This window comes from Streptomyces sp. NPDC058051, from assembly GCF_042885475.1.
Lineage (GTDB): Bacteria > Actinomycetota > Actinomycetes > Streptomycetales > Streptomycetaceae > Streptomyces.
The window spans coordinates 690,617-747,501 of record NZ_JBHVRW010000001.1 but is presented as its reverse complement, the minus strand read 5'-3'; the positions used below and the strand labels follow the sequence as shown (position 1 = coordinate 747,501).

49 protein-coding genes and 2 pseudogenes (1 of these 51 cut by a window edge) are annotated in these 56,885 nt (G+C 70.7%); 37 read left to right on the top strand and 14 right to left on the bottom strand.

The window, feature by feature from the left end:
- Positions 1-59: 59 nt before the first annotated feature.
- The 5 genes from ACFVUT_RS03155 to ACFVUT_RS03135 all read right to left on the bottom strand — a co-directional run bounded on the left by ACFVUT_RS03155 (position 60) and on the right by ACFVUT_RS03135 (position 6,413).
- On the bottom strand, positions 60-1,052 hold the full coding sequence (locus ACFVUT_RS03155) for a ThuA domain-containing protein (RefSeq protein WP_389643324.1): 993 nt from the start codon (positions 1,050-1,052) through the stop codon (positions 60-62).
- A gap of 163 nt (positions 1,053-1,215) precedes the next feature.
- Positions 1,216-3,366 (bottom strand): PQQ-binding-like beta-propeller repeat protein, encoded by a 2,151-nt coding sequence (locus ACFVUT_RS03150; protein WP_389643321.1) that lies wholly within the window; start codon positions 3,364-3,366, stop codon positions 1,216-1,218.
- A 180-nt stretch (positions 3,367-3,546) separates the two neighbouring features.
- A complete protein-coding gene (locus tag ACFVUT_RS03145) occupies positions 3,547-4,395 on the bottom strand; it encodes a citryl-CoA lyase (RefSeq protein ID WP_389643318.1) in 849 nt (282 codons plus the stop codon).
- Complete coding sequence (locus tag ACFVUT_RS03140) at positions 4,392-5,591, bottom strand: CaiB/BaiF CoA transferase family protein (RefSeq protein WP_389643315.1); 1,200 nt, start codon at positions 5,589-5,591, stop codon at positions 4,392-4,394. The genes ACFVUT_RS03145 and ACFVUT_RS03140 overlap by 4 nt, the downstream gene beginning before the upstream one ends.
- Positions 5,592-5,645: 54 nt before the next feature.
- Entirely contained in the window at positions 5,646-6,413 is a 768-nt protein-coding gene (locus tag ACFVUT_RS03135; RefSeq protein ID WP_389643312.1) for an IclR family transcriptional regulator, read from the bottom strand.
- 212 nt (positions 6,414-6,625) lie between these two features.
- Here ACFVUT_RS03135 and ACFVUT_RS03130 point away from each other — a divergent pair, with 212 nt between their 5' ends.
- The 6 genes from ACFVUT_RS03130 to ACFVUT_RS03105 are packed head-to-tail and all read left to right on the top strand — an operon-like array spanning position 6,626 to position 14,519.
- Positions 6,626-8,128, top strand: a complete 1,503-nt coding sequence (locus tag ACFVUT_RS03130) for an aldehyde dehydrogenase family protein (protein WP_389643309.1) — start codon at positions 6,626-6,628, stop codon at positions 8,126-8,128.
- Positions 8,125-9,873 (top strand): thiamine pyrophosphate-binding protein, encoded by a 1,749-nt coding sequence (locus tag ACFVUT_RS03125; RefSeq protein ID WP_389643307.1) that lies wholly within the window; start codon positions 8,125-8,127, stop codon positions 9,871-9,873. Before ACFVUT_RS03130 ends, ACFVUT_RS03125 begins: the two co-directional genes overlap by 4 nt.
- A gap of 5 nt (positions 9,874-9,878) precedes the next feature.
- The gene (locus tag ACFVUT_RS03120) at positions 9,879-11,033 is read left to right on the top strand and encodes an ABC transporter substrate-binding protein (protein WP_389643304.1); all 1,155 of its coding nucleotides are present in this window, start codon (positions 9,879-9,881) and stop codon (positions 11,031-11,033) included.
- Between the two features lie 50 nt (positions 11,034-11,083).
- Positions 11,084-11,953 (top strand): branched-chain amino acid ABC transporter permease, encoded by an 870-nt coding sequence (locus ACFVUT_RS03115; protein WP_389643301.1) that lies wholly within the window; start codon positions 11,084-11,086, stop codon positions 11,951-11,953.
- Positions 11,950-13,785 (top strand): ATP-binding cassette domain-containing protein, encoded by a 1,836-nt coding sequence (locus tag ACFVUT_RS03110; protein WP_389643298.1) that lies wholly within the window; start codon positions 11,950-11,952, stop codon positions 13,783-13,785. Before ACFVUT_RS03115 ends, ACFVUT_RS03110 begins: the two co-directional genes overlap by 4 nt.
- Positions 13,782-14,519, top strand: a complete 738-nt coding sequence (locus ACFVUT_RS03105; protein WP_389643295.1) for an ABC transporter ATP-binding protein — start codon at positions 13,782-13,784, stop codon at positions 14,517-14,519. The genes ACFVUT_RS03110 and ACFVUT_RS03105 overlap by 4 nt, the downstream gene beginning before the upstream one ends.
- Positions 14,520-14,688: 169 nt before the next feature.
- Here ACFVUT_RS03105 and ACFVUT_RS03100 read toward each other — a convergent pair whose 3' ends face one another.
- Positions 14,689-15,213, bottom strand: a complete 525-nt coding sequence (locus ACFVUT_RS03100; protein WP_389643292.1) for an SRPBCC domain-containing protein — start codon at positions 15,211-15,213, stop codon at positions 14,689-14,691.
- Positions 15,214-15,820: 607 nt separating this feature from the next.
- On the opposite strand from ACFVUT_RS03100, the gene ACFVUT_RS03095 reads away from it, so the two are divergent.
- The 16 genes from ACFVUT_RS03095 (at position 15,821) to ACFVUT_RS03020 (ending at position 32,284) form a co-directional block, all read left to right on the top strand.
- Positions 15,821-16,390: a TetR/AcrR family transcriptional regulator gene (locus ACFVUT_RS03095; RefSeq protein ID WP_389643289.1), complete on the top strand. Its 570-nt coding sequence runs from the start codon at positions 15,821-15,823 to the stop codon at positions 16,388-16,390.
- Positions 16,391-16,479: 89 nt separating this feature from the next.
- Positions 16,480-17,667 (top strand): GDSL-type esterase/lipase family protein, encoded by a 1,188-nt coding sequence (locus tag ACFVUT_RS03090; RefSeq protein ID WP_389643286.1) that lies wholly within the window; start codon positions 16,480-16,482, stop codon positions 17,665-17,667.
- A gap of 296 nt (positions 17,668-17,963) precedes the next feature.
- Entirely contained in the window at positions 17,964-18,509 is a 546-nt protein-coding gene (locus ACFVUT_RS03085; RefSeq protein WP_389643283.1) for a GNAT family N-acetyltransferase, read from the top strand.
- 405 nt (positions 18,510-18,914) lie between these two features.
- Positions 18,915-19,679 (top strand): CoA transferase subunit A, encoded by a 765-nt coding sequence (locus tag ACFVUT_RS03080; RefSeq protein WP_389643280.1) that lies wholly within the window; start codon positions 18,915-18,917, stop codon positions 19,677-19,679.
- A complete protein-coding gene (locus tag ACFVUT_RS03075) occupies positions 19,679-20,335 on the top strand; it encodes a CoA transferase subunit B (RefSeq protein ID WP_389643277.1) in 657 nt (218 codons plus the stop codon). Before ACFVUT_RS03080 ends, ACFVUT_RS03075 begins: the two co-directional genes overlap by 1 nt.
- Positions 20,332-21,522 (top strand): thiolase family protein, encoded by a 1,191-nt coding sequence (locus ACFVUT_RS03070; RefSeq protein ID WP_389643274.1) that lies wholly within the window; start codon positions 20,332-20,334, stop codon positions 21,520-21,522. Before ACFVUT_RS03075 ends, ACFVUT_RS03070 begins: the two co-directional genes overlap by 4 nt.
- A 10-nt stretch (positions 21,523-21,532) precedes the next feature.
- Positions 21,533-22,303 (top strand): protocatechuate 3,4-dioxygenase subunit beta, encoded by a 771-nt coding sequence (pcaH, locus tag ACFVUT_RS03065; RefSeq protein ID WP_389643271.1) that lies wholly within the window; start codon positions 21,533-21,535, stop codon positions 22,301-22,303.
- Complete coding sequence (pcaG, locus tag ACFVUT_RS03060; RefSeq protein ID WP_389643268.1) at positions 22,303-22,929, top strand: protocatechuate 3,4-dioxygenase subunit alpha; 627 nt, start codon at positions 22,303-22,305, stop codon at positions 22,927-22,929. The genes pcaH and pcaG overlap by 1 nt, the downstream gene beginning before the upstream one ends.
- Positions 22,916-24,472 (top strand): 3-carboxy-cis,cis-muconate cycloisomerase, encoded by a 1,557-nt coding sequence (gene pcaB, locus ACFVUT_RS03055; protein WP_389643266.1) that lies wholly within the window; start codon positions 22,916-22,918, stop codon positions 24,470-24,472. The genes pcaG and pcaB overlap by 14 nt, the downstream gene beginning before the upstream one ends.
- Entirely contained in the window at positions 24,469-25,650 is a 1,182-nt protein-coding gene (gene pcaD, locus ACFVUT_RS03050) for a 3-oxoadipate enol-lactonase (protein WP_389643263.1), read from the top strand. Before pcaB ends, pcaD begins: the two co-directional genes overlap by 4 nt.
- Positions 25,647-26,825, top strand: a complete 1,179-nt coding sequence (locus ACFVUT_RS03045) for a 4-hydroxybenzoate 3-monooxygenase (protein WP_389643260.1) — start codon at positions 25,647-25,649, stop codon at positions 26,823-26,825. Before pcaD ends, ACFVUT_RS03045 begins: the two co-directional genes overlap by 4 nt.
- Before the next feature lie 152 nt (positions 26,826-26,977).
- Entirely contained in the window at positions 26,978-28,675 is a 1,698-nt protein-coding gene (locus tag ACFVUT_RS03040; RefSeq protein WP_389643257.1) for an IclR family transcriptional regulator C-terminal domain-containing protein, read from the top strand.
- Between the two features lie 177 nt (positions 28,676-28,852).
- Positions 28,853-29,608, top strand: coding sequence for an enoyl-CoA hydratase family protein (locus tag ACFVUT_RS03035; protein WP_389643255.1), 756 nt, complete (start codon positions 28,853-28,855; stop codon positions 29,606-29,608).
- Positions 29,609-29,622: 14 nt separating this feature from the next.
- Positions 29,623-30,471 carry a CoA transferase subunit A gene (locus ACFVUT_RS03030; protein WP_389643634.1) on the top strand — a complete coding sequence of 283 codons (849 nt, stop codon included), beginning with the start codon at positions 29,623-29,625 and terminating at the stop codon, positions 30,469-30,471.
- Complete coding sequence (locus ACFVUT_RS03025; protein ID WP_389643252.1) at positions 30,468-31,226, top strand: CoA-transferase subunit beta; 759 nt, start codon at positions 30,468-30,470, stop codon at positions 31,224-31,226. The genes ACFVUT_RS03030 and ACFVUT_RS03025 overlap by 4 nt, the downstream gene beginning before the upstream one ends.
- An 8-nt stretch (positions 31,227-31,234) precedes the next feature.
- Positions 31,235-32,284, top strand: a complete 1,050-nt coding sequence (locus ACFVUT_RS03020) for an NAD(P)H-dependent flavin oxidoreductase (protein WP_389643631.1) — start codon at positions 31,235-31,237, stop codon at positions 32,282-32,284.
- An 83-nt stretch (positions 32,285-32,367) separates the two neighbouring features.
- Here the strand turns inward: ACFVUT_RS03020 and ACFVUT_RS03015 are convergent, their stop codons facing one another.
- The 3 genes from ACFVUT_RS03015 to ACFVUT_RS03005 form a co-directional block, all read right to left on the bottom strand.
- Positions 32,368-33,525 (bottom strand): acetyl-CoA C-acetyltransferase, encoded by a 1,158-nt coding sequence (locus tag ACFVUT_RS03015; protein WP_389643250.1) that lies wholly within the window; start codon positions 33,523-33,525, stop codon positions 32,368-32,370.
- Positions 33,526-33,619: 94 nt separating this feature from the next.
- Complete coding sequence (locus ACFVUT_RS03010; RefSeq protein WP_389643247.1) at positions 33,620-34,405, bottom strand: SDR family oxidoreductase; 786 nt, start codon at positions 34,403-34,405, stop codon at positions 33,620-33,622.
- Positions 34,402-35,568 (bottom strand): acyl-CoA dehydrogenase family protein, encoded by a 1,167-nt coding sequence (locus tag ACFVUT_RS03005; protein ID WP_389643245.1) that lies wholly within the window; start codon positions 35,566-35,568, stop codon positions 34,402-34,404. The genes ACFVUT_RS03010 and ACFVUT_RS03005 overlap by 4 nt, the downstream gene beginning before the upstream one ends.
- A gap of 46 nt (positions 35,569-35,614) precedes the next feature.
- Between ACFVUT_RS03005 and ACFVUT_RS03000 the strand changes: the two genes are divergently transcribed.
- The 9 genes from ACFVUT_RS03000 (at position 35,615) to ACFVUT_RS02960 (ending at position 44,899) form a co-directional block, all read left to right on the top strand.
- Complete coding sequence (locus ACFVUT_RS03000) at positions 35,615-36,463, top strand: enoyl-CoA hydratase (protein WP_389643242.1); 849 nt, start codon at positions 35,615-35,617, stop codon at positions 36,461-36,463.
- Positions 36,463-37,638, top strand: coding sequence for an acyl-CoA dehydrogenase family protein (locus ACFVUT_RS02995; RefSeq protein ID WP_389643239.1), 1,176 nt, complete (start codon positions 36,463-36,465; stop codon positions 37,636-37,638). The genes ACFVUT_RS03000 and ACFVUT_RS02995 overlap by 1 nt, the downstream gene beginning before the upstream one ends.
- A complete protein-coding gene (locus ACFVUT_RS02990; RefSeq protein WP_389643628.1) occupies positions 37,638-38,624 on the top strand; it encodes an acyl-CoA dehydrogenase family protein in 987 nt (328 codons plus the stop codon). The genes ACFVUT_RS02995 and ACFVUT_RS02990 overlap by 1 nt, the downstream gene beginning before the upstream one ends.
- A gap of 40 nt (positions 38,625-38,664) precedes the next feature.
- A complete protein-coding gene (locus ACFVUT_RS02985) occupies positions 38,665-39,738 on the top strand; it encodes an acyl-CoA dehydrogenase family protein (RefSeq protein WP_389643236.1) in 1,074 nt (357 codons plus the stop codon).
- A gap of 26 nt (positions 39,739-39,764) precedes the next feature.
- Positions 39,765-40,553, top strand: a complete 789-nt coding sequence (locus tag ACFVUT_RS02980) for an SDR family oxidoreductase (protein WP_389643233.1) — start codon at positions 39,765-39,767, stop codon at positions 40,551-40,553.
- Positions 40,554-40,717: 164 nt separating this feature from the next.
- Complete coding sequence (locus ACFVUT_RS02975; RefSeq protein WP_389643625.1) at positions 40,718-40,924, top strand: hypothetical protein; 207 nt, start codon at positions 40,718-40,720, stop codon at positions 40,922-40,924.
- Between the two features lie 327 nt (positions 40,925-41,251).
- Entirely contained in the window at positions 41,252-42,886 is a 1,635-nt protein-coding gene (abc-f, locus tag ACFVUT_RS02970) for a ribosomal protection-like ABC-F family protein (protein WP_389643230.1), read from the top strand.
- A 79-nt stretch (positions 42,887-42,965) separates the two neighbouring features.
- Positions 42,966-44,627 carry an ABC-F family ATP-binding cassette domain-containing protein gene (locus ACFVUT_RS02965; protein WP_389643227.1) on the top strand — a complete coding sequence of 554 codons (1,662 nt, stop codon included), beginning with the start codon at positions 42,966-42,968 and terminating at the stop codon, positions 44,625-44,627.
- Positions 44,628-44,722: 95 nt separating this feature from the next.
- On the top strand, positions 44,723-44,899 hold the full coding sequence (locus ACFVUT_RS02960) for a hypothetical protein (protein WP_389670903.1): 177 nt from the start codon (positions 44,723-44,725) through the stop codon (positions 44,897-44,899).
- A gap of 90 nt (positions 44,900-44,989) precedes the next feature.
- Here ACFVUT_RS02960 and ACFVUT_RS02955 read toward each other — a convergent pair whose 3' ends face one another.
- Positions 44,990-46,819 (bottom strand): flavin-containing monooxygenase, encoded by a 1,830-nt coding sequence (locus tag ACFVUT_RS02955; protein WP_389643221.1) that lies wholly within the window; start codon positions 46,817-46,819, stop codon positions 44,990-44,992.
- 31 nt (positions 46,820-46,850) lie between these two features.
- Entirely contained in the window at positions 46,851-47,447 is a 597-nt protein-coding gene (locus tag ACFVUT_RS02950) for a TetR/AcrR family transcriptional regulator (RefSeq protein ID WP_389643622.1), read from the bottom strand.
- Positions 47,448-47,784: 337 nt separating this feature from the next.
- On the opposite strand from ACFVUT_RS02950, the pseudogene ACFVUT_RS02945 reads away from it, so the two are divergent.
- From ACFVUT_RS02945 to ACFVUT_RS02920, 6 genes and pseudogenes are all read left to right on the top strand, one after another.
- Positions 47,785-47,910: pseudogene (locus tag ACFVUT_RS02945) on the top strand (amidohydrolase family protein); the annotation flags it as partial.
- A gap of 202 nt (positions 47,911-48,112) precedes the next feature.
- Entirely contained in the window at positions 48,113-48,670 is a 558-nt protein-coding gene (locus ACFVUT_RS02940; protein ID WP_389643218.1) for an adenine deaminase C-terminal domain-containing protein, read from the top strand.
- 24 nt (positions 48,671-48,694) lie between these two features.
- Positions 48,695-49,724, top strand: a pseudogene (gene add, locus ACFVUT_RS02935) (adenosine deaminase).
- Between the two features lie 351 nt (positions 49,725-50,075).
- Positions 50,076-51,356, top strand: coding sequence for an MFS transporter (locus ACFVUT_RS02930; RefSeq protein ID WP_389643215.1), 1,281 nt, complete (start codon positions 50,076-50,078; stop codon positions 51,354-51,356).
- Positions 51,357-52,244: 888 nt separating this feature from the next.
- A complete protein-coding gene (locus ACFVUT_RS02925) occupies positions 52,245-52,781 on the top strand; it encodes a hypothetical protein (RefSeq protein WP_389643212.1) in 537 nt (178 codons plus the stop codon).
- A gap of 187 nt (positions 52,782-52,968) precedes the next feature.
- Complete coding sequence (locus tag ACFVUT_RS02920) at positions 52,969-53,715, top strand: class I SAM-dependent methyltransferase (RefSeq protein WP_389643209.1); 747 nt, start codon at positions 52,969-52,971, stop codon at positions 53,713-53,715.
- A gap of 293 nt (positions 53,716-54,008) precedes the next feature.
- Here ACFVUT_RS02920 and ACFVUT_RS02915 read toward each other — a convergent pair whose 3' ends face one another.
- From ACFVUT_RS02915 to adhP, 3 genes are all read right to left on the bottom strand, one after another.
- Positions 54,009-55,184, bottom strand: coding sequence for a S1 family peptidase (locus ACFVUT_RS02915; RefSeq protein WP_389643206.1), 1,176 nt, complete (start codon positions 55,182-55,184; stop codon positions 54,009-54,011).
- A gap of 378 nt (positions 55,185-55,562) precedes the next feature.
- The gene (locus ACFVUT_RS02910) at positions 55,563-56,162 is read right to left on the bottom strand and encodes a DUF6058 family natural product biosynthesis protein (RefSeq protein WP_389643203.1); all 600 of its coding nucleotides are present in this window, start codon (positions 56,160-56,162) and stop codon (positions 55,563-55,565) included.
- A 427-nt stretch (positions 56,163-56,589) separates the two neighbouring features.
- Positions 56,590-56,885, bottom strand: partial view of an alcohol dehydrogenase AdhP gene (adhP, locus tag ACFVUT_RS02905; protein WP_389643201.1) — the final stretch only. The gene runs 718 nt beyond the window's last position; 296 of the gene's 1,014 nt are visible here — the last part of the coding sequence; its start codon lies off the right edge, out of view; it ends in the stop codon at positions 56,590-56,592.

Here is a 56,885-nt window from a genome sequence, read left to right as displayed (position 1 = left end):
CTGCTTGCCGCGTGCGGTTCTACTTGTGCTGTGTGCAGTTCTACTTGCTGTGTGCAGTTCTACTTGCAGAAGGGCTTCATGCCCATGACCGACTGGATGCCGCCCGTGATCAGCTTCTGGAACTCGGACGCGCCCTCGAAGGAGCCGTCGGTGGTGAACTCCTTCGCGTCGTGGCCCAGCGTGGTGACCCAGGAACGACCGCCGTCGTAGTACTGGCACCAGGCGACGGGGTGGTTGTCGCCGTGACCGGGGTGGTTGTAGTTGCCCGTCACGCCCTTGGCGAGGGTGCTCTCGTCCACGTTCGCCAGGACCCGCACCTTGGTGGGGGCGGGTACCAGGTTGTACCACTCGTCGGTGAAGTTCCACCGCGCCGGCAGTTCCTTGGTGGAGACGTCCTTGCGGTTCTTGGTCTCCACCGTTCCGGGCTGCGCGGCGCCGTGGTCGTAGAAGTTCGCGTTGCCCAGCAGCCCTTCGTACCAGGGCCAGTTGTACTCCGTACCGAAGGCGTTGTGGATGCCCACGAAACCGCCGCCACCTCGGATGTACTGACGCAGCGACGTCTGGGCCGCGTCGTCCAACGCGTCACGGCTGGTCGAGAAGAAGACCACCGCGTTGTACTTGAAAAGGGTGTTGGGCGAGGCGAGTTGCGCGACGTCCTCGGTGTAGTCGACCTGGAAGCCGGCCTTCTCACCGATCTCGACCATGGCCTTCTGGACCACGTTCGCGTCGGTGACCGGCGGGTTCAGCCCCGTGCCCAGCGCGGGGCCGAGGTTGGCGTGGCGTGGTCCCGCCGTGCGCGTGTACAGCAGGACCCGGTAGCCCTTGGCCGGGTCGAAGTTGCCCCAGTCGTGGTAGCAGTCGGCGTCGAGTCCGCGGCAGACACCGTAGTCCGGGTCGCCCAACTCCTCGGCGCCGGCGCCGATCCGTCCGTGTGCCACGCTGAGGGTGCCGGTGGAGATGAGTGCCATCACCATGGCAGCGGCCATCCCCAGTGTGGCGAGGACCGCTGAACGGGTGCTCAGCGCTCCCGCTCCGGGCTTTCTTCGTGACATGGGTGTGGTTCCTTTTCTCGTGGGTGGCGTGCGCAGGCGGCACGCCGCGGGATCGGAAGGTTCTCGTGCGCGCAGGTGACAAGCCGGGCTCGTGTACGGGGGTCGTCCTTCAGGAGACGACCGCGAGGATCGTCCTTCAGGAGACGACTGCGAGGGTCGTCCTTCAGGAGACGACGATCTTGCCGGTGCTCTGCGGGGAGACGGGGTCGTTGAAGAAGAACTCGCCCGGTGTGTCGAAGGTGTGGGTGGAGGATTCGCCGGGCATGAGCAGCCCGGTGTCGAACTCGGCCTCGAAGAAGGCGACGGCGCCGTGGGCGGACTTGTTGGATGCCGGGTTGGTGAAGGTCACCGTGGTGCCCTTCGCGATGGCCAGGTGCTGCGGTGACATGGCGTTCTGCGCCACCAGGTTCTCCGTGGTTCCCGGCGCGTTCCTGGAGCTGTCCCAGATCCTGCCCAGGGTGACGGTGTTGCCGGCTGTCGCGCCGGAGACCGCTGCCGATCGGATCTGGTTGCGCTTGGACGGGGGCACGGGCGCGTCGGCCGGACCCACCCGGCCGCCGACCTTGAAGGCCCACAGATGGTCGCCGCGCGGGATGTCCGGGTACGGCAGCCCGTTTCCGCCGGCCAGCACGGCTACATACTGCTCGCCGTCGATCTCGTAGGTCATCGGGCTCGTGTTGACGCCCGCGCCGCACTGCCAGGTCCACAGCTCCTGACCGTCGGAGTCGTCCATGGCGGTGAGGACACCGTCGGGCCGGCCTTGGAAGATGATCCCCCCGGCGGTGCTCAGGATGCCGTTGCCGTGGGCCAGTGACCAGTCGCCCTCCTGTCGCCAGGAGACGGTGTTGGTACGTGGGTCGACCGCCACCAGGCCGCCGGCGAAGTACTCACCCAACGGTCTCGCGGTGTTGACACGGCCCTCATGCGTGTTGGAATACGCCGAGTTGATCAGCCCGTAGCCCACGTAGACCAGGCCCGTCCGGTGGCTGAAGGACGGGAACGACCAGTCCGCGCCGCCGCCCGCGCCGGGGTACAGGATCGTGGGGCGGTCCCAGTGCACCTCGAAGAGGCCGCCGGTGGCGTAGAACGGTACGGGCCTGGTGGCCTTGTCGATGCGCGGCTGCGTCTCGACGAAGGGCTCACCGCCGGGGAACGGCTGTGTCGGGGAGGTCTTCTGCGCCGCGTGCTGCGGCACCGGTCGCTCCTCCATGCCGTGCACCGGGTCGCCGGTGGCCCGGTCCAGAATGTAGTACATCCCGGTCTTGCTGCCGTACACGACGACTTTGCGCTTGCGTCCGTCGATCTGGATGTCCGCCAGGACCGGGGACATCACACCGTCGTAGTCCCAGATGTCGTGGTGCACAGACTGGAAGTGCCAACGCCGCTTCCCGGTCTTGGCGTCGATGGCGACGATGCAGTTGGCGAAGAGGTTGTCGCCACCCCGCTTCGATCCGTCGGTTCGCGGATACGGGTTTCCGAACGTCCAGTAGACGAGGCCAAGTTCGGGGTCGACGGCCGGATGGATCCAGCACACCGCCCCGCCGGTCCTCCAGGTGTCGCCCTCCCAGGTGTCGTGTCCGAACTCACCGGGTCCGGGCGTACCCCAGAACGTCCACACGACCTCGCCGGTCGACGCCCTGAGGGCGTAGCCGCGGCCTCGGGCGCCCGCGGTGCTGCCCTGGGTGCCGATGTAGATCAGGCCGTCCCAGTAGACGACCGCGCCGGCGAGGCCGCCCTTGCTGCCGCCGCACTGGCCGCTGGCCGGGTCGCAGCCGGGATCGCCCTGATCCTCGATGAGCATCTCCCTGCTCCAGACGACGGCGCCGGTCCGCTGGTTCAGGGCGTACACCGTGTTGGAACCGGAGATGGTGAAGGCCAGCCCCTCACCGAGTGCCACCCCTCGCATGTTGGTGGTCTCCGTGCCGACGTTCGTCTTCCACTTCACCGCACCGGAGCGGCCGTCGATGGCGAAGATGTTCTGCTGCGTGGTGGCGAGGTAGAGCACACCGTTCTCGGCGACGACGGCGCACTGCTGCGCGCGTCCGGTGTCGCCGCCTTCGAGGTTGATGTGCCAGGCCCCACCGAGCTGCTTCACATTGCGCGGGGTGATCTTCTTGAGTGCTGAGTAGTTCTGGTTGGCCAGGTTGCCGCCCGCTTTCGGGAAACTCCTGTCCGTCGGGTCGAAGGTCTGCTTGGGAACGGGCAGGGCCAATGTGCCGGTGCGCGTCTCGGCCGCCTGGGCGGACGAGTTGAGCAGGGCGACGGCCCCTGTGGTGCCGGCCGCTGCGCTGGCGAGGAAGCTGCGTCTGTCCATGAACCCTCTTTCGTGGCATGACCTGCCGGGCCGGATCACCTCGGGTGGTCCGGGTTCGGGGCAGGGGAAGAGAGAGCGGGAGAAGCGGATCATGGTCCGCTGTGCGGTTCGCTAGACCCGCATGATGGTCGCCGGGAGGCGGTTCCATACGTTAAGGACGTAGCAGGGGCGTGACAAGGGTTATGACGCGGATTCTTCGGCGTCGGCCGGATCGGCCGCCGCGAGACGCGCGGGGAGCACCGACCTGGGGATGGGCCCCTTGTTGCGACGGCCCTGCCCCGACTCCTCCCACGCGTGGGCGAGAATGCCCACCGACCGGCTGAGCACGAACAGGCCCCTGGCCAAAGGAGCGGGAAAGCCCAACTCGGCGTAGATGACGGCGGTCGCCCCGTCGATGTTCATCGGCACGGGTCGCGCGCCCGCGCGACGGTGCAGCAGGGCACGCTCGACGGCCAGCGCCGCCTGAAGGTGCTCGCCGGCGACGACTCCGGCGGCCACGGCCTCCTCGGTCAGGCCCAGCAAGGGGTCGCGACGCGGATCGACCGGATGGAAGCGGTGCCCGAAGCCCGGCAAGTAGCGCGAGCGGCTCTGCCACCGCGCCATGACCTCGGCCGCCGCTTCGTCCCAGTCACCACCCCGCAGACGCAGGGAGCGGATCTCGCTCAGCATCTCCACGCATTGCTGGCCGGCGCCGCCGTGCACGTCGCCGAGCATGTTGACACCCGTCGCGATCGCGTTGTTGAGGCCGACTCCGCAGGTGGCGGCCATACGAGCCGCCGCGATCGAAGGTGCTTGGGGCCCGTGGTCGACCCCCGCCACCAGCGCCGCCTCCAGGAGCGCGGACTGACCGGGAGTGGGCAGGTCACCGCGGAGCAGAAGCCATGCCATGTCCACGAGACCGATCGATCCGATCAGTTCCTGCACGGGCCGGTCACGGAGCTCAATGGAGCCCGGCTCGATATGGCTGACGGCCGTGGCCCACCATTCGGCGGCTTCGCTGTTCGCCGACGAGGATGCCGAAACGTTCATGAAGGTGTCGCCTCCCTTGCCGCGGTGGAGGACCAGCGCGCCGCGAGCTCGTCCCGTTCGTGGTTGTGCTCGCCGAGCAGTGGGGGCGCCGTCCTGGGCAGGAACGCCTCCCCGTCGAACAGCACGCCGCTGCCCAGTACCAGCAGCGGTGCACCGGACGCGTCCGGTCGTTGGAGTTCGGCGATGAAGTGCCGGTGTCGCAGCTGTGGCTGGGTCAGCGCCTGGGGCACGGTGAGTACGCGTGCGGCGGGCACTCCGGCGTCGGTCAGCAGTTCCTCCCACTCCGAGGCGGAGCGCCGGGCGAGAGCCTCGTTGAGGGCCTCGTTGAGTTCGGCGCGGTGCGCCTTGCGCCCCTCCCGCTCGGCGAAGCGGGCGTCCGTGACGAGTTCGGGGGCGCCCGCCACGCGGCACAGGGTCTCGAACTGACGCTGCTGGTTGGCCGCGATGTTCAGCGGGCCATCGGCCGCGTGGAAGGTTCCCGATGGCGCCGCCGTCGCGTTCTGATCTCCCATCGGCTGCGGCGCGACGCCGCTGACCAGGTAGTTCGAGACGGCCCAGCCCATGGCAGACAGGGAAGTCTCCAGCATGGAGACATCCAGTCGGCTGCCCTTTCCCGTCCTCTCCCGGCGCAGCAGCGCGGCGCTGATGGCCAGCGCGGCGGACAGCCCCCCGGTGGTGTCGCACGCGGGAAAGCCGACCCTCAACGGCGCGGTGTCGGGTGTTCCCGTGACGCTCATCATCCCGGAGAGCCCTTGGATGATCTGGTCGTAGGCGGGGGCGTCGCTCATCGGGCCGGTCTGCCCGAAGCCTGATATCGAGCAGCAGATCAGGCGGGGGTTGATCTCGTCGAGCCGGTCCTGGTCGTAGCCCATCCGGGAGAGGACTCCGGCACGGAAGTTCTCCAGGAGCACATCGGCTCCGGCGAGCATCTCCTCGAAGACCTCGCGGTCGCCGGAGGTCTTGAGGTTCAACTCCACCGACTTCTTGCCCGCGTTCTGGGCGAGGAAGGAGGCGCCGATTCCGGCTCTGTTCAGCTCGGGGTCGGGGCCGAGGCTACGGGCGAGGTCCCCCTCGCCGGGGCGCTCGATCTTGATGACCTCGGCACCGAGCAGCATGAGCTGGTAACTGCAGTAGGGGCCGGCCAGGACGTTGGTCAGGTCAAGCACTCTTATGTCGTCGAGCGGTCGCACATCCATAGTGATGACTCCTTGGGCGGCGCCGGTGGTCGGCGCCGCCGTCGCGCACGGTTGTCAGCCCCGCGGTCCCAGGGGATGGTCGAAGCCCTGGGACATGATCTGTCCGGCTACCTGCAGCAGGTCCTCGGCGAACTCCTCGATCGCGGACTTGGTGATGCGTGCGGTGGGGCCGCTGAGGGACAGGGCGGCAACGAGCACGCCGGACGAGGTGGTGAGCGGCACGGCAATGGCGGTGAGGCCGATGTCGCGCTCGCCCTGACTGGTCGCGTAGCCCTGCTCCCGGGCCTGGTCGGCCCATTCACGCAACCGCGCCGCGTGCGGCTTCCCGTGCGGCGACGCGCCGGCGATGCGCTGGAGCAGGGCGTCGTCGGCTCCGGCGAGCAGGACCTTCGACGACGCACCGGCCCACAGCGGGAGTTCGTCTCCGACCTTCACGACGTGGCGCAGCGGCTGCGGACTCTCCTGCTGTGCGACGCAGACGCGGTGGATGTCCCGCCTGATCATCACGTTGGCCGTCTCGCCGCGCCGGTCAGCCAGGTCCCGCAGCAGCTTGACGGTCTCCGGGGGCAACTCCCAGCTGCTGTGGGCGAGATGGGCCCACCGCCACAGGCCGGGCCCTGCGGTGTAGCCGGCCTCGGTGGACCACAACAGTCCACACTGCTCCAACGTCTGCACCAGGCGCACCACGGTGGTCTTGGCCAGGCCGGTCGCCTCCACGATCGCTCTGAGGGAGACGACGGGTTGCTCTTCGGTGAGGAGCGACAGGATGTCCAGGGCTCTGCGTACGCTGCGTACGCCGCCCGGTCCTTGCTCGGGATCCATGTTTTCTCCTTCGTGTGTCTGTGCCACGAGAGTCCTCCAGGGCGCAACACGGGGAACGCGCCGGTGCACGCAGCGGTGCCGATTCGGCGGGACAGCTGCGCGTTCAACTTGTTTCGCCCGGCCTATTGCCAAGCCCAACCGGCGCCCGTACGTTACACGCCAGTCCACAAGGCGGTCTACGAAAACCGCTAGATGGCTTGTCTGGAGAAACGATGCTGGAAGTCATCCTCAAGTACGTCTCCGATTCCGAAGTCGTCGACGTGCTGCCCTTTCTCTCCGGCAGGTGGTCCGGTGACGGGCCGCCTGCCGAACGGACCGGCCCGTACCTGCGCCGAACCGTCAGCCGGGCACCCACCGCTCTGCCTGCGGAAACAGACCGGGCCATCGCCGAGGCCCGCCGCTACGCCCCCCAGGTCGCGACGCTCGCGCCGGCGGCCCGCGCGGAGATTCTGCAGCGCGCCTCGGCCGCGGCGCTCACCCACCGGGACCAACTGGCCCAACTGCTCGCCCTGGAGCTGGGCAAGCCGGTCAAGGACAGCCGCACCGAGATCGAGCGGGTCGCCTCGACCTTCGAGGTCTGCGCCGCCGAGGCGCGACGCATCGACGGGGAGACCCTCCCGGTCGCGGGGTGGAACACCGGCGTCGGCAACACCGCCTTCACCTACCGGGCCCCGGCCGGGGTCGCCCTCGCCATCACCCCGTTCAACGCACCGGCCAACCTGCTGGCCCACAAACTCGGTGCCTCCTTCGCCGCCGGCAACACCACCCTGGTGAAGGCGCCTCCGCAGGCACCCGGCATCTCTGCCGCGCTGGTCGCCCTGCTGCTGGAAAGCGGAATGCCTTACCAGGCAGTCCAGTTGCTGCACGGAGGAGGCGATGTGGGCGCGGCCCTGTGCGCGGCGCCCGAGGTCGACGTCATCAGCTTCACCGGCAGCGCCGCCACCGGAGCGGCCGTCGCCCGCGCCGCCGGTGCCAAGCGCTTGGCCCTGGAACTCGGCGGCAACGCGGCGACCATCATCTGCCAGGACGCCGACATCGACGCCGCGGCCAAGGCGGCGGCGCGCACGGGCTACAGCAACTCCGGGCAGAGCTGCATCTCCGTACAGCGGGTCTATGTGCACCGCAGCCGGTACGCCGACTTCCTCGACGCGTTCACGGCCGCCGTCGACACCCTGGTGACCGGAGACCCGATGGACCTCGGCACCGACATCGGCTCCATGGTCGACGAGGAGGCGGCGGACCGAGTGGTCCGGTGGTCCGCAGAGGCCGCCGACCTGGGGGCCAGCGTCCTGCGTGGCGGTACCCGCGACGGCGCCACCGCCGCTCCGACGATCGTCGCCGGCCCGCCCGCTCACGCCTCCGTCGTCGTCCACGAGGTCTTCGGTGCTCTCGTCGCCGTCATGCCCTACGACGACTTCGACGCCGTCATGAGCGAGTGCAACAACAGCCGTTACGGACTGCAGGCCGGGCTCTTCACCTACGACATCAACCGTATCTTCACCGCCTGGCGGCGCCTCGAAGTCGGCGGACTCATTGTCAACGGCACCTCCAACTACCGGTTGGACCATGTCCCGTTCGGCGGTGTGAAGGACTCCGGGTTCGGGCGGGAGTCGCCACGCTGGCTGATCGACGACTACACCGTCGTCAAGACCCTCATGCTCCGCGGCCTGTCCATCTGGGGCGACCGTCACGACCTCACGGAAGAGAACCAGTGACCACCGTAACCGCGGCTGAAGCCATCGTCGCCCAACTGGAGTCCTACGGTGTCGAGTACGTGTTCGGCACCTGCGGCCATACGAACATCGCTCTGCTCGATGCTCTGGGCCCCAGCCCCATCCACTTCGTCATCGCCCGCCACGAGCAGGCCGCGGCCCACGCGGCCGACGGATACGCCCGCGCCTCCGGAAAGCCGGGCGTGCTGCTCACCCATGTCGGTCCCGGCATGATGAACGCCGTCACCGGCGTCGCCACCGCGGCCATGGACTCCGTACCTCTCGTGGTCATCTCCGGTGACATCCCCTCCTATTACTACGGACGCCATCCGCACCAGGAGGTCAACCTTCACGCGGACGCCGACCAGACCGCTATCTACCGGCCCTTCTGCAAGCGCACCTGGCCCGTCCAGCGCACGTTCGACCTGCACCGCACCCTTGAGCGAGCCTTCTGGACGGCGACCTCGGGGCGTCCCGGCGCCGTGCTCGTCAACATACCGATGGATCTGTTCTCCCGGCAGGTCGAGCCGTACACGGTGGGATCGCACGCGGTGCCGGACAGTGCGCTGCCCGCCCTGCCCGAGCAGACCGCCGAACGCATCGCCCGCGCGCTCCTGGACGCCGAGCGCCCGCTGATCTACTTCGGCGGCGGGCTGCGTACCCCGGCGGCCAAGCAGGCACTCCTGAGCCTGGCCGAGCACCTCGACATACCGCTGGCCCACTCCCTCATGGGCAAGGGCGCCGTCCCCGACCGCCACCCGCTCCTCCTGGGCATGCCCGGATTCTGGGGACTCGATTCCACCCATGCCCACACCAAGGACGCCGATGTCGTCCTGGCGCTGGCCACGCGCTTCGCGGAGACCGATGCCAGCTCGTGGGAGCCCGCCCACACCTGGAACTTCCCTCCGAGCAAGCTCATCCAGATCGACATCGACCCCGCCGAGATCGGACGCAACTACCCGGTCGAGATCGGCGCGGTGGCCGACGTCGAACAGTCCGTCCGCGCCATCGAGGCGGCCGTTCGCGCCATGCGGCCCGAACCACGGACACGGCCGGGACTGCGGGAGGCTGTCGCGGACAGCAGGAGGGAGCTGTTCGGCGCCGCAGCGGAGAACGGGCGGAGCGACAACTTCCCCCTGCGCCCGCAGCGCATCCTTGCCGACCTGCGGGCCGTCCTGCCGGCCGACTCGGTTCTCGTCACCGACGTCGGCTGGAACAAGAACGGGGTGGCCCAGTCCTACGACCTGCCGCCCGAGGGTCGTTTCATCACCCCTGGCGGAGCCTCCACCATGGGCTTCGGACCGGCCGCGGCCGTCGGCGTGCAGATGGCGCAGCCCCGGCGCACCGTGGTCGCCCTCATCGGCGACGGCGGGATGAGCGCCCAACTGCCGGCCGTTCCGATGGCGGTGGAGCAGGGTCTGCCCGTCATCTTCGCCGTGATGAACAACCGTTCCCACGGGACCATCTCCGACCTCCAGCGCTCCAACTACGGCCGCGGATACGGCTGCGACTTCCTCGACCCCGAGGGTGAGTCCTACAGCCCCGACTTCGCCGCCTACGGAAGGTCGTGCGGAGCCGACGGCTACGAGGTGACCTCCGCGGCGGACCTGGCCAAGGTCCTGGCCACCGCGGTGGAACGGCGCCGGCCCGCGGTCATCGACATCCCCATGGTCAACGAGCCGGTCCCCACACCCGGCCACTGGAACATCAACGACATCTACCAGGGCAACTTCCCCGACGAAGGATGATTTCCATGCGTGCAAGAACCCGCGGCACCGCTCGCATCTCCGCCGCCGCCCTCGGCGCACTCCTCACCGCGTCCGCCTGCAGCGCTCCCGGCGACTCGAACTCCGGCGGTGCGGGCGACAGCGGCCCGATCAAGATCGCCATCGTGAACGCGCAGAGCGGACAGCTCGCCTCCCTCGGGGACTGGGAAGCCAAGGGCGCGAAGCTCGCCATCTCCGAATGGAACAAGAAGGGCGGAATCGACGGGCGCAAGATCGAGGCGACCGTCTTCGACGACCAGGGTGACCCGACCACCGGCACCAACATCGCGCGCAAGCTCGACAGCGGCAACTACGTCGCGATGATCGGCACCGCCGAGAGCGCCGTCACCGTCGCCATGGCCCCGATCCTCAGGCAGGCCGAGATCCCCAACATCACCTCCGGTCAGGCCACTGCCCTCGTCGATGCCAAGAGCCCGTTCCTCTTCCTCAACGGCCCCACCAGCACCACATACGACACCTCCCTGGCCGACTATCTCGTCACGACCAAGAAGTTCAAGAAGATCGCGATGATCTCCAACAACGGCTCCTACGGCAAGGGCGAGCACGACGCGTTCACCGCGGCGCTGAAGGAGGTCGGCGTCACACCGGTCACCAACCAGGTCGTCACCACCGACCAGAAGGACTTCAGCGCCGCCCTGTCGCGGATCCGGCAGTCCAAGCCCGACGCCGTCTTCATAGGATCCGAGGAGGTCGAAGCCGGCCTCATCGTGAAGCAGGCCCGCGACCTCGGTATCACCGTTCCCTTCGCGGGTGCCGCGCCCCAGGGCACCCCGGTCTTCATCGAGACCGCCGGTGCGGCCAACGTCGAGAACACCATCGTCAGCTCGCCCTACCTGAGCAACGAGGTCAGCGATGCCAGTCGCGCCTTCGCCGACGCGTACAAGGCCGCATACAACAAAGAGGCCGAACTGCACGGGGCCAAGGCGTACGACGGCACCAACATCGTGCTCACGGCACTGAAGAACAACGGCGTGGCGGGCGGGAAGAAGCTCGCCGACGAGATCCGCGCCACCAAGTACCAGGGGCTGCTGGGCGACTTCGCCTACGACGACACAGGGGTCGGCATCTTCCGGACCACCATCGGCATCATCAAGGACGGCAAGCTCTCCGCCGCGCAGTAGACGTCCTCCGAGCCGAGCGCCGGGCTCCGCACCGGCACCAGGGAGTCACCATGCAAGTCACCCTGCAAACACTCGTCGGAGGTCTCAGTCTCGGAGCGGTCTACGCCCTGATCGCTGTTGGATTCTCCGTCGTCTACCGCACCATGGGCCTCGTGAACTTCGCCCACGCCGACGTCGCGATGATCGGCGCGTACGCGGCGTCCACGTTCTACCTCACGACGCACGTCCCCTTCGCCGCTGCCATCGTCATCTCCATCGTCGTCACCGGCGTCATCGGTCTCGTCATCGAGCGGGTCCTGCGCCCGCTGGAGAACAAGGACTTCGACCTGATGCTGATCGGCACCATCGGTTTCGGCACCGTCCTGCAAGCGGCGGCCACCCTCATCTGGGGCACCACCGGACGCGCCATGCCCTCACCCATCTCCTCCGCGCCGCTGGACCTGATGGGCATCCGCATCCGCACCTACGACCTGCTCGTCATCGCGGTCACCGCGATATCCGTCGTCCTGCTCACCCTGTTCCTCCAGCGCACCAAGCCCGGCGCGGCCATGCAGGCAGTGGCCATGGATCACGAAGCGGCCACCGCCGTCGGCATCCACGTGGGCCGCAGCAACGCACTCTCCTTCGCCATCGGCGCCGGCTTGGCCGCCCTCGCGGGCAGCCTCGCCGGACCCATGCTCTACGTCGACGCCACCCTCGGCAGCGCCCTGGGCGTGAAGGGTTTCGCGGCCGCCATGCTCGGTGGATTCGGCAGCATCCCCGGCGCGGTGGTCGGCGGCCTGGCCATCGGAGTCCTCGACTCCTACACCGCCGACCACTTCCAGGGCTACTCCGTCCTGGTCACCTTCCTGGTCTTCACCGCGGCCATCATGATCCGTCCGACCGGCATCTTCGGCGAACGGACGGTGAGCCGCGCATGAACCTCCTCAAGTCCAGGGCACCGCTGGTCCTGCTCGCGTGTCTCGCCGCCGGCGCACTGCCGTACGGCCTCAACGGATATGCCATGCACGTGGTCGACATCGCGCTCATCTTCGCGCTGCTCGCCATCGGCATGGGCCTGGTCATGGGCGTGTCCGGCCAGATCAACCTCGCCCAGGTCGCCTTCTTCGGAGTCGGCGCCTACACCACCGCCATCCTGACCACCCATTCCGGGTACGGCTTCTGGACCGCCGCGGTCCTGGGCGTCGTGATCACCGTCCTCGTCGGACTTCTCGTCGGGCTGCCGGCCCTGCGCATGCAGTCCCACTATCTCGGCATCGTCACGCTCGGTCTGGCGCTGGGATTCGTCAACTGGATCACCAACGCGGAGATCACCGGAGGCGCGGACGGCATCTCGGGCATTCCCGTGCCGCCCTTCCCCGGCATCGATCTCGCCGACGAGTACATGTACTACTACCTGGAGATCGTGGTCTTCGGACTCGCGCTCGCGTTCGGCATGTTCGTCGTACGGACCCGGCTCGGACGCAGACTGCGCGCGATGCGCGACGACGCCCTCGCGGCCGGTGCCATGGGAGCGGAGATCCCGCTGCTGCGGATGACGGCCTTCCTGCTCGCCAGCGTGTACGGGGGTGTGGCGGGCATCCTCTACGCGGGTCTTATCCGGTACGTGGCCCCGGAGACCTTCAGTCTCAGCAACATGTTCCTGTTGCTGGCCATGGTCATCATCGGCGGCCGGCGCAGCCTGATCGGCTGTGTCGTCGGCGCCGTCGGCCTCGTCCTGATCCGGGAAGCGCTCGTCGACTTCGCGGTCTACGCACAACTCGGCTACGGAGCCGTCGTCGTCCTCATGGTGGTCTTCGCACCCACCGGGCTGGCCGGAATCCCGGAAAGGATCACCGCCGCCGTCCGCCGCCGGAAGAAGGACGAAGAGGTGCACGCCACCGAACTGGGCCCGTTCCTGCCCGGCGCGCGGTCCGGCGACGCCGTGACCGCCACCGGCCCCGGCACCGGTCCCGCACTGGAGATCAGCCACGTCACCAAGCGCTTCGGCGCACTGACCGCACTCGACGACGTCACCCTCACCGTCGGCCAGGGCGAGATCCGAGGCATCGTCGGCCCGAACGGATCCGGCAAGACAACCCTGTTCAACGTGATCAGCGGCCTCTACCGGCCCACTGCGGGACAGGTCGCCACCGTCGGCCGGGACATCAGCAAGGCACGGCCCTACCAGCTGTCGCTGTGGGGGATGGCGCGTACGTTCCAGAACCTGCGCCTCTTCCCCCAGATGACGGTCCGGGAGAACATCCTGGTGGTACTCGACCGCTCCCGGACCCGGACGGTGTGGCAGTACGCGCTGTGGCCCGTCGGCGTCCTTCGGACCGAGCGCCGGCTGCACGAGGAGGCAGACCTCATCCTTCAGAGTTACGGACTCACCGCCTTCGCCGACGCCGCCCCGCAGTCCCTCCCCTACGGCATCCAGCGCCGCATCGAAATCGCACGGGCCATGGCAGGCCGGCCCCGGCTCCTGCTCCTCGACGAACCTGCGGCAGGTCTCAACGGCGAGGAGGTCGGACAGCTTGCCGCCATCGTCCGTTCCATCCGCGACGACGGCGTCACCGTCGTCCTCATCGAGCACAACATGGGGCTCGTGATGTCCCTCTGCGAACGGATCACCGTCCTGGCGGCCGGTGCCGTCATAGCCGAAGGCACGCCCGCCGAAGTCGCCGCGACCCCTGAGGTCATCGAGGCGTACCTCGGCGACTCGGCTCCCGCCGACATCCCCGTACCCGCCGCCCCGGAGGCATCACGATGACGACCACCGCCACCGGGCCCACCACCGACAGCCTCGTCGTTGCGGACCTGACCGTGCATTACGGCGGGGTCTGCGCCGTCCGGTCGGTCGCGCTGAGTGTCGCTCCGGGTCAGTCCATGGGCATCATCGGATCCAACGGCGCCGGCAAGACATCGACACTCAAGGCGCTGATGGGCCTCGTTCCCCGTACGACCGGCCGGATCACACTCGGGGACACCGACCTCAGCCGTGTCCGGGCCCGGGACATGGTCCGCCACGGTGTCGGCTACGTACCGGAGGGACGTCATGTGTTCCCGGGGCTCTCCGTCGAGAAGAACCTGCTGCTCGGCGCGTACCACCGGTCGTGGAAGGGAGAAACCCGGGACACCCTCGCTCATGTGTACGACCTCTTCCCCGTCCTGCGGGAGTTCCGCAACCGGGCGGCCGGCGACCTGTCCGGGGGCCAGCAGCAGATGCTGGCCATCGGCCGGGCCCTCATGTCACGCCCGAAGCTCCTGCTGCTGGACGAACCCTCCATGGGCCTCTCGCCCAAACTCATCGAGAACGTCCTGGAGATCCTCGTCCGGCTGCGCACGGAAGGGCTCGGGCTGCTCCTGGTCGAACAGAACGCCAAATTGACGTTCGGGGTGACCAGTCACTGCCTCGTCATGGAGAACGGCTCGGTCGCCATGTCCGGCACCTCCGAGGAACTCGCGCACGACGCACGGGTCCGGCAGATCTACCTGGGGTTGTGAGGCCGGGCCGGGTGCGGGGCCGGCGGCACGGGGTGCGTCCCACCACGTCGCCGCCGGTTTGCCGCACACGGGGCAGCGGACGGGCCGGACCGGCGGGCCTCCACGGGCCCACCGCGGGTGTCCCGGCCGAGCCCGCGCGGCTGCCGCTCCTTCCCGGCTGCCCGGGCTTCTACGTGCCTGCCCCGGCGGCAGCGACGAGCCCGTCCAGCCATGTCTGGTGGCCGTTGAGCATGGGATTGGGTTTCTGCACGGCCAGGTCGGCGGCGGGCCGGCCGATCTGCGACTCCTGGGTGAGGATCCGCACCCGGCCCCCGGGCAGGTCTTCGACCAGCCACGCGTGCAGCACATCCAGCTTCTCCTCCGGCGTGCCGTCCTGCTGCGCGGTCCACGACAGCCGGCCGGGAGTGCCGTCGCCGGGCTCGACGTATTCCACCACCTCGGCGTCGAGCGGGGGGAAGCCGAAGGTGGCGAAGGAAAAGACGGCGCCCTGGGTGAGCAGCGGGCCGCCGCCGGACGGGAAGACCGGAGCGGAGGCGTTGTCGTAGTAGGACGTCCACTTCGAGGTGTCGGCGAGCAGGGGCCAGACGTCCTGGTGGCTGAGGCCCTTCACGATGACCTCGTTGGAGACGAAGTTGTCCGTGGTGCCCGGCAGGTATCGGTCGGGCCAGTGGATCGCGTTCTGCGTGTCGCTCATGAGTCTCCGGTTCCTTCTCGTGGGTGAAGGGCGGCGGCCCTTGTGGTCGGGCCGGCTTCGTGCCCACCCGGCGGCGCCCCGGCTCACGCGGTCGGGCACGGCTGTCCACCGGCGCGGGCCTTCGAGCGGACCTGCCCGGTCGGCGCGGCGATGTCCTGGCCCGCGGTGTGTGTGGAAGGCCCCGTGCGTCGGGAGGACGGTGGTCCGTACGCCCCGGAGGACGACGGTCCGGTCCGGTCCGCCCGGGAAGCGGTGTGCTGTCCCGTGCCGTCAGCCGGCGTCGGCCGGCCGGTCGACGGTCAGCGCGGAAACATCCTGGCCACGCGCTGTCCCTGCGCCCGTGCCTGCATCTTCGCCAGCCGGGTGGACTCCCGCCACTCGGCGGGCCCAGGACGGCAGAGCGTGAAGACGTCCGTATCCCGTGGGCATGTGTGTACGGCCTGCCATCACCGTGCCCCATCGCCATGCGGTGCTGCCCCTGACGGTCGCCGCGGCCCGGACGTACCTCTTGTGTACCTCATGTGTCAGCAAATTAATGAACGACGAGGTGATTTGCCTAAAGGCCTTAGGCAAATGCATAATCGATTCTGCTGACGAGAGGAAGAGCATGGTGCGCGCAGGCTTGACCGCGGAACGCCTCACCCGAGCGGGGGCGGAACTGGCCGACGAGGTCGGCTTCGACCATGTGACCGTCTCGGCGGTCGCCAGACGGTTCGACGTCAAGGTCGCGAGCCTGTACTCGCATCTGAAGAACTCCCAGGACCTCAAGACCAGGATCGCCCTGCTCGCCCTGGAGGAACTCGCCGACCGGGCCGCCGAAGCCCTGGCCGGCCGGGCCGGAAAAGACGCCCTGACCGCCCTCGCGAACGTCTACCGCGATTACGCCCGGGAGCATCCCGGCCGCTACGCCGCGGCCCAGATGCGACTGGATCCGGCGACGGCCGCTTCCAGCGCCGGCGTCCGGCACGCGCAGATGACCCGGGCGCTCCTGCGCGGCTACGACCTGGCGGAGCCGGACCAGACGCACGCGGTCCGGCTGCTGGGAAGCGTCTTCCACGGCTACGTCAGCCTGGAGCTGGGCGGAGGGTTCAGCCACAGCGCGCCCGACACGCAGGAAACCTGGTCCCGGGTCCTGGACGCCCTCGACGCCCTGCTGCGCAACTGGCCCGCCCCCTGACACCGGGCCCGCACCGGCCGAAGGCCGGCAGTCGCGCGGCGCATCGCCGCATCCGAACCACCGAACATCTTGATCAACAGGCGGAGACCATGCACACCAACCAGCACGGCTGGATCACCACGCCCCTCACCGGCGACCTCCTGCGCGGCGCCCTCGATCTGGAGCGCACCGAGCGCGGCCTGCTGCCCCACCGTCTGCCCGCCCGGGCCCGCGCGCAGTGCGCCGACGGACAGCTCGCCATGGCCGAGTCCCAGCCTTCCGGAGTACGGCTGGTCTTCCGCACCCGGGCCACCGCGGTCGAACTGGACACGCTGCCCACCAAGCGGGTCTACGTGGGCGCCCCGCCCCGCCCCGACGGGGTGTACGACCTCCTTGTCGACGGATGCCCGGCCGGCCAGGCATCCGTGAGCGGCGGCAACACCGTGACCATCGACATGGCCGCCGGCACGACGGAGTACCGGTCCGGCCCGCCCGGCACCCTCCGCTTCTCCGGCCTGCCCGACAGCGCCAAGATCGTCGAGATCTGGCTGCCGCACAACGAGACCACCGAACTCGTCGCCCTGCGCACCGACGCCCCCGTCGAGCCCGCGCCGGACAACGGCCGCAAGGTATGGCTGCATCACGGCAGCTCGATCAGCCACGGCTCCGATGCCGCGAGCCCCACCACCACCTGGCCGGCGCTGGCCGCCTCCCTCGGCGGGGTGGAACTGATCAATCTCGGCCTGGGCGGCAGCGCCCTGCTCGACCCCTTCACCGCCCGCGCCATCAGAGACACCCCCGCCGACCTGATCAGCCTCAAGATCGGCATCAACCTGGTCAATGCCGACCTGATGCGGCTGCGCGCCTTCACCCCGGCCGTTCACGGCTTCCTCGACACCATCCGCGAGGGGCACCCCACCACACCACTGCTGGTCGTCTCGCCCCTCCTGTGCCCGATCCACGAGGACACCCCCGGCCCCGCAGCCTTCGACCTCAGCGCGCTCAGCACCGGCAGGCTCCGGTTCCGCGCGACCGGCGACCCTGCCGAGCGCGCTGCCGGGAAGCTGACGCTGAACGTCATCCGCGGCGAGCTGTCGCGCATCGTGGAGCAGCGGGCCGCCGAGGATCCGAACCTGCACTACCTGGACGGCCGCGCACTCTACGGTGAGGCGGACTCCGCCGAGCTGCCGCTGCCCGACCAGCTCCACCCGGACGCCGCCACTCACCGCCGCATCGGTGAACGCTTCGCGGAGCTGGCCTTCGCCCCGGAGGGCGCCTTCGCGAACCCCGGCGCCTGAACCGGGCGCTGTCACGTCGCCCCGGCGTCCGTCCGCGCGGTACGCACGACCGAGCCCGGCCGGCCGCGGCCCGCCGCGCGGGGGACGACGCGCGGGGGACGACGCGCGGGGGACGACGCGCTCTTGCAGGGTGACGGCGTCGTCGGTGAAGAGCTGATCGCTGCGGCCGGCGAGGCCGGGGTGGTGCTTGATCCAGCCGGCGGACTCGGCGGACGTCATGCCGGGCATGGTGTGTCGCAGGGCGGTCGGTTCGCTCTTCTGGGTCGCTGTCGAGCCTGCTGGCTACGTTGGTCGGCATGACTGACTCCAGAGCCCTTGCCTGGCCACCTGTCCCGATCAAGACCGAGCGGCTCGTACTCCGCGAGTCCGAGGCCCGGGACCGTGCGGCGGTCATCGCACTGAACGCTTCGCCAGAGGTGCGCACGTACCTCGGTGGCCCTCGACCGCGTGACGAGCTCGAACGCACGGTGCCCGAGGTACCCGGGCGACGCCCTGGCTTCTTCGTGGTCGAGCTCGACGGAGCGACGATCGGCACAGTCCAGCTCGACCCGCAGGACCTTGAGCGTCCGGGTCACCGCCGGGAGGCCGGGGAGACCGAGCTCGGCTACTTGTTCCTGCCGGAGGCGTGGGGACGTGGGTACGCCACCGAGGCGTGCGCAGCGGCACTCGACTGGTTTGCCGGCGCGCTTCCCGGTGAGCCGGTGGTGCTCTGCACCCAGACTGCCAACATCCGCTCGTTGCGCCTCGCGGCGAGGCTCGGGTTCACCGAGCTGGAGCGGTTCGAGGCGTACGGCGCGGAGCAGTGGTTCGGCGTGTGGTCTTCAGCCGTGCCGCCCGCTTGAGCTCCTGCTCGGCAGGGCGGATCCACGGGCCGTCAAGCGGTGGTCGGCCTCGGCGCGGACAGTCCGTTCTTGCCGTGATCCCAGCACCTCCGCACACCTTTCATATGCCCTTCGTCGGCAGGCACACCCACCGAGCATGTCGGCACCAAGCTGCCCGAACGTCCGCACCCGTAGTGCATTTTCCATGACGCCCAACAGGATGCCGTCCCAACCGCCAGAAGGACCGCGTAGGCGACGCCGCAGGAAAAAGGCCGCCCCACCCCCGTGACGGTCGCGCCCGCTCGGTGCGGTGGGCGTCCGTGGAATCCGTTCCGCCCGGGACATTGACGAACGGGATGCGGGGGATCAGACTCAAGAAACAATATGAACTTAAGTTCACTAGGCGAACATATGGAAGGCGGGCGGATGGACAAGGTGGTCGCCTCGGCCGCGGAGGCCGTGGCAGATGTCCACGACGGAGCGTCGTTCGCGGTCGGCGGCTTCGGCCTCAGCGGCGTGCCGAACGCACTGATCGGGGCTGTGCACGACACCGGAGTCAGCGGGCTGGGCGTGGTCTCCAACAACTGCGGCGCGATGGACACCGGTCTCTCCGTCCTGCTCTCCGCAGGGCGGATCGCACGGGTCACGGGCAGCTACATCGGAGGGAACAAGGAGTTCGCGCGGCAGTACCTCGGCGGGGAACTGGAAGTCGAACTCATCCCGCAGGGCACGCTGGCCGAGCGGCTGCGTGCCGGTGGTTCCGGTATCCCCGCCTTCTACACTCCGGCCGGGGTCGGCACACAGGTCGCCGAGGGCGGCCTGCCCTGGCGCTACGACGGCGAGGGCGGTGTCTCGGTGGCGTCGCCGCGCAAGGAGACCCGCGTGTTCGACGGTGTCGAGTACGTGCTGGAGCGGGCCATCACCACGGACTTCGCACTGGTCCGGGCGGCCAGGGGTGACCGGCACGGCAATCTGGTCTTCACCAAGTCGTCGCGCAACTTCAACCCGTTGGCGGCCATGGCGGGCCGGATCACCATCGCCGAGGTCGAGGAGTTGGCCGAGCCCGGCGAGATCGATCCGGACCAGATCCATCTGCCCGGCATCTTCGTCCAGCGGGTGGTGGCTCTCACCCCCGGCCAGGCCGCGGACAAGAAGATCGAGAAGCGCACGACCAGGAAGGTGTCGGTCTGATGGCCTGGACCCGGGACGAGATGGCCGCCCGCGCGGCACGCGAACTGGCCGACGGGGAATACGTGAACCTCGGCATCGGACTGCCCACGCTGATCCCCAACCATCTCCCCGACGGTGTCGAGGTCGTCCTGGAGTCGGAGAACGGCATCCTAGGCACCGGCCCGTTCCCCTACGAGGACGAGGTCGACCCGGACCTGATCAACGCGGGCAAGGAGACCGTCACCGTGCTGCCCGGCGCCTCCTTCTTCGACTCCGCGCTCTCCTTCGGCATGATCCGCGGCGGCCACATCGACACCGCCGTGCTGGGCGCCATGCAGGTCTCCGCCCGCGGCGACCTCGCCAACTGGGCCGTGCCCGGCAAGCTGGTCACAGGCATCGGCGGCGCCATGGACCTGGTGCACGGCGCGCGCCGCGTCATCGTGACGATGACCCATACCGCCAAGGACGGCAGCCCGAAGATCGTGGACGAGTGCACCCTGCCGCTCACCGGCCGGGCGTGCGTGGACCGTGTCATCACCGACCTCGGTGTCCTGGACGTCACCGGTGACGGCCTCGTCCTCGTGGAGACCGCCCCGGGCGTCGGCGCGGAGGAGATCCTGCGCCGCACCGCCGCACCGGTCCGTATCGCCGCGACCGTCGAAGGAGGCCGGCGATGACCCGCCGACTGCGTGACGTCTACATCGTCGATGCCGTCCGCACACCGGTCGGCAAGTACGGCGGCGCCCTCTCCGGAGTGCGCCCCGACGATCTCGCCGCCGGTGTGCTGCGGTCCCTGCTGGCCCGCACTCCGGACCTGGACCCGGCCCGGATCGACGACGTCTTCCTGGGCAACGCCAACGGTGCCGGCGAGGAGAACCGCAACGTCGCCCGGATGGCCGTGCTGCTCGCCGGAATGCCCGTCACCGTTCCCGGCAGCACCGTCAACCGGCTGTGCGGCTCCGGACTGGAGGCCGTCATTCAGGCGGCCCGCGCCATCGCGGTCGGCGACGCCTCCGTCGCCGTCGCGGGCGGTGTGGAGTCGATGAGCCGCGCCCCCTGGGTACTTCCCAAACCGGAACGCGCCTTCCCCGCCGGCCACCAGGAGCTGTTCTCCACCACCATCGGCTGGCGCATGGTCAACGACCGTCTGGAACCGCAGTGGACCGTACCGCTCGGGGAAGGTGCGGAACTGGTCGCCGACCGGCAGGGCATCACCCGCGAGCAGCAGGACGCCTTCGCCGTCGCCAGCCACGAGAAGGCGGCCCGTGCCTGGAGGAACGGGCTGTACGACGGTGAGGTCGTACCCGTCGACGGCGTCGGCCTCACCCGCGACGAGACCATTCGGGACACCACATCGCCGGAGTCGCTGGCGAGGCTGAAGCCTGTCTTCCGCCCGGACGGCACGGTCACCGCGGGCAACGCGTCGCCGCTCAACGACGGCGCGGCCGCGCTGCTGCTCGTCGACGAGGAGGGGCTGAGGGCCACCGGCCGTGAGCCGCTGGCCCGCGTCCGGGCCTCGGCCGTCACCGCCGTCGAACCGCAGTACTTCGGTCTCGGTCCCGTCGAGGCCGTCACGAAGGCCCTGGCCAGGGCCGGCCGCGGCTTCGGCGACCTGACCACGTTCGAGCTCAACGAGGCCTTCGCCGCCCAGTCCCTCGGCTGTCTGGCCGAGTGGCCCGGCCTCGACCCGGCGATCGTCAACCCGCGCGGCGGCGCCCTCGCCATCGGCCATCCGCTCGGCGCCTCGGGCGCACGCATCGCGGGGGCCGTCGCCCATCAGCTCGCCGCGGCGGGCTCCGGGACCGGCCTCGCCGCCCTGTGCATCGGCGTCGGACAAGGCCTCGCCCTCGTCCTGGAAAGGTAGGAAAACCCTGATGACCACTCCCCTGACCCAAGGCCGGATCTCGGCCGAGATCGCCGAGCAGCGCGAGACCTATGCCAAAGCCGTGGCCGGCGGTGCGCCCGCACGCCACCATCCCGACCGCGGATACGCCCCTTACCGCAGCACCCTCCTGCGCCACCCCGGCAAACCGCTGGTCGCGGTGCACGATCCCGAAGCGGCGGAGCTGTCCGGTCCGGTCTTCGGCGTCACCGATGTCACCGCCCTCGACCACGACCTCACCCGCCGGCACCAGGGCGAGCCGCTCGGCGAGCGGATCAGGGTCACCGGCCGGGTCCTGGACCGCGACGGACGCCCGGTACGCGGCCAACTGGTCGAGGTCTGGCAGGCCAACGCCTCGGGCCGCTACGCCCACCAGCGGGACGACCACCCGGCGCCGCTCGACCCCCACTTCACCGGCGTCGGCCGCTGCCTGACCGACGACCGGGGCGTGTACGAGTTCGTCACCGTCAAGCCCGGCGCCTACCCCTGGCGCAACCACGTCAACGCATGGCGTCCGGCCCACATCCACTTCTCGCTCTTCGGCACCGCCTTCACCCAGCGGCTGGTCACCCAGATGTACTTCCCGGGCGACCCGCTCTTCGCCTACGACCCCATACTCCAGTCCGTCACCGACGACTCCGCGCGGCAGCGGCTCGTCGCGACGTACGACCACGACCTGTCCACCCCCGAATGGTCGCTCGGCTACCGCTGGGACATCGTCCTCGACGGCCCGGCCGCCACCTGGACAGAGGAGAACCGCTGATGTCCCGCCCGTCACCCGCCACCGCCGTGAACGCCGCGGCCGGGCCGCGCTCCCCCGGTCCGGCTCCCACACCGTCGCAGACCGTGGGCCCGTTCTACGGCTACGCGCTGCCCTTCGCCAAGGGCGGTGAGATCGCGCCCGCCCGGCACCCCGACGCCCTCACCGTCCACGGGCACGTCCGCGACGGCGCCGGAGCGCCCGTGCCCGACGCGCTCATCGAGCTCTGGCAGCCGGCGCCCGACGGCTCCCGCCGCGGTGCCCCCGGTTCGTTGCGCCGCGACCCCGTCACCGGAGCGGTCATCGGCCGGCGCGACGTCGGCTTCACCGGTTTCGGCCGTGTCGCGACCGACGCCGACGGACACTACGAGCTGCGTACGCTGCCGCCCGGGGGTGTGCCCTACCTCTCGCTGATCGTCTTCGCCCGCGGTCTGCTCCACCATCTGCACACCCGCGCCTATCTGCCCGAACTCACCGACCCGGACACCGAACCGCTGCTGACCGGCCTCGCTCCCGAGCGCCGCGCCACGCTCCTCCTCGTACCGGACGGGGAACGGACACACCGCTTCGACATCCGGTTGCAGGGTGACGGTGAGCACGAGGAGACGGTCTTCCTTGCCTTCGAATGATCCCGCCGAGGACCTCGGTCTGCTCTCCCCCGGACAGGCCGGATCAGCGGTCGAGGCCGCCACCGGTGACGCCGCGTACGTCCGCGCGATGCTGGACGCCGAGGCGGCGCTGACCCGCGCCCAGGCCGCGCTGGGCCTCGCCCCCGTCTCGGCGGCCGAGGCCGTGACGGCCGCTGCCGCGAGGACCGCCCGCTATGACGTCCGGGATCTCGCGCTGCGCGCACGCTCCGGCGGCAACCCCGTGATCCCGCTCGTCGCCGACCTCACGGCGGCGGTCGCCGAGCAGGACCGGCGGGCCGCCACCCATGTGCACCGCGGTGCCACCAGTCAGGACATCCTGGACACGGCGGCCATGCTGGTCGCCGCCCGCGCCCTGGATCCCGTCCTCACCGACCTCGACCGCGCGGCCTGCACCCTGGCGCGGCTCGCCGCCGAGCACCGCGACACACCGATCGCCGGACGCACACTGACCCAGCACGCCGTGCCCACCACCTTCGGTCTCAAGGCCGCCGGCTGGCGTGCGCTGCTGCTCGACGCCCGCGAACGCCTCGCCTGCGTCCGAGCCGCGCTGCCCGCGCAGCTCGGCGGAGCGGCCGGCACCCTGGCGGCCTTCCACGCCTTCGCCGAGGCCGACGGCGCACCCACCGAAGCGGAGGCGGGAGCGGAGGCAGAGGCAGGAGCGGCACCGGACCTCGGTCTGCGGCTCCTCGCCGCCTATGCGGCCGAGACCGGACTGGCCGAGCCCGTCCTCCCCTGGCACACCCTGCGCACCCCGGTCGCCGACCTCGGCGGGGCGCTCGCCTTCGCGGCCGGGGCGCTCGGCAAGCTCGCCGCCGACGTCCTGTCGCTGTCCCGCACCGAGACCGGCGAGCTCAGCGAGGGGACGGGCGGCTCCTCCTCCGCGATGCCGCACAAGGCCAATCCGGTCCGCGCCACACTGATCGCCGCCGCGGCCCGCCAGGTGCCCGCCCTCGCCGCCGTGCTCTACGGGGCACTCGCCGCCGAGGACGAACGCCCGGCCGGCGCCTGGCACGCCGAGTGGCAGCCCGCGCGCCAGGCCCTGCGCCTCGTCGGCGGCGCCGCCCGCGACGCCGCCGAACTGGTCCAGGACCTGCGGGTCCACCCGCACCGGATGCGGGACAACCTCGACGCCACCGCCGGCCTGATCGTCAGCGAACGGATCGCCGCGGCGCTGACCGCGCTCATCGGTCGCGGCGAGGCCAGGCAGGCACTCGCACGGGCCTCCCGCCGCGCCGCCGAAGAAGGCGGAGACCTCGCCGGAGCCCTCCTGGAGGAGCCCGGCATCGCCCGGGTCCTCACCGAGGACCGGCTGCGAGAACTGACCGACCCGACACACTACGCGGGCTCCGCGGGCACCCTGGTCGACCGCGCCCTGCGCCGTGCCGGCACCACCCACGACCCGGCCGTACACGGCACCGGACGGCACCGGCCCGGCGCACCGGCCCGCGGCCATGAGCCGCACGCGACCGACCTGCCGCCCGACGGGCAGCCCCCGCACCACCGGAACGAGGAGTCCGCATGAGCACGTCCACCCCCGCACAGCGCCTGCTGCACCACCGCGTGGACGGTGCGGACTCCGCCCCGCCGCTGGTCCTGGGCCCTTCGCTCGGCACGTCGCTGGCCGTGTGGGATCCGCAGGCCCCGGCCCTGTCCCGGACCCACCGGGTCATCCGCTGGGACCTGCCCGGTCACGGCGGCTCCCCGGCCGGCCTGCTGCCCGACGGCGCCGCCGTCGCCGACCTCGCACGGCTGGTCCTCGACCTCGCCGACGCGCTGGGCATCGAGGAGTTCGCCTACGCCGGTATCTCGCTCGGCGGCGCGGTCGGCACCTGGCTCGCCGTGCACCACCCCGAGCGGGTCTCCTCGCTCGCGGTCCTGTGCTCGTCGGCCCGCTTCGGGGAGCCGCAGGGCTGGTCGGACCGCGCGGCTCTGGTTCGTGCGAGAGGCATCGGCCCGGTCGCGGAGACCGCCGCCGCGCGCTGGTTCACCGGCTCCTTCGCGGCCGAACCGGCTGCCCGGGCGCTGGTCGACGGCCTGTCCGCGGTCAGCCCCGAAGCCTACGCGGGGCTCTGCGACGCGCTCGCCGTCCACGACATGCGCGCCGAGCTGTCCCGTATCACCGCGCCCACCCTGGTCGTGGCGGGACGCGAAGACCCCGCGACGCCCGTCTCGCACGCCCGCGAGCTGGCCGACACCATCCCCGGCGCGGCCCTGACCGAGGTGGCGCACGCCGCGCACCTCGCCAACGTCGAGCGTCCGGCACCCGTCCTGGCCGCCCTGCTGGGACACTTCACGGCTGAGCCGGCACCGCCCACCGACGACGCCGGCCGGTACGGCGCGGGCATGGCCGTGCGCCGCGCCGTACTCGGCGACGAGCACGTCGACGGGGCGATCGGCCGCACCACCGGCTTCACCGCGGGCTTCCAGGACTTCATCACCCGCTACGCATGGGGCGAGATCTGGACCCGGCCGGGACTGAGCCGCAGGACCCGCAGCTGCATCACCCTCACCGCGCTGGTGGCCCACGGCCACCACGAGGAGCTGGCCATGCACGTACGGGCGGCGCGGCGCAACGGGCTCACCCCTGAGGAGATCCAGGAAGTCCTGCTGCAGACGGCCGTCTACTGCGGCGTGCCCGCGGCGAACGCCGCCTTCGCCATCGCGAACCGCGTTCTCGAAGAGGAGAGGCAACCGTCATGAACCACACCACCGTCGGCATCATCGGCGGAGGCCCCGCAGGCCTGCTGCTCGCCCGGCTGCTGCACACCTCCGGCATCGACTGCGTCGTCCTGGAGAGCCGCGACCGCGGCTACGTCGAGCGGCGCCAGCGCGCCGGCATCCTTGAGCAGAGCACGGTCGACGTGCTGCGGGAGTGCGGTGCGGGCGAGCGACTGGACCGTGAGGGTCTGGTGCACGACGGCATCGAGCTGCGCTGGGACCGCCGGGCCCAGCGCATCGACTTCCCGTCCCTCACCGACGGCCGCAAGGTGTGGGTGTACGCCCAGACCGAAGTCGTCAAGGACCTGATCGCGCTCCGGACGGCCGACGGCGCCCCCCTGCTGTTCGAGGCCCGCGTGAACGAGGTCACCGGAGCCGACACGGACCGGCCCGTCATCCACTACACCCATCGGGGCCAGGACCGGACTCTCGGCTGTGACTACGTCGTGGGCTGCGACGGGTTCCACGGGGTGACCCGCAACGCGGTCCCGGACGGCGCCATGAACACCTTCGAACGGGTCTACCCGTACTCGTGGTTCGGGATCCTGGCCGATGTCCCGCCGTCCTGCGACGAGTTGATCTACGCCCACTCGCCGCGCGGTTTCGCCCTGCACAGCATGCGTTCCGCCACGGTCAGCCGGCTCTACCTCCAGGTCCCGAACGGCACCGATCCGGCCGACTGGCCGGACGAGCGGATATGGGACGAACTCGACGCCCGATTCGCGACCGACGGCGACTGGCGGCTCGCACGCGGCCCGATCGTCTCCAAGGCCGTACTGCCGATGCGCAGCTTCGTCACCGAGCCCATGCGCTGGGGCCGGGTCTTCCTGGCCGGCGATGCCGCACACATCGTGCCGCCCACCGGTGCCAAGGGCCTGAATCTCGCCGTCTCCGACGTCGTCGTGCTCGCCCGGGCCTTCGCCCGGCTCAAGGAGAGCGGCTCCGGCCAGTTGCTCGACGCGTACTCGGAGACCTGTCTGCGCCGGGTGTGGCGCGCGGAGCACTTCTCGTACTTCATGACGACGACCCTGCACACCGATCCGGGCCAGAGCGCGTTCGAGACCCGGCTCCAGGTCTCCCAGCTCGACCGCATCGCGTCGTCCCGGCACGCGGCGGCGGAACTCGCCGAGAACTACGCGGGCCTGCACATCTGTTGACCACCCGTCGGCGGGGCGGCACGCGGCCCGGGAAGCGGCCCCGTGACTCCGGCGCTGTTCGGGCCGGGCCGCGGCCACCCGACCGCTCCACGCCGTCACGGGCCGGGCAGGTACGGTTTCCGCACACCCGGAGGCCCGACAAGGAGGACCGCATGCCGCACGCCGCGACCGCGCCCGAGGCGGACGCCGCAGCACCCGGCGGCAAGCCGGTCGGTCCGCTGGAGCGCGGGCTGGCCGTGCTGCGTGCCCTGGCCGCCCACCCCGGGCCCCGCATGCGCCCCGGGGATCTGGTCCGCGCGACCGGCCTGGCCCGCTCCACCGTCGACCGGGTCGTCACCACCCTCGGCCATCTGGGATATCTGCGCGTCGAGGACGACCGCGACGTCCTGCTCACGCCGCGGCTGATGGAGTTGGGCAACGCGTACCTCGCCTGCTGCGGCCTCCCCGACGCCCTGGAACCACTCGCCGTCGAACTGGCCGACGAGCTGGACGAGTCCGTCTCCCTCGCGGTGCCGGACGGCACGGAGGTGCGCTTCATCAGCCAGTCCACCCGGCGGCGCTCCGTGGCACTGGCCTTCCAGATCGGCGACCTGCTGCCCGCCGAACGCTGCGCTCCGGGGGCCCTGTTCGCCGCCGAGTGGAGCCCCGAGCAGTGGGTGGCCTGGCGCACCCGGCTGCGTGGCGACCCCCACAACGCGGGCTTCGCCGCCGTCCCCCCACGCCCCGCGCCCCCGGCCCCGGCCCCGGACGAGGTGGAGTCGGCGCTCCGGCAGCGGGTGGCCGAGGCCCGGGACACCGGCCGGGCGGTCGACGACCAGCTGATCGAGCCCGGTCTGGTCGCCGTCGCGGTGCCCGTGCACGGGCCCGACGGCAGAGCCGTGTGTGCGCTCAGCGTGGTCAGTCACACCAGCAGGCACAGCGCGAAGTCGCTGGCCGAGCATGCTGTGCCGCGGCTGCGGGAGTACGGGGCGCGGATGGAGGCGGCCCTGGCCTCCCCCGCACCGGCCGCGGCGCCCGCACCCGGCCGCCCGGACACCTCGCGCACCGCCAAGGCGGAGCTGGGTCCGGAATTCCTGCAGTCGCTGACCCGGGGGCTGGCCGTGCTCACCGCCCTGGGATCGGCGCCGGGTGGGCTCACCCTGTCCGGTGCCGCGGAGGCCACCGGCCTGGCCCGCGCCACCGCCCGCCGTGCGCTCCTGTCCTTGCAGCAGTTGGGGTACGCGGCCCCCGCCCGTGACGGACACCGCTTCACGCTCCTGCCCGAGGTGCTGGAACTGGGCTACTCGCGGCTCTCCCGGCTGACCTTCGCGGAGATCGCGCAGCCCCATCTGGCCCGGCTGGTGGAGCAGGTGCACGACTCGGCGTCCGTCGCGGTGCTGGCCGGTGACGACATCATGTATGTCGCCCGGGTGCACACCGTACGCATCATGAGCGTCACCATCACGGTCGGTACGCGTTTCCCGGCGTACGCCACCTCCATGGGCCGGGTGCTGCTGGCCGGTCTGCCGGAGCGGGAAGCCGCCGAGCGGCTGGCCCGCGCCCCGGTGCGTCCGCTGACGCCGTTCACCCGGGTCGGCACCGCCGATCTTGCCGCAGCCGTGGCTCAGGCGCGACGGGACGGCCATGCCCTGGTGGACCAGGAGTTGGAGGAGGGCCTGCGGTCGATCGCGGTGCCGGTGCACGACCGTGCGGGCCGGGTGGTCGCCGCCGTGAACGTCTCCGCCCACGCCGGCCTGGACACCCCGGACGACGTGCGGCGCGCGGTGCTGCCCGCTCTCACGGCGGCAGCCTCGTCGATCGAGGAGGACCTGGCCGTCGTGACGGAACGGGTCCGGCTCACGATCCCCTGACGGGGCCCGGCTCCCTTCGACGGGTCGCGCGGCGGGCGGCTCCGTCCCGCCGCCGCTGCCTCGGCCGCGCCCCGCCGGGCCCGATACGGCGACCGGGCCGTGGCACTCTCCCGCGGCATCCGGTTCACTGCTACCTTGCACCTAACAAACGTTTGGTGGAAGGTAGTTGATCTGCTCATGGGTGTCTCCACCTCCGCCCCGGAAGAGGGCGTCGCGGTCGTCACCGTGGACTTCCCCCCGGTCAACGCCCTTCCTGTGCAGGGCTGGTACGACCTGGCCACCGCTGTGCGCGCCGCAGGCGCCGACCCGAAGGTCCGGTGCGTGGTGCTCACCGCCGAGGGCCGCGGCTTCAACGCGGGCGTGGACATCAAGGAGATGCAGCGTGCCGGCGGGCACGAGGCGTTGATCGGCGCCAACCGCGGCTGCTACGAGGCGTTCGCCGCGGTCTACTCGTGCGAGGTCCCCGTGATCGCCGCCGTGCACGGCTTCTGCCTGGGCGGCGGCATCGGCCTGGTGGGCAACGCGGACGCCATCGTGGCCAGCGACGACGCCTCCTTCGGCCTGCCGGAGTTGGACCGAGGCGCACTCGGCGCGGCGACGCACCTCGCCCGGCTCGTCCCCCAGCATCTGATGCGGACCCTGTACTACACCTCGCGCACCGTGACGGCCGAGGAGTTGCACCGGCACGGCTCGGTGTGGCGCGTGGTCCCGCGCGACCGGCTGGCGGCGGCCGCACTCGATCTGGCCCGGGAGATCGCCGCCAAGGACGGCTGCCTGATCCGGCTGGCGAAGGCCGCCATCAACGGGATCGACCCGGTCGACGTCCGCCGCAGCTACCGGTTCGAGCAGGGCTTCACCTTCGAGGCCAACCTCAGCGGCGTGGCCGGCCGCGTGCGCGACACCTTCGGCGCGGACAAGGAGCGGGAGACGTGACACAGGACAAGACGATGACGGCCGCCGATGCCGTCGGCCGTCTGGAGAGCGGCATGACGATCGGCATCGGCGGCTGGGGCTCGCGTCGCAAGCCGATGGCCCTGGTACGCGCGCTGCTGCGCTCGGACCTCACCGACCTGACCGTGGTCTCGTACGGCGGCCCGGACGTCGGTCTGCTCGCGGCCGCGGGGAAAATCCGCAAGTTGGTCACGGCGTTCGGAACGCTCGACTCCGTACCGCTCGAACCGCACTTCACCGCCGCCCGGCAGCGCGGCGCGTTCGAGATGGTCGAGCTCGACGAGGCGATGCTCATGTGGGGCCTGACCGCAGGAGCGCACCGGCTGCCCTTCATGCCGGTCCGGGCCGGACTCGGGTCGGACGTGATGAGGGTCAACCCGTCGCTGCGCACCGTCACGTCCCCGTACGAGGACGGTGAGGAGCTCGTCGCGGCACCGGCCCTGCGCCTGGACGCCGCTCTGGTGCATCTCAACCGCGCCGACGCGCAGGGCAACGGCCAGTATCTGGGCCCCGATCCGTACTTCGACGACCTGTTCTGCGAGGCCGCCGACCACGCGTACGTCTCCTGCGAGCGCGTCGTCGACACGGCGGACCTGCTCAAGGAGCACGGACCTCAGACCCTCCTGGTCAAGCGCCTGTTCGTGGACGGGGTCGTCGAGACGCCGAACGGCGCGCACTTCACGTCCTGCGTACCCGACCACGACCGCGACGAGGTCTTCCAGCGCGCCTACGTCCGGGCCGCCCGCGACCCCGGGGCGTGGCAGATCTTCGGCGAACGGTTCCTGTCCGGGGACGAGGCCGCGTACCAGGCCGCCGTCGCGGCGTTCCACCGGGAGGAAGCATGAGCGCCACGGCGACCCGCGCGGACTACTGCGTGGTGGCCTGTGCCGAGGCATGGCGGAACGCCGGCGAGGTCCTCGCCAGCCCGATGGGCACCGTCCCGGCCATCGGGGCACGCCTGGCGAAGCTCACCTTCGCGCCCCGCCTGCTGCTGACCGACGGGGAGGCGCTGCTCATGGGTGACGTACCCGCGGTGGGGGTGCCGCCGGGGATCGTGGAGGGCTGGCTGCCGTTCCGTCAGCATCTCGCGCTCACCGCCACCGGCCGCCGGCACGTGATGATGGGCGCCAGCCAGCTCGACCGGTACGGCAACCAGAACATCTCCTGCATCGGCGACTGGGGCAGGCCCACCCGGCAACTGCTCGGGGTGCGCGGCGCTCCCGGCAACACCGTGAACAATCCGACGAGTTACTGGGTGCCCCGGCATTCGGCCCGGGTGTTCGTCGAGCGCGTCGACATGGTCAGCGGCGTGGGACACGACCGGGCGGCGGCGGCCGGCCCCTCGGCGGCCCGCTTCCACCGGCTCCCCGAGGTCATCAGCGACCTGGGCGTCTTCGACTTCGATACCCCCGACCGCACGATGCGGCTGCGCGCCCTGCATCCCGGGGTCACCGTCGAGCAGGTCACCGAGGCCACCGGATTCGCCCTCACGATCCCCGACGAGGTGCCGTGGACCCGTGATCCCACGGAAGCGGAACTGCGGCTGATCCGCGAGGTCGTCGACCCGAAGGGGCTGCGCGAGCGCGAGGTTCCGGCATGAGCGGGCCGATCCCGACCGCGCTCACCGAGCTGACCGGGGTGCGGCACCCGATCGTGCAGACCGGGATGGGCTGGGTGGCCGGACCCCGTCTCGTGTCCGCCTCCGCGAACGCGGGAGCGCTCGGCGTTCTCGCCTCCGCCACGATGACCGTCGAGCAGTTGCGTGCCGCGGTACGCGAGGTCAAGTCCCGTACGGACGCGCCGTTCGGCGTCAATCTCCGGGCGGACGCCCAGGACGCCGGGGACCGGGTGCGGATCATCGTCGACGAGGGGGTGCGGGTGGCGTCCTTCGCGCTCGCGCCGTCGAAGGAGCTGATCGCGCGGCTCAAGGACGCGGGCGTCGTCGTCATCCCGTCCGTCGGAGCGCGACGGCATGCGGAGAAGGTCGCCGCGTGGGGTGCCGACGCGGTGATGGTGCAGGGCGGCGAGGGCGGCGGCCATACCGGGAACGTGGCCACCACGGTGCTGCTCCCCCAGGTCGTGGACGCCGTCGACATCCCGGTGATCGCGGCCGGCGGCTTCCACGACGGCCGCGGCCTGGTCGCGGCGCTCGCCTACGGGGCGGCCGGAATCGGCATGGGCACACGCTTCCTGCTCACCTCCGACAGCACCGTCCCGGCAGCGGTGAAGGCGCAGTACCTGGCCGCCACGGTCAAGGACGTCACGGTCACGACCGAGGTGGACGGACTGCCGCACCGCATGCTGCGCACAAGATTCGTCGAGTCCCTGGAGCGTTCGGGCCGTGCGCGGTCGCTGCTGCGGGCTGTGCGGCACGCCTCGGCCTTCAGGAAGGAGTCCGGGGCGAGCTGGCCGCAACTGGTCCGCGACGGAGTGGCGATGAAGCACGGCAGGGAACTGACCTGGAGTCAGGTCCTGCTGGCCGCCAACACCCCGATGCTCCTGAAGGCATCGATGGTCGAGGGGCGCACCGATCTCGGGGTGATGGCCTCGGGACAGGTGGCGGGTGTGATCGACGATCTGCCGTCCTGCGCGGAGCTCGTCGACCGGATCATGACCGAGGCGCGGGCCGTACTGAAGGCGCTCCCCCGGTCCGGTTGACGGCGTCCCCGTACGCTGCGGTGCGGTCCGTTCCGCAGTCGCGGGCCGGCCGCCGTGGTCGCGGCGACCGGCCCGCACGCGTCTCAGAGGCGTTCGATGACGGTGACGTTGGCCTGGCCACCACCCTCGCACATGGTCTGCAGTCCGTACCGGCCGCCGGTGCGCTCCAGTTCGTGCAGCAGCGTTGTCATCAGTCTGGCGCCGGTGGCGCCGAGCGGGTGCCCGAGCGCGATGGCGCCACCGTTGACATTGACCTTGTCGGGGTCGGCGCCGGTCTCCTTCAGCCAGGCCAGGACGACCGGCGCGAACGCCTCGTTGATCTCGACCAGGTCGATGTCGCCGATGGTCATCCCGGCCTTCTTCAGCGCGTACGCCGTGGCCGGGATCGGCGCCGACAGCATCCGGATCGGGTCCTCGCCGCGCACCGACAGATGGTGGATGCGGGCCCTCGGTGTCAGGCCGTGTTCGGCGACGGCCCGTTCGGAGGCGATGAGCAGCGCCGCGGCGCCGTCGGAGACCTGCGAGGACACTCCGGCGGTCAGCCGACCGCCCTCGACGACCGGCTTGAGGGCCGCCATCTTCTCCAGCGACGTGTCGCGGCGCGGTCCCTCGTCGGTGGTCACGTGGCCGTGGGCGACGGTCTCGCGGACGAATCGGCCCTCGTCGATGGCGCGCAGGGCCCGCCGGTGCGAGCGCAGCGCGAACTCCTCCATGGCCTCGCGGGTGATGGCCCACTTCTCGGCGATGAGTTCGGCGCCGTGGAACTGGTTGACGGGCGCGTCGCCGTAGCGGGCACGCCACCCCACGGATCCCGCGAAGGGGCCGTCGGTGAGCCCGAGGGGTGCGGCGGCCTGACGGGAGGCGAAGGCGATCGGGACCATCGACATGTTCTGCGTGCCGCCCGCGACGACCAGGTCCTGGGTGCCCGAGAGGACGCCCTGGGCGGCGAAGTGCACGGCCTGCTGGGAGGAGCCGCACTGGCGGTCGACGGTGGTGCCGGGCACTTCCTCGGGCAGGCCCGCGGCGAGCCAGGCGGTGCGGGCGATGTCTCCGGCCTGCGGGCCGACGGTGTCGAGGCATCCGAGGACGACGTCGTCGACGGCGGCCGGATCGGCTCCGGTGCGCTCGAACAGAGCCTTGATGACGTGGGCTCCGAGGTCGGCGGGGTGCACGGCGGACAGCCCGCCCCGGCGCCGGCCGACCGGGGTGCGGACCGCTTCGACGATGAAGGCCTCGGCCATGGGTGCTGCTCCTTCGTGGTGGATCGTGCGGGCGATGTCGGTTCCGCGGCGTCACCGGTCCTGCTCCTGCGTTTCCTGGGTCCGGCCATCCGGCTCAGGCCCGCTGGCTGCTGACGGAGAGGGTCTCGCCGGTCAGGTACGAGGAGTAGCCGCTGGCCAGGAAGACGATGACGTTGGCGATCTCCCAGGGCTCGGCACAGCGGCCGAACGCCTCCCGTTCGGTGAGTTCGGCGAGGAGTTCGGGGGTGGTCACCTTCACCAGGTGCGGGTGCATGGCGAGGCTCGGGGCGACGGCGTTGACCCGGACGCCGAAGCCCGCGGCCTCCAGGGCGGCGCACCGTGTCAGGGCCATGACCCCGGCTTTCGCCGCGGCGTAGTGGGCCTGCCCGCGCTGGGCGCGCCAGCCGATGACCGAGGCGTTGTTGATGACGGTGCCGCCGCTGTTCTGTTCCTTGAAGCGGCGCAGGGCGGCGCGGGTGCAGCGGAAGGTGCCGCCCAGGGTGACGTCGAGGACCTTCGACCACTGGTCGTCGCTCATGTCGACGAGGTCCGACGTGCCGCCGAGACCGGCGTTGTTGACGACGATGTCGAGGCCGTCGTGGCGTTCGGCGGCGAGCGCGAACAGAGCGTCGACCTGCTGTTCGTCGGTGACGTCGCAGGGCAGCCCGGCGACGTGGTCGGCGCCGAACTCCTCGGCGAGGGCGGCTGCGGCCTCCCCGAGGCGGCGCTCGTGGGCGTCGCCGATGACGACCCGGGCGCCTTCTTCCAGGAACTTGCGTGCGGTGGCTCCGCCGATCCCGGCGCCCGCGGCGGCGGTGATCACCGCGGTGCGTCCGTCCAGGAGGGAGTGCCCCGGTACGTAGGGCGGCTGGGGGGTCACGGGCGGATCTCCTTGGGCAGGCCGAGGACACGCTCGGCGATGATGTTGCGCTGGATCTCGTTGGATCCGGCGTAGATGGTGTCGGATCGGGAGAAGAGGAACAGCCGCTGCCAGTCGTCGAGTTCGTACGGCTCCCCGGCGGCGGTCATGCCGTCGGCGCCCAGGACGCTCATGGCGAGTTCGCCGAGTTCCCGGTGCCAGGTGGCCCAGAAGATCTTGTTGATGGACGCTTCGGGTCCGGGGGCGCCCGCCGCCGAACCGTCGAGCATGCGCAGGGCGTTGCAGCGGATGGTCTCCAGCCCCGTCCAGGCGCGGGCGAGTCGGTCGCGGATCAGCGGATCGTCCGCCGCGCCGTTGCGTCGGGCCAGTTCGACGAGGGCTTCCAGTTCGCGCCGGAAGCCGACCTGCTGGCCGAGGGTGGAGACGCCGCGTTCGAAGCCGAGTGTGGCCATGGCGACGCGCCAGCCGTCGCCCGGGGCTCCGACGACGTGTTCGGCGCGTGTGCGGGCGCCGTCGAAGAAGACCTCGTTGAACTCGGAGGTGCCGGTCAGCTGGGTGATCGGCCGGATCTCCACGCCGGGCCGGTCGAGCGGAACCAGGAGGTAGGACAGGCCCTGGTGGCGGGACGAGCCGGGCTCGGTGCGGGCCACCACGAAGCACCAGTGCGCCTCGTGGGCGAGTGACGTCCAGATCTTCTGCCCGGTGACCACCCAGGCGTCGCCGTCGCGCTCCGCCCTGGTCCGCACGTTCGCCAGGTCGGAGCCGGCGTCGGGCTCGCTGTAGCCCTGGCACCACAGTTCCTCGACCGCGACGATCGGCGGCAGGAAGCGGGCCCGTTGCTCCGGTGTGCCGAAGGCCAGCAGGGTCGGACCGAGCAGTTGTTCACCGATGTGGTTGACCCGGGCGGGCGCGTCGGCGAGGGCGTACTCCTCGTGGAAGGCGACCTGCTGCTCGATGGTCGCGCCCCTGCCTCCGTACTCCTCGGGCCAGCCCACGCAGGTCCATCCGGCGGTCGCCATGTGCCTCTCCCAGGCGAGCCGTTCGGTGAATGCCTCGTGCTCGCGGCCCGGTCCGCCGCGGCCTCGCAGGCGCGCGAAGGCCCCGGTGAGATGGGCGGCCAGCCAGCCGCGGATCTCGGTGCGGAACTCCTCGACGCTGCTCATGGGCTTACGTTAATCTACCAAACACTTGTTAGGGAAGGACGGTCCGATGCCGACTGCCCACGACGAACCGGTGCGCTACGAGAGACAGGGTCCGGTCGCGACGGTGACCATGAACCGACCCGACTACCGCAACGCACAGAATTCCGCGATGACCTACGCCCTCGACCGGGCGTTCTACCGCGCGGCCGACGACAGCGAGGTGAAGACCGTCGTCCTGGCCGGAGCGGGCAAGCACTTCTCCGCCGGCCACGACATCGGCACCCCGGGGCGGGATGCCCACCTGCCGTTCGAGCGCAGGGCCGGTCTGTGGTGGGACCACTCGGACAAGGCGGGAGCGGAGAGCCGCTTCGCCCGGGAGTCCGAGGTGTATCTCGGCATGTGCCGCCGCTGGCGGGAGCTGCCCAAGCCGGTCATCGCGTCCGTGCAGGGCGCGTGCGTGGCGGGCGGCCTGATGCTCGCCTGGGTGTGCGACCTGATCGTGGCCTCGGACGACGCGTTCTTCGCCGACCCGGTGGTCCGGATGGGCATCCCCGGTGTCGAGTACTTCGCCCATCCGTGGGTCATGCCGCCGCGCGTCGCCAAGGAGTTCCTCTACACCGGCGACCGCATGAGCGCCCGGCGCGCGTACGAGATCGGCATGGTCAACCGCGTCGTCCCACGGGAGGAGCTGGCCGACCGCACCCGGGAACTGGCGCTCCGGATCGCCGAGATGCCGCGCCTCGGACTCGCCCTGACCAAACGCGCCGTCAACCAGGCCGAGGACCTGCAGGGCCTGCACGCCGGGATGGACTCCGTGTTCGGCCTGCACCACCTCGCCCACGCGCACAACGCCGAGACCGCCCCCGACGCGCTCGGCGGCATGGACATCCACGCGATGAAGAGAGCGGGTGGCTGATGGACCTCGACTTCAGCGAGGCGGACCACGCGTTCCGCGCCGAGGTCCGCGACTGGCTGGCCGGCCACGTCCCCGCCACTCCCCTGCCGTCCCTGGAGACCGCCGAGGGCTTCGCCGCCCATCGGCGGTGGGAGGCCGAACTGTCCGCCGCTCGCTGGTCGGTGGTCTCCTGGCCCGAGGAGTACGGCGGACGCGGCGGCTCGCTCCTGCACTGGCTGATCTTCGAGGAGGAGTACTACGCCGCCGGGGCTCCCGGTCGGGTCGTCCAGAACGGCGTCAGCCTGCTCGCCCCCACTCTCTTCGCGTTCGGAACCGCCGAGCAGCGGGCCCGCGTCCTGCCCGCGATGGCGCGCGGTGAGGTCATCTGGGCACAGGCGTGGTCCGAGCCGGAGGCCGGTTCCGACCTGGCCTCGTTGAGGTCGACGGCCGTGCGGACCGACGGCGGCTGGCTGCTGAGCGGCCAGAAGACCTGGTCGTCCCGTGCCGCCTTCGCCGACTGGGCCTTCGGCCTGTTCCGCAGCGACCCCGGGGCGGACGGGCCGCACCACGGACTGACCTATCTGATGTTCCCGCTGGACGCCGAGGGCGTCACCGTGCGGCCCATCGGGCGCCTCGACGGGAAGCCCGCCTTCGCGGAACTCTTCCTCGACGAGGTGTTCGTACCGGACCGGGACGTCATCGGCGGGCCGGGGCACGGCTGGCGGGTCGCGATGAGCGCGACCGGTGACGAGCGCGGGCTCACCCTGCGCAGCCCGGGCCGCTTCACGGCCGCCGCGGACCGGCTGGCCGCTCTGTGGCGCGAGCGCGGCGACCCCGCCGACACGGCGCTGCGCGACCGGGTCGCCGACGCGGTGATCGGCGCCCGGGCCTACCGGCTGTTCTCCTACGCGGGTGCCTCCCGCGTCCTGCACGGTGAGGGCGGACCGGCCGGGGCCGCCTCCAGTCTCAACAAGATCTTCTGGTCCGAGCTCGACATCGCCCTGCACGAGACGGCGCTCGACCTGCTCGGCCCGTACGGTGAACTCGCCGAGCACGCGGCGGAGTCACCCGCGCACGGCGGCTGGGCCGAGGGCTACACCTTCTCCCTGGCCGGGCCCATCTACGCCGGCACCAACGAGATCCAGCGCGACATCGTCGCCGAGCGGCTGCTCGGCCTGCCGAAGGGACGCCGGTGATGCGTTTCCTCCTCGACCCCGAGACGCGGGAGTTCACCCGCTCCCTCGACGCCCTGCTCACCTCCTGCGGCACCCCGGCCGCGGTACGGTCCTGGGCGGACGGCGACCACGCACCGGGGCGGGCGGTCTGGGCCCGGCTGGCCGAGGCCGGGCTGTTCGCGCTCGCCGTGCCGGAGCGGTACGACGGCGTCGGCGTGATGCCGGTCGAACTGGCTGCTGCCTTCGTCGAGTTGGGACGGCACGCCGTCCCTGGCCCGCTGGTCGAGACGGTCGCCGCCGCGGCCCTGCTGGACCGGCTCGACGACGACCACCAGGCCGCCGCCCGGCTGCCCGGCATCGCCTCCGGCAAGACCGTCGCCTCGCTCTGCCTGACCGCCCTCGGCCCGTACGCCCTGGACGCCGACGCGGCCGACGCGGTGTTCGTCGTGGACGGCGACATCCTGCGCGCCGCCGGGGAGCCCGGCCCCGTACAGCACTCGGCCGACCCGGCACGGCGCCTGTCGCGGCCGTCCGGCGGGACGGTGCTCGCCCGCGGCCCGGCCGTGGCCTCCGCCGCCGCGCACGCGGCCGACGTCGCCGCGCTCGCCACCGCGGCCCAGGCGCTCGGGGTCGGCCGCGCGCTGCTCGCCCGTACCGTCGCCCACGTCAAGCGGCGCACCCAGTTCGGCGTCGCCATCGGCTCCTTCCAGGCCGTCAAGCACCGGCTCGCGGACACCCTCGTCGCCCTGGAGTTCGCCGAGCCGCTGGTGCACGGCGCCGCGCTCGCGCTCGCCGCCGACGACGACGGGGCCGGCCGGGAGATCGCCGCGGCCAAGGTCACGGCGGGCGAGGCCGCTCACCGGGCCGCGCGCACGGCCCTGCAGTTGCACGGGGCCGTCGGCTACACCGCCGAGCTCGACCTGTCCCTGTGGATCCGCAAGGCCCGCCCGCTGCGCGACGCCTGGGGCACTCCGGCCGCCTGCCGGGCCCGCGTACTGGCTGCCTGACGCGCGCGGTGGCACGCGCCACACCGAGAGGAGCGGCCCGTTGCGGCTGACCGAGGAACAGGAAGAGCTGCGGTCGGCCGTACGGGCCCTGCTGACCCGGCACCAAGGAGCCGCCGCCTGGCGCCCGTTGACCGAGCAGGTCGGCGCCGCCGGGCTCACCGTGCCTGAGGAGTACGGCGGCGCGGGCGGCGGAGCGCGGGACATGCACGTGCTCATGGAGGAGCTCGGCAGAAGTCTGAGCCCGCTGCCGTTGCTCGGCTCCGCGGTGCTCACGGCCGGGGCGCTGCTCGCCTCCGGCGACAGGGCCGCCTGCGGGCGCCTGCTGCCGGGACTCGCCGGGGGCGGCGCGGTGGGAGCACTGGCCTGGGCCGAGCGGGGGTCCTGGGAACCGGCGGCGGTACGCGCCGAGGCCGTGCCCGGCCCCGGTGGCGCCTGGCTCGTCACCGGGTCCAAGGAGCACGTACTGGACTGGCCCCGGGTCGACACGCTGCTCGTCGCGGCCCGCACGACGGCCGGGGTCTCGCTCTTCGACGTGGCGGTGGACGCCGCCGGGGCGCACCGCGTGCCCGTCGTCACCATGGACGGCACGCGGAGCCAGGCACGATGGGTTCTGGACGGCTGCGTGGCGCGGCTGATTGGCACGGACGGCGACGGCGGGCGGAGCCTGGCGCACGTCCGGGACCTGGCCTGTGCGGCGCTGGCCGCGGAACAGGTGGGCGCCGCCGCGCGCTGCCTCGAACTCACCGTCGCCCACGCCAGGGACCGCGTCCAGTTCGGCCGCCCCATCGGCTCGTTCCAGGCCGTCAAGCACCGGCTCGCGGACGCCTATGTCCTGGTGGAGTCGGCGCGTTCGGCAGCGCTGGGCGCCGCCTTCGCCGCCGACCGGGATCCTGCCGCGCTGCCGCGGGCCGCCGCTGTCGCCAAGTCGGTCTGCTCCGAGGCGTTCTCCGCGGTGGCCGGCGAAATGATCCAGTTGCACGGCGGAATCGGCATCACCTGGGAACACGACGCGCACCGCTACTTCAAGCGGGCACACGGAGCGGGCGAGCTGTTCGGCTCGGCCGCCCGGCACCGGGCGCGGCTCGCCGTCGCGCTCGGTCTGACCACGCACTGAGCACCCCAGCGGAAGGGCCGGACATCATGGGCATCGGCAACCCTCTGGACTTCACGGGACGTGTGGTCCTCGTCACCGGCGGCACCAAGGGCATCGGTGCCGGCATCGCCGAGGCGTTCCTCGACGCCGGGGCCGACGTCGTCGTCTGCGGCCGCAACGCGCCCGGCGTCACGCCGACGGCAGGCCACCGGGCGGCGTTCTTCGTACCCGCCGACGTGCGCGATCCCGTGGCGGCGGTGCGGCTCGTGGACGCCGCGGTGGAACGCTTCGGGCGACTCGACGTGCTCGTCAACAACGCGGGCGGCTCGCCGGACGCGGACGCGGCCACCGCCTCCCCCCGCTTCGTGGAGAAGATCGTCGCGCTCAACCTGCTGGCACCGTTCTACCTGGCGCAGGCGGCCCACCGCGTCATGCGGGCCCAGCACGGCGGCGGATCGGTCATCAACATCGGCAGCGTCTCCGCCCACGACCCGCAGCCCGGTACCGCCGCCTACACGGCCGCCAAGGCCGGACTGCTGGCCCTCACCAAAGCGCTCGCCCTGGAGTGGGCACCCGCGGTACGGGTCAACCACATCACGACCGGGCTGATCCGCACCGAGAGCGCGGCGGCCGTCTACGGCACGGACGGCGGGGCGTCGGTGGCCCGCGTCATCCCGATGGAACGAATGGCCGTCCCCTCGGACGTCGCCCGCGGCTGTCTGTTCCTCGCGAGCCCTCTGGCCGGATACGTCAACGGGGCGGACCTCGCGGTGCACGGCGGCGGCGAGTTCCCCGCCCGCTATCTCGCCGCGCGGTCGGCCACCGGACACGGGTGAAGCGGCGAACGGCGCGCGGACGCACCGGCGACCGGGCGTGCGGCGGCCCTCGAACCTCCCCCCTGACACGCGTCACCATCTTGACAGGTGATGTATGCAGGGACGAACCTTGAGCCATCTGAACGCGACGGAGCGATCAGCCACGGAAGGAGCGGAGGTTGACGATGGAATCCCGGAGCGAGACCCACGACCCCGTGGACAGCGCCGCAGCGGCGCGCCACGCGCGGTTCGGCAAGCTGCCCGAGCGCATCCCCTACGCGGACATGGTCGAGGAGGGGCCGGCCGACCCGAGGAATCCCACAAGGGACACCTACAACCCCGAAGCATCGTGGATGCGCTTCTCCTGCCTCGCCGCAGACCTCGGCCTCTGACGCTGCGGCCGCAAAGGTTCACCGGCTCGCCTTCCCGGCCGCAGCATTAGCGCATCTCGGTCGGATCTCCGCGGGCCCAGCACGGGGCCACGGCGTCGCACCCCGACCGGCGGCCCCGTGCTGGTAGACTTGGGCGGACGTTGATCATGTATCGAGGAGTCGCAGACATGGCGGGTGAAGACGACATCTCCGGGTGATACCCGGATCTGATCGACCACCGGTCGACGCTCAGGAGCGTCACCGCAGTGGTCTTGTCGTCATTCACTTTTCCCCATGTCTGCCCAGGGCAGAACTCTTCTCTGCTCTTCTTTCCGCGAGGTCACTCCCATGTCCGACGCCTCCGTCGTCTGCTCGAACCTGTCCTTTTCCTGGCCCGATGACACCCCCGTCTTCCAGGACCTGTCCTTCACCGTGGGCACCGGCCGTACCGGCCTTGTCGCACCCAACGGCTCCGGCAAGAGCACCCTGCTCAAGCTGATCGCCGACGAGCTGCGCCCCACCACCGGGTCCGTGACCGTGAGCGGCACGCTCGGCTATCTGCCCCAGAGCCTGCCCCTGACCGGCGATCTCACGGTGGCCGAGGTCCTGGGCGTCGCAGCGGTGATCCGGGCTCTTGACGCCGTCGAGTCCGGGGACGTGAACGAGGAGCACTTCGCGACCATCGGCGACGACTGGGACATCGAAGAACGCACCCGCGCGCAGCTGGACCGCCTCGGTCTCACCGACCTCACCCTGGACCGGAGCCTGAGCACGCTCAGCGGCGGGCAGATCGTCTCCCTCGGTCTGGCGGCGCAGCTGCTGAAGCGCCCCGACGTCCTGCTGCTCGACGAGCCCACCAACAACCTCGACCTCGACGCCCGTCACAAGCTCTACGACGTGCTCACGGACTGGAACGGCTGTCTGCTGCTCGTCAGCCACGACCGCGCCCTGCTGGACCGCATGGAGCGCATCGCCGAGCTCGGCAGCGGTGAACTCCGTCTCTACGGTGGCAACTTCACCGAGTACGAGGAGGCCGTCCAGGCCGAGCAGGAGGTCGCCGAGAAGAACGTCCGCAACGCCGAACAGGAGCTGAAACGGGAGAAGCGGGAAATGCAGCAGGCCCGCGAGCGCGCCGAGCGCCGCGCGAGCAACGCCGCCCGCAACCTCAAGAACGCCGGCCTGCCGCGCATTTTCGCCGGCAACATGAAGCGGGGCGCCCAGGAGTCCGCGGGACGGTCGGGCCAGACGCATGCCGCGCGGGTCAGTGAGGCCAAGACCCGGCTGGACGAGGCTGGGCGCTCACTGCGCGACGAACAGCGCATCACACTGGACCTGCCGGAGACCGGCGTACCCGCCGGGCGCACCCTCTTCCTCGGCGAACAGATGCAGGTCCGCCACGATGAACGGGCCCTGTTCGCCGCCGAAGGTGTCGACCTGACGATCCGGGGCCCCGAACGCATCGCGCTGACCGGCCCCAACGGCGCGGGCAAGACGACGCTGCTGCGTCTGATCAACGGCGACCTCGGCCTGGAGAGCGGACAGATCAAGCGGGCCGACGGGCGGATCGCGTATCTCTCGCAGCGGCTGGACCTGCTGGACCTGGACCGCACCGTCGCCGAGAACTTCACCGCCTTCGCCCCGCACCGGACCGAGGCCGAGCGGTTGAACCTCCTGGCGCGCTTCCTCTTCCGGGGTGCCCGCGCCCATCTCCCCGCCCGGGTGCTGTCCGGCGGCGAGCGGCTTCGGGCCACCCTCGCCTGCGTCCTGTGCGCGGAACCGGCCCCGCAGCTGCTGCTCCTCGACGAGCCGACGAACAACCTCGACCTGGTCAGTGCGGGCCAGCTGGAAAGCGCCCTGGGTTCCTACCAGGGGGCGTTCGTGGTGGTCAGCCATGACGAGCGCTTCCTCACCCGGATCGGCGTCGACCGGTGGCTGCGCCTGGCCGACGGCAGGCTGACGGAGACGGGGGCGCCCGCGGTGTGAACCGCTGACGTATCGACCGGGCCCGCACCGAGGTTTGTCACCCGGCGGGCCGAGCACCGATCACGTTGGGTGGATTCCCATGCCGCAACCGTCCCTGCTCGCCCACGACCTTGTCCGCATCCTCGGCAGCAGGCGGGTGCTCGACGGCGTCTCCCTCACCGCGTCTCCCGGACACCGCATCGGGCTGATCGGCGAGAACGGCGTCGGCAAGTCGACCCTGCTGCGTCTGCTCGCGGGAGCCGACGAACCCGACGCGGGTCGCGTCACGCGCCCTGCCGACGCGGGCTTCCTGCACCAGGAGATGCCGTTCGACGCCGCTTCGACCGTCGCCGAGGTGCTGGACGACGCCCTGCGCGAGGCCCGCGACGACCTCGCGGAGCTCGAACGCCTGGGTGAGGAACTTTCGCGCTCCCCGCAGGACTCCCCCGGCCATGGGGAGTTGCTGAACGCGTACGGCCGACGACTCGAACAGGCCCAGGCGAAAGAGGTCTGGGACGCCGACCGGCGCGCCGCACTCGTACTCGAAGGGCTCGGCCTCGGCGCGGTCCGGCACGACCGGGCCCTGGGCACGCTCTCCGGCGGGCAGCGCGGCCGCCTGGCGCTGGCCGCGCTGCTGGTCCGCCGGCCTTCGGCGCTGCTGCTGGACGAGCCGACCAACCATCTCGACGACAGCGCCGCCGCCTTCCTTGAGGAACAGGTGCGCGCCCTGCCCGGGGTCGCCGTCGTGGCCAGCCACGACCGGGCGTTCCTCGATGCCGTCTGTACGGACCTGATCGACCTCGATCCGGCCGTGGACGGTCCGGTCCGCTACGGCGGCAACTACAGCGTGTACCAGGCCGAGAAGCGTGCCGAGCGGGAACGCTGGGAACGGCGCTACGCCGAGGAGCAGGAGGAACTGGAAGCGCTGCGCAGCTCGGCCGGGGTCACCGCGCATCTGGTCGCACCGGGGCGTGAGCGGCGCGACAACGAGAAGATGGGATACGGACATCGGGCCGGCCGGGTCCAGAACCAGATCTCCCGGCGGGTGCGCAACGCCACCCGCCGGCTGGACGAACTGGCGCGCACCCAGATCGGTGAGCCGCCGCAGCCGCTGCGGTTCCGGGGCACCGTGCTCGCGGAGCGATCGGCGGACGGCACCCTGGTGTCCCTGCGCGACGCGGGCGTTCCGGGGCGGCTGGCCATCGGCCGCCTCGACGTGTCATCGACCGAACGCCTGCTGGTCACCGGGGGCAACGGCGCGGGGAAGTCGACGCTGCTGGCCGTGCTCGCCGGACACCTGCCGGCCGAGGGCGAGGTGCGGCGGCGGCGCGGTCTGACAGTGGGGACGCTGACCCAGGACACCGTGTTCGACCGGCCGGAGCGCACCGTCCGGGAGACCTACGCGCTCGCGCTGGGTGTCGAGCGGGCGGAGGCGGTCCCGCTCATCTCGTTGGGTCTGATGGACGAGGCGGACGTGGACAAGCCGGTCGGGCATCTGTCGGTCGGGCAGCGCCGCCGGCTCGCGCTGGCGCTCCTGGTGGCGCGCCCGCCGGAGCTGTTGCTGCTCGACGAGCCCACGAACCACCTGTCCCCCCGCCTCTGCGACGAGCTGGAGTCCGCTCTGGGCACGGGCCCCGGCGCGATCGTTCTGGCCAGCCACGACCGCTGGCTGCGCAAGCGCTGGCAGGGCCGCGAGATCCGGCTGCACTCCGGCCGCGAGCAGGAGGACGGCGTCGGGGCGGCGTCCCTCTCGCGCGGCTGACCGCGACGGACGAGCACGGCGTGACGGAGGCGGCGGCATCTCACGGTGGCGCCGCCCACGAGTCACCTGCCAGGATGGTCATGCGAATCTGGGCCATGTCTTCGTCGCACGGCCCCGTCTCCGGCGACCGGGCGTGGCTGGAGGGGCAGGTCCGCTCGGGTGCCCTGGAACGGCGGACGGACGACCTCCACCACGTCCTCGGGCATCCGGCCACCACACTGGAGCAGGCCGTCACGGCGCTCCTGGCCCGGCCCGTTCCGCCGTCGGCCTGACCCGCCATCCGCATTCCACCATGCGTGGGGGTGTGCGGGAGGCGCGCGGTGGGTGAGCGGGTGGTGAGGTCGACACGGTCGGGGACGCGCTCACCACGTTCCCGTCTCTTCGCCGTCCTCCGTCCCGACGAGTACGTCGCTCAGGCCGCCGTCGGTGCGTCGGCTGCGGAGGAGTTCGTGGAAGGCGACCGGACCGTCACCATAGGCCTGGCTACGCTCCCGGGGCCGGCCCTCGTTGTTGTAGTAGCCGGGAGTGCACTCGGCGTGGAAGGCGTACAGGTCGGCGGCCTTGCTCCGGATCGTGGCCACCCAGGCGTCCTGGGCGTCGACGGTCGGCTCGACGTACCGCGCCCGGCGTCTGCGGGCCTGCGCGACGACCTCGGCAATGTGCGTGGCCTGTTCGTCGAGGACATGGACGAAGTTGACGGCGCTGGCGTTCTGCAGCGGCCCCATGTGGAACAGGTTCGGGAAGCCGTGGCTGTAGAACCCGTGCAGGGTCCTGGGACCGTCCTTCCAGGAGTCGAGCAGGCTCGCACGGCCACGCCCGAACACGGGCAGCATCCCGGACAGCACGCCCGAGACTCCGGTCTCGAAGCCCGTGGCGAAGATGATGCAGTCGACCTCGTACGCCGTGCCCCCGACCACAACGGCCCGGTCCGTGATGCGTTCGACGCCGTGGGTGTCGGCGGTGTCGACGAGGGTGACGTTGGTCCGGTTGAAGGTCTGGAGGTAGGTGTCGCTGAACGTGGGGCGCTTGCACATGTAGCGGTACCAGGGCTTGAGCTTCTCCGCGGTCGCCGGGTCCGTGACGATGCCGTCGACGCGGCCGCGCAGCTCGTTCATCTTCTGGAAGTCGGCCAACTCGTAGGCCCGTTCGCGTTCCTGGGCCGGGATGTGCGCGTAGCTGTTGGTGGGGATCATCTTCTCCTGGAGCCGGGCGCTGCTGGTCCAGGCGTCGTTCACCAGATCCTCCGCCACCCGTACGCCGGTGACGGCTTTGAGGAAGTTCTCCCTGCGGCGGCGCTGCCAGCCGGGTTCGAGGGACGCGGCCCACTCGGGGTCGGTGCGCCGGTTGCCGCGCACGTCGACGCTGGACGGGGTGCGCTGGAACACGTACAGGTGCTGGGCATCGGCGCCGAGGTGCGGGACGACCTGGATGGCGGTCGCGCCGGTCCCGATGAGGGCGACGCGCTTGTCCGCCAGCCTGTGCAGACCGCCGTCGGCGTCGCCACCGGTGTACGCGTAGTCCCAGCGGCTGGTGTGGAAGGTGTGGCCGCGGTACGTCTCGATGCCGGGGATGCCGGGGAGCTTGGCCTGGCTGAGGGTGCCGGTGGCGACGACCACGTGGCGGGCCCGGATGCGGTCGCCGCGGTCGGTGGCGACGATCCACTCCGACTCGTCCTCGTCCCAACGAAGTTCGGTCGCCTGCGTGCGGAAGCAGGCGTCGTCGTAGAGTGCGAAGCGGCGCGCGATCGCCCGGGCGTGCTGCCGGATCTCCTCGCCGGGTGCGTACTTCCACTCCGGGACGTGTCCGACCTCTTCGAGCAGGGGCATGTAGACGTACGATTCGATGTCGCAGTGGATGCCCGGGTAGCGGTTCCAGTGCCAGGTGCCGCCGAAATCGGCGCCCTTCTCGATCACACGGACCGATGCGATGCCCGCCTGGCGCAATCGGGCGCCGGCGAGGAGTCCGCCGAAGCCACCGCCGATGATCAGGGCCGTCACCCGGTCGTCCAACGGCTCGCGCGTCACCTCACCTTCCGCGTACGGGTCTTCGTCGAAGTATCCGAACTCGCCCTCGGTTCGCCGGTACTGTCCACTGCCTTCGGGGCGTATGCGCCGTTCGCGTTCGGCGCGGTACCGGGCGCGCAGTGCGTCGGGGTCGAAGCCGAGCGCCTGCGGGTCGTGGGGGGTGGGCATGGGTCTCCTGTGGGTGTGGGGGCAACGTGGTTTACGGGCGGGCCGTGACCGGTGCGAGGAAGAGACCCACGACGGCGTCGGTGAGTGTGTCGGCCGTACGGGTCCAGGAGGGGTGGCGAGTGGCGGCGCCGTCGGCGAGTGCCCGCTCCCGCTCGGCACAGGTCTGGAGGATGAGATGGCGGGCCATGTCGGCGCGTTCGGCGCGGACTTGGAGGGGAACGGCGGTGAGCCGGTCGGCGAGCTCCGCCAGCGCGCGGCGCAGTGGCGGGCGTTCGAGTGCTTCGTCGATGGCGATCGCGCGCAGGACGGGGTCGGCCATGGCCTGGACGGCGAAACGGCCGTGCCACGACGGAACACCCAGCTCGGCCATGTGCTCGCAGGAGGGGCGGACGAGGCAGCCCACCCAGTCGCGGAGGTCGGCGCTGCCGGAACACTGTGCCAGGCGCCGTTCGCGAATGCGTTCGGTGGCGTCGGCGTGGTCCCGCATGATGGCCCGGACCAGGCCGGACTTGCTGCCGAAGTGGTAGCTGACAGCGGTGTTGTTGCCGAGTCCGGCCGCCTCGCTGATCTGCCGGTTCGACACGGCGACCAGGCCCTGTTCGGCGAAGAGCCGCTCGGCTGCCGTCATGATCGCCCGGCGGGTCCGCACTGTCTGTGCCGCATGCGGGACGGGGCGCGGGCGCGTCGTTCTCGCGGTCGGGGCGTCGGTCACTGAGGGCGGCCTCCTTGATCCGTGATCGCGGCATGCGCCCTCAGTGAATACGCGCCTCCATCCTTGAGTCAATTGACTGACTTACGTTTTCGGCCAGCTCCGCCCTGCGGCGACGGGCGCTCTTGCGACGCTGCGCGGTCACGTCGAAGACCAGGTTCAGGCGCAGTGGCCGGGTGATGGCCTGTCGCCAGGTGAGTCGGTCGCCGTCGCGGGCGACATCCTGCGCGAGGGCCACCTCGACAAGCTCGTCCGGATGGCGATCAAGGCCGGCGTACGGCCCGTCGAGGCGATCCAGATGGCGACGCTCAACTGCGCCGAGATGTACCGCATCGACCACCTCGTCGGCTCGATCACACCGGGCCGCTACGCGGACGTGCTGATCGTCGACTCCCCCGAGTCGTTCCAGGTGGAGCGGGTGTTCGCGCGCGGCAAGCTGGTCGCGCGACGGCCGGACCATCGAGGCCCCGCAGGCCCCCCGGCGTTCCGCCGCCCTCTCTCCCGCCTTCCGGGTCGCCCGCCTCACCGAGGACACGACCGGTGTCGTCTCCGCGGGGGACGAGGCCCGTGTCCTGGTCGTCGAGATGGACCGCACCGTGCCGTTCGTGCGCAAGGGCGTCGAGCTGACGCTGCCGGTCGTGGACGGCACGGTCCGCGCCGATCTCGCGCAGGACGCTCTCTACGTGACGGTCTCCGAGCGCTACGGGAAGACCGGCGGCGGCACGGTCACCGCGATGATCAACGGGTTCGGGCTGCGCTCCGGTGCGATCGCCTCCTCGGCCGCACCGGACGACAACAACATCGTCTGCGTCGGTGCCGACCGCGCCGACATGGCCCTGGCCGTGAACCACCTTGCCGAGCACGGCGGCGGACAGATCGTGGTGGACGGCGGCGAGATCAAGGAGTTCCTGCCGCTGCCGGTGGCCGGCATCGTGGCCGACCTCGTCCCGGAGGAGATGGCCGCCGCGGAAGACCGCCTGGAGGCCGCGGCCCGCGCGCTGGGCTGCGAACTGCCGTCCGCCTTAGGGTACTTGATCTTCCTGGAGATCACCGCCATCCCCGAGTACGCCGTCACCGACCTGGGTGTCGTCAACTACCGCACCCAGGACGTCGTCGACATACTGCGCCCCTCCGCCAACTGAAGTCATCGAGCGAGGAGTTCACCCATGACCACCGCAGCCGTCGCCGTCGACGCGTTCAGCGCCGGACTGCCCAAGTGCGAACTGCACCTGCACATCGAGGGCACCCTGGAGCCCGGCCTGAAGTTCGCGCTGGCGCAGCGCAACGGCATCGAGCTGCCGTACGCCGACGAGGCCGCGCCGCGCGCCGCGTACGACTTCCACGACCTGCCCGGTTTCCTGTCCGTCTACTACGAGGGAATGTCCGTGCTCCGCACCGAGCAGGACTTCTACGACCTCGCGGCGGCGTACGCGGCCAAGGCGCACTCCCAGAACGTGCGGTACGCGGAGATCTTCTTCGATCCGCAGGCGCACACCGCGCGCGGTGTCGCCTTCGACACCGTCATCCGCGGTCTCACCCGTGCCCTGGACGACACCGAGCGCGCCACCGGCTTCAAGGGGCGTCTCGTGTTGTGCTTCCTGCACGACTTCCAGGCCGAGTTCGCGATGGCCACGCTGGTGCGGGCGCTCCCCCACAAGGAGTGGATCACCGGTGTCGGCCTGGACTCGGACGAGGCGGGCAACCCGCCGGTGAAGTTCCGCGCGGTGTTCGCCCGGGCCCGTGCCGAGGGCCTCCGGCTGACGATGCATTGCGACGTGGATCAGCAGAACTCGACGGAGCACATCCGCCAGGTCATCGAGGAGATCGGCGTCGACCGCATCGACCACGGGGTGAACGCCCTGGAGGACCCGTCCCTGATCGAGCGGATCCGCGCGCGGTCTCGGCCTGACGGTGTGCCCGATCTCCAACGCGCATGTCACCGACGGCATGAAAGCCACCGAGATCCGCGCCCTGCTCGACCAGGACGTGAAGGTGACGGTCAGCTCCGACGACCCGGCGTACTTCCCGGGCTACGTCGCGGAGAATCTGGCCGCCCTGCGCGGTCCCGCGGCACTGTCCGACGCCGACCTGGTGCGCCTCCAGCGCAATGCCATCGAGATCTCGTGGGCGGCCCCGGCCGTGCGCGAGGAGTTCCTCGCGGAGCTGACGGCGTACGCGGAGCGCGGGGCCGCCTGACGTCCGTCCGGCGGCGCCGGACCGCCCGACGCCTGCCGGCGGCGGGCAGCGCGGCCCGCCCATGACCATCTGTACCGACTCGGGCGCCACCTGCTAGAATCTTGCGGGTTTCCAGGATCCCATCGCCCACGGTCCGCATCCACCGACGGGGCGGGCCGCCATCGGACCGGCCGATCCCGCATCAGAAACCAGCTTTCAGGCAAGAGACCGTACCTCTCGCATGCCGCCAGGTACGACCACACCGCATTCCAAGTGACACCCCATCAGCACCCGGCTGATGGGGTGTCTCCGTTGTACCCGGCCCCTGTCGAACGTGCCGGGACACCTCACCGAAAGGACGCACCGACCGCGATGACCTCTCTGCCGCAGAAAGACGTCGGCGACGGAATGAGCGAGGCGCCGGACATCCCGCTGCGCCGTGTCCCCGGCTTCCGCTGGTTCTGGCTGTCGCGCGCGGTCTCCGGGCTGGGATCCGCCGTCACGACGGTGGCCCTGCCCGTCCTGACCTTCCAGGAGACCGGCTCACCCCTGCTGGTCTCCCTGGTGGCAGCGGCTGCGACCCTGCCCTACGTGGTCTTCGGGCTGATCGCGGGCACCGTCGCGGACCGAGTGGACCGGCACCGCCTGATGATCGTCACCGACTGGCTCAACGCCGCGTGCATCGCCTCCATCCCGGTCGCCTCCGCCCTCGGCATCCTGACCAGCGGCCACGTTCTCTTCGTGGCCCTCGCGTCGGCAAGCCTCAGCCTCTTCTTCGACGCAGGGGTGTACGGCTTCGTCCCCGACATCGTCGGCAAGGACAAGCTGACCGAGGCCAACAGCGCCGTCCACGGCGCGCAGACCGTCGTACGCATCGCGGGAAACGCGGTGGCGGGTGGCCTCATCATCCTGTTCCGCCCGGCCGGCACACTGGCGTTGGACGCCCTGTCCTTCGCCGTCTCCGCACTGCTCCTGCGGGCCGTCTCGCACACCACCGCCCGGCCGGCCGAGCCGACGGCGAAGCGGCCGGGGTTCAGGGAGTCCATCCGGGAAGGACTCCGCTTCCTCTACCACCACCCGACGCTGCGCCTGATGACCGCGGTCGGCACCCTGCAGTCCTTCTCCGGCGGAGCCATCATCGGGCAGCTTGTCGTCTTCGCCGACCGTGTGCTGGGCATCCACGGATCCGACGGGCGGATCGGACTGCTGTACATGGGGTGGAGCGCCGGAGGCATCGGCGGGGCGTTCCTGCTGCCCCGGCTGCGGCGCCGCTTGGAGGCCCTCCCCCTTCTCCTGGGTGTCCTTCCCATCGGCTCCCTGCTCGGCCTGGTGGTCGTCCTCACCTCCGAATGGTGGGTCACGCTGATCGCCCTGACCGTGTGGGGGTCCGCCTACCTCGTCGTCCTGGTGAACACGATGACCTACTCCCAGGAGGTGACCCCGTCCGACCTCCAGGGCCGGGTCAACACCACGCGCCGGATGCTCTCCTCAGGCCTGGGCGTTCCGCTCGGCGCCCTGGTGGCCGGCGCGCTGACGGTTCGGATCAACGTCCAGGCCGGGATGTCGACGGCCGTCATCTCGATCGCGCTGGCAGCCGTGCTGGTCTGGGGTGTCCGACTGCGCGACTGGCTGCGGCCCGGGGAAGGGGCGTAGCCCCGGTGCGGCCGGCGGGATTCCCTCCAGACCAACTCGCCCTCCGGGGCGACGACCTGGCAGCGGGCTCTCAAACCCTTCTTCGGCACCCGGTGGCGGCTGGAGCAGTTGCCCATCAACTACCGCACGCCGGCGGAGATCACGGCCGCCTCCGACGACGTCCTGACCGCCGTCAACCCGGAACGGGAGCCGACCCGCGCTGTCCCGACGGGCAGCGAGCCTCCGCCCCTTATCTGTGTGCCCGACGGCGAACTCATCGCTCGGCAGGGCTCCGAGACAGCCCGTGCGGCGAAGACCTCGGGGCGAGGGGGCAGGTGGCGGTGATCGGGACGGAGCCACAGGTGGCGGCCCTCGCCGAAGCAATCCGTGCCCATGTTCCGGGCGTCTCATGGGCCCGGAGGCCGATCCGGAACAGAAGGCCGTCGTCCTGAGCCCGATGCAGTCCAAGGGGCTGGAATTCGACTCCGTCCTGGTCGTGGATCCGGGTTCCCCGGTCGCGGCGCCCTGCTCCCACTCCTGGGCCGGACAACGGCTACGCGAACCGTCATCGCAGGTCACAGCGGGTCGGTTCGTCACATGGCGGCCACTCAGGACGATGGCGTGCGATGTGACTCCGGGAGTGTCAATGACGACACGCCGACTCCGGGGATGACTGGGCATCAGCAGGTCACCTAAAGGGACTAACATCACATCAATTAGCCTTTTTCATAAGGAAGTTGAAGTTCCATCCGAATATCCGTCCACCACATAAGGGTGACCCCTGTGGCCCGAACGGCGTCCTGACACCGCCCTCCCCATCGCGTCCGATATGACAGCTATGAGGGCCGTCAGTACGTTTCGATCACGGGTCGGCTACTCAGCCAACCTCTCTGAGACAGGAGAAGTGACATGGTTACCCGTTCCACAGTCGTCACCGCCGCCGTCGCGGCCGCTTCGGCCATGGTCACCACCGGCATCACCTACGCCTCGGCCGCTACTCTGAAGCCGGCTCAGACGACCCCTGTCCTCCAGCAGACCGCCCCCTTCTCCGCACCGGACGGCGGCGACGCCGGCAAGGGCAACGAGGAGAGAGACAACGAGGGAAGAGGCAGCTACGACCGCGGTTACGACGACGGCTTCCGTGACCGGGACCGCTACGAGGGTCGCATCCACATCAACGAGCGCACCTACAGCGACGACCCCGGCGGCTGCATCACCGTGGTCAGCGGCCTCGGCTCCACCAGCCTCAACATCCTCAACGACAGCCGCAGGACCATCGAGGTCTTCCGAGGCGCCACCTGTGACAACGGCGCCCCCATCGCCACCGTCGGCCCCCACAGCTCCAGCAACGGCGTAGTGCCCGGTCATGTCTGGGGCGGCGTCTGGGTCCGCAACGGTGTCGTGGGCAGCTTCCGGGTTATCGAGCGCCACTACGAAGACCGGTGACCGGAACACCCGGATGAACAGAACCCCGGCCCGCCGGAATCGGGCCGGGGTTCCCCCATGGCCCGCCTTCGGCCGTGACACCCCGTCCCTCACGTGATGCGCGGAGCCCGGCAACTCACCCGTCGTGCACGCCTGCATGAAGAAAAGGCACTGTACCCGGCGCCTTCGAGCCACCGAAGATGGTCGCATGACGATCACATCTCAGGCTCTTTCCTTCGACAAGGCCGCCGCCGGCTACGCCGCGCATCGCCCTTCGTATCCGCCTGCTCTTCTGACGGCGCTCGAAGAGCTCGCCGACCGCCCTTTGAAGGGCGCCCGAGTCGCGGACATCGGTGCCGGAACCGGACTGGCGACCGCCCTCCTGCATGCCCGCGGCGCGCATGTCATCGCGGTGGAGCCCGGCCCCGGAATGGCCTCACAGTTCCGGCTGGGACTGCCCGATGTCCTCCTCGTGCTCGGGGACGGCAACAGCCTGCCGCTCGCCTCCGGTTCCATGGACTTCCTCACCTTCGCCCAGGCCTGGCACTGGACCGACCAGAGCAAATCCGTCCCGGAAGCCCTGCGGGTGCTTCGCCCCGGCGGTGCACTCGCCCTGTGGTGGAACGACTCGGACAGCACGGTTCCCTGGATCGCCGACCAGGACGCCCGCCTGCGCCACCTCTTCGGTGCCGACGACAACGAGCCCGATCCCCTGTCCCGCTTTCGCGGCCTGCCACCCGAGCTCGACTTCTCCACCCGCCAGGTGGCGTGGACTCGCCACGTCCCGCTCGACACACATCTCGCGAACCTCGCCAGTTACTCCGACTTCCTGATGCTCGGCGAGAACGCCACACAGACGTTCCTGTCCGCGGAGCGTGACCGGCTGACCGAGCTCTTCCCGAGCGGGACGGTCGAGGAGCGCTACGTGGTCAGCCTGGCCGTTGCTGTCTGCTGAGACGGCGTTGCGGCAGACGTCTGCCCGGATCAGGAACGATCCACGGCATCGGCGCGGGAAGGACGGGCGCCGGTAGCGGGACGGGGAAATTCGTTCCGATCCGACCGCGCGCCCTTCCCCGACCGTCGCATTACCGCCTCTCCCGACCGTCCCTGCACGATCCTGTACCGCCACTGACGCCAGGCACACGTGGCTGCGGAAGGCCTGTCGCTCCGAAGTGCCGTACCTCCTGTCGCGACAGGCCCGTCCCGAAGAGCCGGTCAGGAGAACCTCCCGACCCCACTCACATACCGTCAGGCCGTGTGCAATGTCAGTCCGTACCGGTTCAGGATCTCGTTGATCGGCTGGTGCCAGGTCTCGCCACCGCTGCTGCAGTTGCCCCAGCCGCCCGACGTGACGCCCTGGGCCTGGTCCCCGCTGATGAACGAACCACCGGAGTCACCCGGCTCGGCGCAGACGCTCGTCTTGGTCATCTGATAGACGGCACCCTGGCTGTAGTTCACCGTCTCGTTCTTGGCCAGCACATTGCCGCAGTGCCAGTGAGAGGTGGAGCCAGAGCGGCAGATCGAGGCGCCGACGGGTGCCTCCGCGGAACCACGGACCAGTTGGTCGGAGACGGTACCCCAGCCGAGCACCACGGGGACGGTCCACCAGCCGTTGCCCACACTGACCCAGGCGTAGTCGTCACCGGGGAAGGACGATCCCTGGAAGTTGCCGATGGCCGAGCCGTCCCATCCGCTCACGCCCGCGCCCGCCTGACCGCAGTGTCCGGCGGTGACGAAGCCGCCGTACACGGAGAAGCCGATGGAACACCGGACGTTGCCCGTGTAGTACGGGTCGCCTCCCACTGTCCCGGCGGAGAAGGTCCTGGGTGCCTCGGGCGTCCGTTCCACCAGGACGGGGCCCGCCTTCTGAGCCCGTTCCACGAACTTCCGGACATCGTTGTCATCAGCTGCCGAAGCGACGACGTTCACGACGACCCGATTCGCCTTCGGATCGACGTGCCAGCTGCTGACGCCCTCCGGTGCGGACAGTTTGTCGAGCTGCGCCTTGGTCGCGTCGAGTTGCCGTGCACTGTGGCTCACCAGCCGGACGCTCGCCCCGGCGGCCTCTACCGCCTCGGCGCTCTTGGGGTCGTTGACGGCCACGGCGAGTTTGCCCGTGGCGGGCTCGAACCACGATCCGGCGTACGACGATCCAGCGGCCCGTTCGGCCTTGCTCTGTACGGCCGTTGCCGTCTTCTCCGCGGCAAGTCGCTCCCGCGCCTGACGTTCCGTCAGACCGAGGTCTCTGCGCATGGCGGAGATCAGTCCGTCGGCCGCCGGCATCCGATCGCCCTCAGCACGGGAAGCCGTGGACGGCGCGTTCACGGCGGATCCGGAGGGAGAGGCAGAGGCGGAGGCGAGGCCGGCGGTCGCCCAGGCTCCGACGACCAGAGTGGCGGCAAGGCTCGCACGTAAGGCTGTCATGCGTCTCAAGGGAATGGCCCTTCTGTTGTTCCGACATTCGTGGGGAGGAACAGCAGGCGTCCGAGAGGTCTCACCTGAGAGCGCTCTCAAAGTGTGCCGCAAGGGACTGTAGCCGAGCAGGCTTACCAGGTCCATGCCAATGAACCTGACGGCCCGACAATCGGAAGGACACCTCACTGATCATGTGGGTGGGCCCAGACGACCTGCCCAGCAACAGACGGCCGAGCCGCGGCGGTGGCGCGCCAGGAACGCACCCCGCCTCGTCGCCCTTGTCCGCGCCGGAGCACGCTTTCGAACGTGGCCGCCTCGTCGAATGTCCAAGAGCCCGCGCGGCGTGCACCCCCGAGACCGATGCCGGCCGTCGGCCACGGCCTCAGGTCACGGGCGCGGGAAGCGGGCGCGCATCGCGGTGATGGAGGTGTCCCGGGACGTGGGTCCACCGAACCGGAGACGGTCGTAGGCGGTGAACGCCGGTTCCAGCGCGTCGAGTTCATCGATCAAGGAGTGCAGCCGCTCCGCCCACTGCACTGAACCGGCACCCGGCTCGCTCGCTGCGGCACCGATCGCGGTCGTCACGTAGTCCTTGCGCTGAATGGCGGCCGGCGTCACCGAGCGCAGGCACACGTACTGTCCGCTGAGATACGAACTCCACTCGGCCTTCCCGGCAACCGGATCGACCCAGTGCGCGGTGAACCACGCTTCAAGTACGTCTACGCCACGGGCTTCGTCGGCGAGCGCGAACAGGTCGGCCGGCACCATCTCGGCACCATCGGAGCGCAGATATCCCGGAAGCGGCAGCCCCTGTCCCAGCATCAGCCGGCGGACCGTATCACTGCCGCGGCCATGGACGGCGCACAGTTCCTCCAGGGAGACGAACTGCGCGCTGACATACGCATCGTCCGCATCGGTCATCGGATGGTCACCGTTGACCTCGCGGAACCGCTCGGCGAGTTGCTGTTTCAGGGCCGTGTCCGGCATGAGGTGGTCCTCCGGCATCACCGGCGCGGGGGTGTCCCGCACGGGATTCCGCACGCTACCGGCCGAATGGTTCGGCACTCCCCGAACCATCGAACGCAGGACGCCCGAGGCACCCCCGCCCTCGGGCCACGCCCACGGACCCACAACCCCTGACGATCAATCCCTGTTCGGGACAGAACAGGGATGGGCGTGCCGCTTCCCCTGCACAGCCGAACCGCGCACCCCGGTCACCGTTCCGCTCGCACGGCCGGACCGCAACCACACGCCGAGTGCCGCCCTTGTGCGCGAAACCGAAAGACGGCTCAGCGCGTCGCGGTCGTAAGGTCGGCGCCGGTCTGCGCCTGTCCGCACCCCACCGACCACTCGGGAAGGTCTGGGGTGCGGACAGGGGCACGTGCGGTCGCGCTCCGTCCGTGCGCGGATCGGCTCAGCGCATGTCGAAGACGAGACGACCGGGCACCTTGCCCTTCAGCACGGCCTCGATCGACGCGTTGATGTCCTCAAGGCTCCGGCTCTCACGGACGACACGTGTGCGACCGAGCCGGTGCAGTTGGAACACCTCGGCGAGATCCTCGCGGGTTCCGACGATGGAGCCGACGATCTTCGTGCCGTTCAGCACCGTGTCGAAGACAGGCAGTTCGAGCTTGCCCTCCGCCGGGAGCGCCACCAGGACGAGCGTCCCCCCTCGGCGCAGCGCGCCATAGGCGGCACTGAACGATTCGT

Bases quoted from the DNA above. Each gene is read 5' to 3' on its own strand.
- ACFVUT_RS03120 (WP_389643304.1), top strand. From the start codon at position 9,879: ATGCGTGCAAGAACCCGCGGCACCGCTCGCATCTCCGCCGCCGCCCTC.
- ACFVUT_RS03040 (WP_389643257.1), top strand. From the start codon at position 26,978: ATGCCGCACGCCGCGACCGCGCCCGAGGCGGACGCCGCAGCACCCGGC.
- ACFVUT_RS03005 (WP_389643245.1), bottom strand. From the start codon at position 35,568: ATGAGCAGCGTCGAGGAGTTCCGCACCGAGATCCGCGGCTGGCTGGCC.
- ACFVUT_RS02990 (WP_389643628.1), top strand. From the start codon at position 37,638: ATGCGTTTCCTCCTCGACCCCGAGACGCGGGAGTTCACCCGCTCCCTC.
- ACFVUT_RS03100 (WP_389643292.1), bottom strand. From the start codon at position 15,213: ATGAGCGACACGCAGAACGCGATCCACTGGCCCGACCGATACCTGCCG.
- ACFVUT_RS02925 (WP_389643212.1), top strand. From the start codon at position 52,245: ATGGTTACCCGTTCCACAGTCGTCACCGCCGCCGTCGCGGCCGCTTCG.
- ACFVUT_RS02940 (WP_389643218.1), top strand. From the start codon at position 48,113: ATGGACCGCACCGTGCCGTTCGTGCGCAAGGGCGTCGAGCTGACGCTG.
- ACFVUT_RS03070 (WP_389643274.1), top strand. From the start codon at position 20,332: ATGACCCGCCGACTGCGTGACGTCTACATCGTCGATGCCGTCCGCACA.
- ACFVUT_RS03075 (WP_389643277.1), top strand. From the start codon at position 19,679: ATGGCCTGGACCCGGGACGAGATGGCCGCCCGCGCGGCACGCGAACTG.
- ACFVUT_RS02915 (WP_389643206.1), bottom strand. From the start codon at position 55,184: ATGACAGCCTTACGTGCGAGCCTTGCCGCCACTCTGGTCGTCGGAGCC.
- ACFVUT_RS02910 (WP_389643203.1), bottom strand. From the start codon at position 56,162: ATGCCGGACACGGCCCTGAAACAGCAACTCGCCGAGCGGTTCCGCGAG.
- ACFVUT_RS02955 (WP_389643221.1), bottom strand. From the start codon at position 46,819: ATGCCCACCCCCCACGACCCGCAGGCGCTCGGCTTCGACCCCGACGCA.
- pcaH (WP_389643271.1), top strand. From the start codon at position 21,533: ATGACCACTCCCCTGACCCAAGGCCGGATCTCGGCCGAGATCGCCGAG.
- ACFVUT_RS03110 (WP_389643298.1), top strand. From the start codon at position 11,950: ATGAACCTCCTCAAGTCCAGGGCACCGCTGGTCCTGCTCGCGTGTCTC.
- ACFVUT_RS03115 (WP_389643301.1), top strand. From the start codon at position 11,084: ATGCAAGTCACCCTGCAAACACTCGTCGGAGGTCTCAGTCTCGGAGCG.
- ACFVUT_RS02930 (WP_389643215.1), top strand. From the start codon at position 50,076: ATGACCTCTCTGCCGCAGAAAGACGTCGGCGACGGAATGAGCGAGGCG.
- ACFVUT_RS03155 (WP_389643324.1), bottom strand. From the start codon at position 1,052: ATGTCACGAAGAAAGCCCGGAGCGGGAGCGCTGAGCACCCGTTCAGCG.
- ACFVUT_RS02975 (WP_389643625.1), top strand. From the start codon at position 40,718: ATGGAATCCCGGAGCGAGACCCACGACCCCGTGGACAGCGCCGCAGCG.
- ACFVUT_RS03030 (WP_389643634.1), top strand. From the start codon at position 29,623: ATGACGGCCGCCGATGCCGTCGGCCGTCTGGAGAGCGGCATGACGATC.
- ACFVUT_RS03080 (WP_389643280.1), top strand. From the start codon at position 18,915: ATGGACAAGGTGGTCGCCTCGGCCGCGGAGGCCGTGGCAGATGTCCAC.
- ACFVUT_RS02980 (WP_389643233.1), top strand. From the start codon at position 39,765: ATGGGCATCGGCAACCCTCTGGACTTCACGGGACGTGTGGTCCTCGTC.
- ACFVUT_RS02995 (WP_389643239.1), top strand. From the start codon at position 36,463: ATGGACCTCGACTTCAGCGAGGCGGACCACGCGTTCCGCGCCGAGGTC.
- ACFVUT_RS03130 (WP_389643309.1), top strand. From the start codon at position 6,626: ATGCTGGAAGTCATCCTCAAGTACGTCTCCGATTCCGAAGTCGTCGAC.
- ACFVUT_RS02965 (WP_389643227.1), top strand. From the start codon at position 42,966: ATGCCGCAACCGTCCCTGCTCGCCCACGACCTTGTCCGCATCCTCGGC.
- ACFVUT_RS02920 (WP_389643209.1), top strand. From the start codon at position 52,969: ATGACGATCACATCTCAGGCTCTTTCCTTCGACAAGGCCGCCGCCGGC.
- ACFVUT_RS03000 (WP_389643242.1), top strand. From the start codon at position 35,615: ATGCCGACTGCCCACGACGAACCGGTGCGCTACGAGAGACAGGGTCCG.
- ACFVUT_RS03090 (WP_389643286.1), top strand. From the start codon at position 16,480: ATGCACACCAACCAGCACGGCTGGATCACCACGCCCCTCACCGGCGAC.
- pcaD (WP_389643263.1), top strand. From the start codon at position 24,469: ATGAGCACGTCCACCCCCGCACAGCGCCTGCTGCACCACCGCGTGGAC.
- ACFVUT_RS02950 (WP_389643622.1), bottom strand. From the start codon at position 47,447: ATGACGGCAGCCGAGCGGCTCTTCGCCGAACAGGGCCTGGTCGCCGTG.
- ACFVUT_RS03150 (WP_389643321.1), bottom strand. From the start codon at position 3,366: ATGGACAGACGCAGCTTCCTCGCCAGCGCAGCGGCCGGCACCACAGGG.
- ACFVUT_RS03015 (WP_389643250.1), bottom strand. From the start codon at position 33,525: ATGGCCGAGGCCTTCATCGTCGAAGCGGTCCGCACCCCGGTCGGCCGG.
- ACFVUT_RS03035 (WP_389643255.1), top strand. From the start codon at position 28,853: ATGGGTGTCTCCACCTCCGCCCCGGAAGAGGGCGTCGCGGTCGTCACC.
- ACFVUT_RS03085 (WP_389643283.1), top strand. From the start codon at position 17,964: ATGACTGACTCCAGAGCCCTTGCCTGGCCACCTGTCCCGATCAAGACC.
- ACFVUT_RS03105 (WP_389643295.1), top strand. From the start codon at position 13,782: ATGACGACCACCGCCACCGGGCCCACCACCGACAGCCTCGTCGTTGCG.
- ACFVUT_RS03140 (WP_389643315.1), bottom strand. From the start codon at position 5,591: ATGGATGTGCGACCGCTCGACGACATAAGAGTGCTTGACCTGACCAAC.
- ACFVUT_RS03145 (WP_389643318.1), bottom strand. From the start codon at position 4,395: ATGAACGTTTCGGCATCCTCGTCGGCGAACAGCGAAGCCGCCGAATGG.
- ACFVUT_RS02960 (WP_389670903.1), top strand. From the start codon at position 44,723: ATGTCTTCGTCGCACGGCCCCGTCTCCGGCGACCGGGCGTGGCTGGAG.
- ACFVUT_RS03095 (WP_389643289.1), top strand. From the start codon at position 15,821: ATGGTGCGCGCAGGCTTGACCGCGGAACGCCTCACCCGAGCGGGGGCG.
- pcaG (WP_389643268.1), top strand. From the start codon at position 22,303: ATGTCCCGCCCGTCACCCGCCACCGCCGTGAACGCCGCGGCCGGGCCG.
- ACFVUT_RS03025 (WP_389643252.1), top strand. From the start codon at position 30,468: ATGAGCGCCACGGCGACCCGCGCGGACTACTGCGTGGTGGCCTGTGCC.
- ACFVUT_RS03045 (WP_389643260.1), top strand. From the start codon at position 25,647: ATGAACCACACCACCGTCGGCATCATCGGCGGAGGCCCCGCAGGCCTG.
- abc-f (WP_389643230.1), top strand. From the start codon at position 41,252: ATGTCCGACGCCTCCGTCGTCTGCTCGAACCTGTCCTTTTCCTGGCCC.
- ACFVUT_RS03135 (WP_389643312.1), bottom strand. From the start codon at position 6,413: ATGGATCCCGAGCAAGGACCGGGCGGCGTACGCAGCGTACGCAGAGCC.